Origin of the sequence: Castellaniella hirudinis, assembly GCF_042651965.1 — a bacterium.
GTDB lineage: Bacteria > Pseudomonadota > Gammaproteobacteria > Burkholderiales > Burkholderiaceae_B > Castellaniella > Castellaniella hirudinis.
The window spans coordinates 226,423-283,080 of record NZ_JBHSDY010000007.1; the positions used below are offsets into that span (position 1 = coordinate 226,423).

Consider the following 56,658-nt stretch of genomic DNA (forward strand, 5'->3'; position numbering starts at 1 on the left):
GGGGCGGCCATCGCCACCAACAAGGTCGGAGGCGTCGCGGCAGCGACCGCCGCCACACTGCACTTCCTGCGCATGCGCCAGATCGACCTGAAGCGCAGCCGCTGGATGATGCTGGGCGCTTTCCTGGGATCGCTGGCGGGCGGCATCGCCCTGACACGCATCGACAGCGGCGTGCTGCGCCAGGTGATCCCCTTCCTGCTGATCGGCTTCGCTCTGTACTTCCTGCTGTCGCCGCGCGTGGGTTCCGAAGACCGTGCCCAGCGCATCGCCCCCGCCCTGTACGCCGCCGCCGTGGCGCCGCTGATCGGCTTCTACGACGGCTTCTTCGGCCCGGGCACGGGCACCTTCCTGGCCATCTCCTGCGTCACGCTGCTGGGCTTCAACCTGGTCAAGGCCACGGCGCACGCCAAACTGCTGAACCTGTGCAGCAACAGCGCCGCCCTGGTCTTCTTCGCCCTGCACGGCAACATCGCCTGGGCCTTCGGCCTGCCGATCCTGGCGGGCCAGTGGATCGGCGGCACCATCGGCGCACGCCTGGCCGTCACGCGCGGCCACAAGCTGATCCGCGTCCTGATGGTGCTCATGGCGCTGATCGTCTCGGTGAAGATGCTGCTGGAGTGAATCCGCGTGACGGGCCGTCCCGCCGGACCGTGCTCCATCGTGTGCGTAGCAGGACGCAGGCGGTCAAACGGCCTCGCGCAGGCAGCGCACTTCCAGGCTGACGTCCCCGCGTTCGCACGACACCCAGGCCGTGCGGTCCGTGATGTTCACGCTCAGGCTCATGTTGCGTTCGGCCAGCGCCGCCAGCGCGCGCGAGGCCTCGGTCTCCAGGACCCAGACCTGCAGATTGGCGGCCCGGCCCAGCTTGTCGCGCACTCCGGCCCACCAGACGTCCGCGCCCCGGCCATAGGCCAGCACGATGACCTGATCGGCCCGGCCGCAGGCTTTCAGCAGGCGGCGCTCGTCGGGCAGGCCGATCTCGACCCACTGCACGATCGCGCCGGTCAGATCCAGGTTCCAGAGGTCCGGCTCGTCCGTGTCGCTCAGGCCTTTGGTGAAGACCAGCCGTTCGTCGGCCTCGACCCACAGGGCATAGGCCAGCAGCCGCACCATCAGGCGCTCGTCGGTCTCGGACGGATGCCGGGCGACGGTGACGGCATGGGTGCCATAATAGGCGCGGTCATTGTCCGCGACATGCAATTCGGCTTTGTAAATGGTGGCGCGCAGAGCCATGGATGATCCGGCGGGAGGGTGAGCAAGGGCAAGAGACGTTCCCTTGAGGCACCCGGATGATAATCCATCCCCCCACCGGGGGCCAATGCGCGGCATGACCGTCCGGGCCCGCCTGACGGTCGCATCGCGTCCCATCCGCCCCCCCTTTTCGGAGTCTCCCATGCCCTGTTATTCGTTCGAAGGCCTGACACCGGTCGTCCACCCCAGTGCTTACGTCCACCCCACCGCTGTCCTGATCGGCGACGTGATCATCGGCCCCGGCGTCTATGTCGCCCCACTGGCCAGCCTGCGCGGCGACTTCGGGCGCCTGATCCTGGAGGAAGGCTCGAATCTGCAGGATCACTGCATGATGCACGGCTATAGCGACGCTGAAACCATCGTCAGGCGCAACGGTCACATCGGCCATGGCGCCATCATCCACGGCTGCGAGATCGGAGAAAACACCCTGGTCGGCATGAACGCGGTCGTCATGGACGGCGCCGTGATCGGGCCCGACAGCATTGTGGCGGCCATGAGTTTCGTCAAGATCGGCTTCCAGAGCCAGCCCCGTCAGTTGCTGGCAGGCTCGCCTGCACGCGTCGTCCGCGCCATCACCGACGAGGATCTGCGCTGGAAAGGCCTGGCCACCCAGGAATATCAGGCCTTGGTCGGACGCAGCGCCGGCAGCATGATCGAGACACCGCCGCTGCGCGAGATCGAACCCGACCGGCCGCGTCTGAGCGGAGTGACGGATCTGGGCGCCGTCCGCCGGGCACAGACGCCCTCGTCTACTTGAACGCAGTCTCGATGAAGCTGCGCAGTTTACGCGAGTGCAGGCGTTCGCCGGGCATCTCGCGCAGCAGTTCCAGCGCCCGGATGCCGATGTGCAGGTGCTGGTTGACCTGGGTGCGGTAGAACGCGGTGGCCATGCCCGGCAGCTTCAGTTCGCCGTGCAGCGGCTTGTCCGACACGCACAGCAGCGTGCCGTAGGGCACGCGGAAGCGGAAGCCATTGGCGGCGATGGTGGCCGATTCCATGTCCAGGGCGATGGCGCGCGACTGCGACAGGCGCTGCACCGGTTCCTGCTGGTCGCGCAGTTCCCAGTTGCGGTTGTCGATGGTGGCGACCGTGCCGGTGCGCATGATCTTTTTCAGTTCCCAGCCCGACAGGCCGGACACGTCAGCCACGGCCTGCTCCAGGGCGACCTGGACCTCGGCCAACGGCGGCACCGGCACCCACAAGGGCAGGTCGTCGTCCAGCACATGGTCCTGGCGCACATAGCCGTGGGCCAGCGCGTAGTCCCCCAGCCGCTGGGTGGTGCGCAGCCCGGCGCAATGGCCCAGCATCAGCCAGGCCGACGGTCGCAGCACGGCGACGTGATCGGTGATGGTCTTGGCGTTGGACGGCCCGACGCCGATGTTGATCAGTGTGATGCCGGTATGCCCCGGCCGTTTCAGGTGGTAGGACGGCATCTGCGGCAACGGCGCCGGCCCTTCGCGGACCTCGCCCAGCGTGTCCCGCGTGACGATGCGGTTGCCGGGTTCGACCAGTTCCGTGTAGCCCCCCGCGCCCGAGGCCAGCGTCTCGCGCGCCCACCGGACGAAGCCGTCCACGTAGAACTGATAGTTGGTGAACAGCACGAAGTCCTGGAAATGCCCCGGCGACGTGGCCGTGTAGTGCTGCAGCCGGTGCAGGGAATAGTCGATGCGCGGCGCGGTGAAGGGCGCCAGGGGCCGGGGCTGATTGGCGCGGCCGCGCCAGGTGCCGTTGACGATGGCGTCATCGGTCACCGCCAGATCGGGTACGTCGAAATGGTCGCGCAGGGTATGGCCGGGGATCTCGGAATATTCGCCCTCGACGTACTCGCCCTCTGGAAAGGCGAAGTGCAAGGGGATGGGCAGATCGGACTCGCCGATCTCCACCGGCACGCCGTGGTTGCGCAGCAGCAGGCGCACCTGTTCGCGCAGATAGTCGTGGAACAGGGCGGGCTGCGTGACCGTGGTCATGTAGATGCCCGGCTCGACCAGGTGCCCGTAGGACAGGCGGCTGTCGACTTCCTGGTAGGAATTCACCCGGATGCGGATCGCCGGATAGCAGGCGCGCACCCGCTGGCCGGTTTCCAGCCCGTTCACGCAGTATTCGCGGAAGGCGTCGCGGATGAACGCCGTGTTGCGCCGGTAGATTTCCAGCAGCCGGTCCACCGCCGCGTCGGCGTCCTCGTAGCTGGAGAACGGGATCAACGGCGGCAACCGGGTCGGACGCGCGGAATCGATGAATTTTTCCATGCGCCCGATTATGGCAGGTCTTTATGACACCCGCCGATGCACTTCCCGCCCCGCCGCGTAAGTCGCGGCAATAGTGCGATCGTCACCCAGCATCGCCAGGGCGAACAGCAGTTCTTCCAGCGAGTCGGCCAGGGCGCTGCGGCGCTCCAGCAACGGCGTGGCCTTGGGGTCCAGGACGATGAAGTCGGCCTCGGCGCCCGGTTCCAGCGTGCCGATCTGGCCGGTCAGGCCCAGGTGCTTGGCGGCGCCCTGGGTGGCCTGCCAGAACATGCGGCGCGCCGTCAGGTAGTGACCGGACAAACGCGCAACCTTGTGCGCTTCGTTCATGGTCAGCAGCATGGAAAAGGACGAGCCGCCGCCCACGTCGGTGGCCAGGGCCACCGGCATGCCGAAGGTCTTGGCCGCCGTGAAGTCGAACAGGCCGCTGCCCAGGAACTGGTTGGACGTGGGGCAGTGGGCCGCGACGGCGCCCGCGTCGCGCATGCGGCGGCGGTCGTCATCATCCAGCCAGACGCAGTGCCCGTAGACCGAGCGGGGCCGCAGCAGGCCGTACTGGTCGTAGATGTCCAGATAGCTTCGATAGCCGGGGAACAGGTCCATGACCCATTTCACCTCGTCGCGGTTCTCGGACACGTGCGACTGGATGAACACGTCCGGATAGCGCTCGGCCAGCTCGCCGCACAGGCCGAGCTGTTCGGGCGTGGAGGTCGGTGCGAAGCGCGGCGTCAGGGCGTACAACTGGCGCCCCGTGCCGTGCCAGCGGCGCAGCAGGTCCTCGCTGTCGCGCGCGCCGGATTCGGCCGTGTCGCGCAGGTATTCGGGGCAATTGCGGTCCATCATGACCTTGCCGGCCACCATGCGCAGATTGCGCGTGTGGCTTTCCTCGAAGAAGGCCTGGGCCGACCCCGGGTGCACGGTGCAGTACACCAGCGCGGTGGTGGTGCCGCAGCGCAGCAGCTCGTCCAGGAAGAAGCGCGCCACGTCCTGGGCGTATTCCGGGTTCTCGAAACGCCGCTCGGTCGGAAAGGTATAGGTTTCCAGCCACGGCAGCAGGCCCGGCGCCGGCGAGGCGATCATGTCCGTCTGCGGATAGTGGATATGGGTGTCGATGAAGCCCGGGGTGATCAGGCGGCCGCGCCAGTCATGCACCGGCGTGCCGGGGGGCAGGCCGCCGATCAGCTGGTCGTAGTCGCCGCACTGCTCGATGCGGCCGTCGCGCACGACCAGCAGGCCGTCGTGGATCCATTCACAGGCCTCGTCCTCGGCCTTGGGGGTATCGCGGAAATACAGCAGTTGGGCGCGGTAGGCCTGCGCACCTGCGGCGTTCGGGGCAGCGGACGGGGGCGTAGCGGTCATAGGGTCTCCTCGGTCGTTGTGCGCGGGCCGCAGTCCGCCTGCACGGCGGGGCCGGCGGCCCGGCGCTTTTCATCATGGGGTCAAACGGACGGCTTGCAATTCAATGGGCGTGGGCTTCGGCGCGCACGGGTGCGGCGGACTGCCGCTCCCGTTCGGATCGCAAGCGCAGCAATTGCGCGGCCACCGCGACGGCGATCACGGCGGGCTGCTTGCCTTCGATGCCGGGCTCGCCGATGGGACAGACGATGCGCGCGACCCGTTCAGGCGCGATGCCGCGCGCGCGGAACCGGTGCTCGAACTTGCGCCGCTTGGTCTGCGAACCGATCAGGCCGAAATAGGCCACGTCGTCGCGCCGCAGCAATTGCTCGCACAGGCGCTGGTCGAGCGCATGGTCATGGGTCATGATCAGGAAACAGCTCTCGGGCGGGGCCTCGTCGATCACGGCTTCGGGCGTGTCGGTCGCCTCGATCGACACATTGGCGGGCACCACGTCCGGGAACAGGTCATCGCGCGCATCCACCCAGGTCACCTGGCAAGGCAGGGTGCCCAGGATGTGCACCAAGGCCTGGCCGACGTGGCCCGCACCGAAGATCACCACGTGCAGCGGATCGGGCCGCACGGCCTCGCGCAGCGTCAGGCAGCCCAGGACGGGATCGGGACGCAGCAGCCGGTCGGCGTCCGGGCCGGTCGCGGAGAAGTCTTCGGCCGCCGCATCCAGCGCGGACACGCGCACCCAGGGCGCCACGCCCTGGCCGCCCAGGCCGACTTCGCGCATGCAGCCGGCCGGCGACTGCAGGCCGGCGCGCAGTGCATCCAGCCAGGTCCGGTCGGATTCCTGCAGGCGCTCGAACAACAGATGCACCATGCCGCCGCAGCACTGGCCCAGCGCCGGCCCCAGAGGCAGCGCCTCGATCCAGCGGTCGGAGCCGTCGTCGGCGCGCAGACGCGCCCGGGCGAACTCGGCGGCCTTCCATTCCAGGTGCCCGCCGCCAATGGTGAGCCACTGGTGCCCGGCGGACACGAGCAGTTTCGCCCCGGCCTCGCGCGGGGCCGATCCCTGGACCCAGGCGACCGTGACCAGCACCGCCGCCTGTTGCCGATCCAGGCACCACAGGGCCTGATCGATCCATGCGTGCATCGCTGCCTCCTTTGGCACAGGCGCGGCTAGGCCGCGCTGCGCTTGCGCAGGTTCTCGGCCGACTTCAGGATGGCCTCCGGCGTGGCCGGCGCCCGCAGATCGGGCGAAGTCCGTCCATCGCCCACCGCCGCCACCGCATCGCACAGCGCGTTGAAGGTGCTGATGCCGTGCAGCAGCGGGGGCTCGCCCACTGCCTTGGAACGGTGCACGGTGTCCTTCTGGTTCTGGGTCCGGAACAGGCGCACACGGAAATCGCGCGGGCAATCGCTGATGGCCGGGATCTTGTAGGTGGACGGCGCATGCGTCATCAGGCGGCCGTCATCGCGCCACCAGAGTTCCTCGGTCGTCAGCCAGCCCGTGCCCTGGATGTAGCCGCCCTCGACCTGACCCAGGTCGATCGCCGGATTGATGGACGCCCCGACGTCGTGCAGGATGTCGGCGCGCAGCAGTTTCCATTCGCCGGTCAGCGTGTCCACCACCACTTCCGACACCGCCGCCCCGAAGGCGAAGTAGAAGAACGGCCGGCCGTGCATGGTGGCCTTGTCCCAGACGATGCCCGGGGTGGCGTAAAAGCCGTCGGACCACAGTTGCACGCGATCCCAGTAGGCTTCGTCGGCCAGTTGGCCGAACGGAATGTTCCGGCCGTTGACGTTGACCTGGCGCCAGGCAAAGACCACGTCCTCGGCCTTGCCGCCGTATTTGCGGGCGGCGAAATCAGCCAGGCGCGTGCGCAGTTGCAGCGCCGCGTCCTCGGCCGCCTTGCCGTTCAGGTCGGTGCCCGTCGAGGCCGCCGTGGCGGACGTATTGGCCACCTTGAACGTATCGGTGGCCGTGACGCGCACGCAATCCAGGTCCAGGCCCAGGGTGTTGGCCACGATCTGGGCGACCTTGGTGTTCAGGCCCTGGCCCATTTCCGTGCCGCCGTGGTTCACCAGCACCGAGCCGTCGCGATAGATGTGCACCAATGCGCCCGCCTGATTGAAGGCCGGCACGTTGAAGGAAATGCCGAACTTCACCGGCGTCAGCGCCAGGCCCTTTTTCAGGATGGGGCTGGACGCGTTGAACGCGTTCACCGCCTGGCGGCGCGCCCGGTAGTCGGAACTGGCGACCAGTTCGGCCACCAGCGGTTCGATCAGATTGCCCTCGACCACCTGGCCGTAAGGCGTGACGTTGCGATCCTCGATGCCGTAGAAATTCGTCTGGCGCACGTCCAGCGGATCGCGGCCCAGTTCGCGGGCGATGCGGTCGATCACGACCTCGGTCAGCAACGCGCCCTGCGGGCCGCCGAAGCCGCGGAAAGCCGTGTTCGACTGCGTGTTCGTCTTGCCGCACATGGCGCGCACGTCGGCCGCCGGGATGTAGTAGGCGTTGTCGAAGTGGCACACGGCGCGACTGGCGACGGCCTCGGACAGATCGGCGGAAAAGCCGGAATGCAGCGTCATGTCCAGGCGCATGCCCAGGATCCGGCCCTCGTCGTCATAGCCGACTTCGTAGTCGTAATGAAAACCGTGGCGCTTGCCGGTGATCATCATGTCGTCGTCGCGATCCGCCCGCAGCTTCACCGGGCGTTGCAGCCGATGCGCGGCGACCGAGGCCAGGCAGGCGAAGACCGCCGACTGGGATTCCTTGCCGCCGAAACCGCCGCCCATGCGCCGGCACTCGACCTGAACCTGGTGGGCGTGCCAGCCCAGCGTATGGCCGACCACGGCCTGCATTTCCGTCGGGTGCTGGGTCGAGCACCAGACCAGCATGCCGTCTTTTTCACGCGGGACCGCGTAGGCGATCTGGCCTTCCAGGTAGAACTGTTCCTGGTCGCCGCAGTCGAACGTGCCCGCCAGCCGGCGCGGCGCAGCGGCCAGCGCCGCCTGAACGTCGCCCTGGACCAGGCGCATGTCGGGCAGCGTGCGGGAATCAGCGCCCTTGGCCTGCAACGGCGTCAGCAGATGGGGCAGTTCCTCGTAGTCGATCCGGCCCAGGCGCGCGGCGCGGCGCGCGGCGTCTACCGAGCGCGCCACCACCAGGAACACGGGCTGGCCCACATACTGGACCAGACCGTCGGCCAGCAGGGGATCGTCGTGCACCACCGGGCCGCAGTTGTTCTCGCCGGGGATGTCGCGGGCCGTGAACACGGCGACGACGCCCGGCGCGCGGCGCACCGCGTCCAGGTCCATGCCGCGCACGCGGGCGTGCGCCTTGGCCGACAGGCCCAGCGCGCCGTAGACCGTGCCGCGCAATTCGGGGATGTCGTCGGTGTAGACGGCCTCGCCGGTGACGTGCAGCACGGCGGATTCGTGCGGGCTGGAAGCGCCCGCGGCCAGTTCGCCCGCAACGGGTCGGGGGATGCCGTCGTTGGCGACGGCCAGCCGGTCCAGTGCGTCCGGCAAATGAATGCGCATGTTCATGACGGCTCCCTCAAGCGATGTCGGCCAACGCGGCCGTACTGACCTGATGCGTCGCCAGCGGCGCCCCAGGGGCGGTTTCCAGATAAAAGCGGTACAGCAGATTGCGCGAGGCCAGCAGGCGGTATTCGCTGCTGGCGCGCATGTCGGTCAGCGGCTTGAAATCCTGCCCCACGGCGTCCATCGCGGCGTGGACATGGGCCTCGTCCCAGGGCTTGCCCTGCAGCGCGGCTTCCACGGCGCGCGCCCGGCTGGGCGTGGCGGCGACGCCGCCGAAACCGGTGCGCACGGACTGCACCACGCCGGACGCGTCCAGAATCACGGCAAAGGCCGCACACACCGCCGAGATGTCCTGATCGAAACGCTTGGTCAGCTTGTAGTGGCGGAACTGGCGGCCGGCCACGCGCACGGGCACGCGCAGGCCCTGCACGAACTCGCCGGGCTCGGACGCGTTCTTCTGGTAGCCCAGGTAGTAGTCCTCGAGCGGCATTTCGCGCACCCGCCCGCCCTGGCGCAGGATGATGGAGGCGCCCAGGGCGATCAGGCCCGGCATGGAATCGCCGATCGGCGAGCCATTGGCCACATTGCCGCCCAGCGTGCCCGCGTTGCGGATCGGGAAGGACGCGAAGCGCTGACGCATTTCGGCCAGTTCCGGCAGGTGCTCGACCAGCGCGTCAAAGGCATCGTTCAACAGCGCGCCCGCGCCGATCAGCAGATCGTCGCCTTCCAGATGGATGTCGCGCAGTTCGGCCACCTGGCCGATGTAGATCAGGTGCGGCAGGTCGCGGAATTGCTTGGTCACCCACAGGCCGACGTCGGTGCTGCCGGCCAGGATGCGGGCGTCTGGATACTCGACGCGCAACTGCGCCAGTTGCGCCAGGGTGCGCGGCGCGTGGAAGGTGTGGCCGTCATGCGTGTAGGTAAAGACCTCGTCGCGTTGCAGCGCGGCCAGGATGCCGGCCAGCGCGGCGCGATCGAAGTTCACGGCCGGGTAGTCGAACATCTCGCCGGCGGCGCGCACGATCGGCTGGTAGCCGGTGCAGCGGCACAGATTGCCCGACAGCGCATCGTCGATTTCGGTGCGCGTGGGCGCGGGGTCCTGCGGGCCGTGCGCCAGGTACATGCCCCACAGGGACATGACGAAGCCCGGGGTGCAGAAGCCGCACTGGGAGCCGTGGCAATCGACCATGGCCTGCTGCACCGGATGCAGCGCGCCGTCTTCGCCGCGCAGGTCCTCGACCGTGTACAGCGCCTTGCCGTCGAGCGTGGGCAGAAACTGGATGCAAGCGTTCACCGCCCGCATGGTCACGCCTCCCCGGCCGTCGGGCTCGGCCACCATGACGGTACAGGCGCCGCAGTCGCCTTCGGCGCAGCCTTCTTTGGTGCCCATGCAGCCCAGATCTTCGCGCAGGTACTGCAGCACCGTGCGGGTCGTGGGTTGGTCGGAAACTTCGTGGGTCTGGCCACGATAGTGAAAGCGAATGACCTCGGTCTCCATCGCATCCCTCTTTTCATTGAACAGGTGTTGCATCCACAATATCACCGCGCGACCACCCCGGCCATTCACGGGCAATGATGGGGAACATCATGCCGGGATTCGGTGGACGGGCGGGGCATGCCCGTGAATAATAGGCCGATGCAACGAACCCGCGAACCCATGGACACCCATCTGCTGCGCATCCTGCAGATCCTGTTGACCGAACAAAGCGTCTCGCGCGCCGCCATCAAACTGGGGCTGTCGCAGCCGGCCCTGAGCAATTCGCTGCGCCGCCTGCGCGACATCACCGGCGACCCGATTCTGGTGCGCGGCAAGACCGGCATGGTGCCGACCGCCCGCGGGCTGGAACTGCTGGCGCACGCCAACGAGGCGCTGAGCGCGATCGAACGCATCACCCAGCCGCCGGGGGCGTTCGACCCGGCCCGGACCACGCGCGAATTTCACCTGGGCGCGCCGGATTATCTGGATGCGATGTTTCTGCCGAACATCGCCGAGATCCTGCGCCGGGAGGCGCCGCACGCCAAATTCATCGTACACCCGATCAACGCCGAGTACGACTACGCCGGCGGCCTGGAAGACGGCGGCCTGGACGTGGTCATCGGCAACTGGCTCGAGCCGCCGCCGCAGATGCACATGGCGCGGCTGTTCGACGACGAAGTCGTCTGTATGATCGGCAGCCAGAACCCGGCCGCCCACCGCGAACTCACCCTGAAACACTACCTGGACCTGCCGCATCTGGCGCCCTTTCCCCACGTGACCGCCCGCCAGAGCTTCATCGACGGCCATCTGGCCTCCCAAGGCCTGAAACGCAACATCCAGATGACCATCCCCTATTTCGGCCAGGTGGCCGGCATGCTGCTGCGCACCGACCTGATCTTCACCACCGGCCGGCAATTCGCCCAGCATTACGCGCGCTATCTGCCCATCACCATCCTGCCCGCGCCGCTGCCGTTTCCGCCCATGCGCTTCTACCTGCTGTGGCACCGCCGCTGTCACGGCGCCCCGGAAGTCGTCTGGCTGCGCCAGTGCATCGCCAAGGTCGCCGCCATGCTGCAAGCCAGCCTGGACAGCGACCGCCAAAACCCGCTCACACCACATCAGGACAAACCCTAGGCGCCCCCAGAAAACATCATCCGGGCTTGATAGTCGTCATCAGGACGGCGCTCACAAATCCGAAAAACCCGTCCCTAGAATGGTCCAACTCAACAAGCGCCCGCACCCATCAGAAGGCGCCCACCATTCAGGAGACACCGCTCATGAGCGAACAGGAACACGCCTTGCCGTCGGGGCTGGGCAGCCCCGCGACCCCCGCTTCTTCCACCCCCTGGCTGGAGCGACGCTTCCAGCTTTCCGCCCGCGGCACCAATGTGCGCCAGGAAACCCTGGCCGGGCTGACGACCTTCCTGGCGATGGTCTACTCCGTGTTCGTCGTCCCCGCGATGCTGGGCAAGGCGGGCTTCGACACCTCCTCGGTCTTCATCGCGGTCTGTCTCACCAGCGCCTTCGGTTCGCTGCTGATGGGCCTGTGGGCCAATCTGCCGATCGCCGTGGGCTGCGCGATCTCGCTGACAGCCTTCACGGCCTTCGACCTGGTCCTGGGCCAGGGCCTGTCGCCCGCCGTCGCGCTGGGCGCCATCTTCCTGATGGGCGTGATCTTCACGGCCATTTCCGCCACCGGCGTCCGTAGCTGGATCCTGCGCAACCTGCCGGCCGGCATCGCGCACGGCACCGGCATCGGCATCGGGCTGTTCCTGCTGCTGATCGCCGCCAATGAAGTCGGCCTGGTGGTGAAGAACCCCGGCCCCGGCCTGCCGGTGTCTCTGGGCGCCATCAACGCCATGCCGGCCCTGCTGTCGGTCGTGGGCCTGGCGGCGATCTTCGGCCTGGAGCGTCGGCGCGTGCCCGGCGGCATCCTGCTGGTCATCCTGGCGCTGTCGGCCGTCGGCCTGATCTGGGATCCGGCCGTGACCTTCAACGGTCTGTTCGCCCTGCCGTCCTTCGGCGGCGAGCACTCGCTGATCGGCGCCATGGACGTCGGCGGCGCGCTCAACGCGCTGGTCATCCCCAGCGTGCTGGCCCTGGTCATGACCGCCGTGTTCGACGCCACCGGCACCATCCGCGCCGTGGCCGGCCAGGCCGGCCAACTGGACGAGAACGGCCAGATCATCAACGGCGGCCGCGCCCTGACGGCGGACTCGGTGAGCTCCATCGTGTCGGCCGGCCTGGGCGGCGCCCCGGCGGCGGCCTACATCGAATCGGCGGCCGGCACGGCGGCCGGCGGCAAGACCGGCCTGACCGCCACCATCGTCGGCCTGGGTTTCCTGGCGCTGATCTTCCTGTCGCCGCTGGCGGGCCTGGTGCCGTCCTACGCCACCGCTCCGGCCCTGATGTACGTGGGTCTGCTGATGCTGGGCGGCGTGCGCAAGCTGCACCTGGACGACACCGTGGACACCATGGCCGGCATGGTCTGCGCCGTGTTCATCGTGCTGACCTGCAACATCGTCACCGGCATCATGCTGGGCTTCTGCACCCTGGTGATCGGCCGCCTGTTCGCCGGCGAATGGCGCAAGCTGAACATCGGCACGCTGGCGATTGCGATTGCGCTGGCGGTGTTCTATCTGGGTGGGTGGGCGATTTAAGAAACCGCTCCGATCAGGCAGGACATGGGGCCATCTTCAAGCCGTGGCAGCTCTCCACGTCGCGGCTTGCAGGCCGATCCGACCCGGCGAGCGGATGACAGTCCGTAGTGGACTGTCATCAAGTCATGGCTCGTCCACAGTCTCCCAGCAGGTGACGCAGCCACTGGTGCGAGGGCGCATGATGATTGCGTGCATGCCACAACTGATAAAACCGCATCGGCGGGAATTCGACCGGCGATTCCAGGATCGCCAGCGGCAGCAGTTCCGTGTAGTAGCGGGCGAAATGCCGCGTGGTCGTGAACACCAGGTCCGTGCCCGGCAGCAGATAGGGCGCCAGCATGAAGGACTGCGCCTCGACGCATTCCTCGCGCTGGATGCGCAGGGACGTCAGCACCGTGTCGATCATGCCGCGCTGGGTGATGGAATACGGTGTCGGCACCACGTGCGGCACGCGCCGGTAATCGTCCAGCGTCATGCCGCGCCGCACCAGCGGATGGTCGGCCGCCACCATGCAGACGATCTCGTCTTCCAGCAGCACCGACAGGTGCATGCGGTCGGGCGGCTCGGGCCAGTTGCCGATCACCACGTCCATATCGCCTTCGGCCAGGGAATGCTCGAAATCGAAATCCGGTCCCAGGGAATGCAGCACCAGCCGCGCGTGCGGCGCCTCGCGGCGAAAGCGCGCCGCCACCGATGCGGCGAAGGCCGGCGCCAGGTAATCCGGCGAGCCGATGCGAAAGACCTGGCGGCTGCTGTCGGGCTCGAAGGCCTCGCCGGCCTCCAGCATGGAATCGATCGAGCTCAGCGCCGTGCGGGCGTGTTCCAGAATGGCCAGCGCCCGATCGGTCGGCACCATGCCGCCTTTTTCACGCACCAGCAACGGGTCCTGCAGGATCTGGCGCAGGTTCTTCAGCGCCACACTGATGGCGGGCTGGGACTGGTTGAGTTTCAGCGCCGTGCGCGACACGCTGCGCTCGGCCATCAGAATGCTGAACACCTTCAGCAGGTACGTATCCAGCGTTTCACTACCGCGTCGTGTCGACATCGTGAGGTTCTCCTTTCGGGCCGGGATTCGCCGACCTGCGGGCGCCCCCGGGAATGCGGCACAGCATATACCACTTATACCGCGTCGCGCCCTTCATTTGGCGCACGATACACCGTAGACTTCCCCATATGATGCACTCACCCCTTGCTGCCATGACTTTGCACGAACTGTCCTCTCTGTCCCAGGCCGAATTTTCCCGGGAACTCGGGTCGATCTTCGAACACTCCCCCTGGATCCCGGAACGCGCCTGGGCGGCCCGGCCCTTCGCCGACGTCGACGCCCTGCATCAGGCCATGATGCGCGTGGTGCTCGAAGCCGATCCGGCCGAACAGCTCGCCCTGATCACCGCCCACCCGGAACTCGCCGGCAAAGAAGCCGCCGCCGGCACCCTGACCAGCGATTCCACCAGCGAACAGCGCGGCGCCGGCCTGGATCAGTGCAGCCCCGAAGAACTGCAGCGTCTGCGCGGCCTGAACGCCACTTACCGCGAACAGTTCGGCTTTCCCTTCGTGATCGCCGTCAAGGGTCGCAGCCGCTACCAGATCATGGACGCCGTCGAACAACGGCTGCACAATGAACGCACCACCGAGTTCGCCGCCTGCCTGGATCAGATCGGGCAGATCGCGCGCTTCCGCCTCGACGCCCGCTTCGCCGCCTGATCCGCAGCCCATCGACCGATATCGCCCGATCCCGGCGCCGCGCCGGGATTTTCACGGAGCCCCCAATGACCGCCACGCTGACGACCCTGACCATTGAACCCCTGACGCGGGAAGCCTTCGCACCCTTTGGCGACGTGATCCAGGCCGATGACACGGTCAAGCATTTCACCATCAACGAAGGCAATACCGAGCGCTATCACGACCTGGCCCATATCGATCCGGGCGAGGACGGCCGCGCCATCGTCTCGATCTTCCGCGGCCTGCCGCGCACGCTGCCGTTCACCGTCACCATGATGGAACGCCACCCGAAGGCCAGCCAGGCCTTCATCCCGCTGAGCGGCCGCCCCTATCTGGTCGTGGTCGCAGAACCGGCCTCCACGCCCGCGGTCGCCGACCTGCGCGTGTTCCTGTGCCAGGGCGACCAGGGCGTGAACTACGCGCGCGGCGTCTGGCACCACCCGCTGCTGGGCCTGGAGGCCGTGTCGGACTTCCTGATCGTGGATCGCGCCGGCCCGGGCGACAACTGCGACATCGTCCAACTGGAAGCGCCCGGCGTGATCCCCGAACTGGGCTGATCACGCCCCCAGATACTTCTGCCGGGCGTCCGGGTCGGCGCTCAGCGCGTCCGAGTCGCCCTCCCAGACGATCTGGCCCTTTTCCACGATGAAATGGCGGTCCGCCAGGCGCAGCAGCGGCGCCAGGTTCTTGTCGATCACCAGGATCGCCATGCCCTCGTGGCGCAGCAGCGCCAGCGCCGTCCAGATTTCCTGGCGGACCAGCGGCGACAGGCCTTCGGTGGCTTCGTCCAGAATCAGCAGTTCGGGGTTGGTCATCAAGGCCCGGCTGATGGCCAGCATCTGCTGTTCCCCGCCCGACAATTGATTGCCGAAATTGCCGGCGCGTTCCTGCAGGCGCGGGAACAATTGGTAAACGCGCGACAGCGTCCAGGGATTGGATTTCTTGCGGCGGTCCGCCGCCGTGGCGATCAGGTTTTCCTCGACCGACAGGTTGGGGAATATCTGGCGGCCTTCCGGCACCAGGCCGACGCCGCGCTGCGCCACCCGGTGGCTGGGCAGGTTCCGGATATTCGCACCGTTGAACTGCACCTGGCCTTTCCAGGCCAGGTGCATGCCCATGATGCTCTTGATGGTCGTGGTCTTGCCCATGCCGTTGCGGCCCAGCAGCGTCACGCACTGCCCGGCGTCGATCTGCAGGCGCATCCCGTACAGCACCTGGCTCTGCCCGTAGCCGGATTCCAGGTCCTCGACCTTCAGCAGGATTGAATCCGTGCTCATGCCGGCACCTCCTCGTCGCCCAGATAGGCCTCACGGACTTCCGGGCTGCGGCGGATGGTCTCCACGTCGCCGCAGCAGATGACCTTGCCGTAGAACAGCACGCTGATGCGGTCCGCCAGGGAAAACACCGCGTCCATATCGTGTTCGATCAACAGGATGCCGTAGCGGCTTTTCAGGCGCCGCAGCAGGTCCACCATCATGTCCGAGCCGGTATCGCCATGCCCCATGCCGGCCATGGGCTCGTCCAGCAGCAGCACCTTGGGTTCCGCCGCCAGCGCCATGGCGATCTCCAGTTGGCGCTGCTGCCCGTAGGACAGCGACATGGCCGGCGTATCCCGCCAGGCCGTCAGCCCCATCAACCCGATCAGTTCGTCCGACCGTTCCACCAGCGCCGGGGTTTCCACCGCCGGCGTCCAGAAATGAAAGCCATGGCCCTGGCAGCCCTGGACCGCCAGCACCACGTTTTCCAGCACGGTGAAGCGCTGGATCACCGAAGTGATCTGATAGGACCGCCCGATCCCGGCGCGGACCCGCTGCGCCATGTCGAACGCATCGATGGATTGGCCGTCCAGGCGGATGGTCCCCGCGTCGCAGGGGACCTCGCCCATGATCTGGCTGATCAGCGTGGTCTTGCCGGCGCCGTTGGGGCCGATGATGGCGTGGATCTCGCCGGGCAGGATGTCCAGGTCCACGTGGTCCGTGACCAGCAGGCCGCCGTAGCGTTTGACCAGGCCGCGTATCGAAAGCAAGGGCTGCATGTCAGTGCTCCTTGGGAGAAACGATCATGCCCCAGATCCCATTGCGCAGGAACAGCACGATGAGCACGATGATCGGCCCCATGATGATCATCCAGTGGTCGGTGAGGCCTTTCAGGACCTCTTCGAGCAGCAGGAAGCCGGCGGCGCCCACCAGCGGCCCGATCAGCGTACCGGCGCCGCCCAGCAGCACCATGATGATCAGCTCGCCGGACGAGGTCCACGCCATGTAGGCGGGCGAGGCAAAGGCGGTCAGGTTCGCCAGGAAGAATCCGGCCAGCGCGCACAGTTCGGCCGACAGCACGTAGGCCAGCAGGCGGTAGGCCAGCGGCGAAGTGCCCACGGCCCGCACACGCCGGGCATCCATGCTGGAGGCCCGCAGAATCAGGCCGAAGCGCGACCGGATCACCCGGCGCAGCAGCAACAGGCTGGCGCCCAGGCACGCCAGCAGGGCCAGGTACAGGCCGACGTGGCTGCCGGTCAGTTCGCCGAAACGGCTGAGCTGGCGGATCGGCAGGCCTTCATCGCCGCCGTATTGCTTCAGCCCGACCGCCAGAAAATAGAACATCTGCGCCAGGGCCAGCGTGATCATGATGAAGGCGATCCCATGCGTGCGCAGGGCGATCAGGCCGACGGGCGCCGCAATCAGGGCGGTGACCACGACCACCAGCAGCAGGTGCAGAAGGCCGCTGTCGGCGCCGTAATGGGACGCGATGGCGACGCAGTAGGCGCCGATGCCGATGTACATGGCATGGCCGAAGCTGACCAGGCCGCCGTAGCCCAGCGCCAGGTTCAGCCCCACGGCCGCCAGGGCGAACACCAGGATGCGGCTGAACTGCAGCAGGACGTATGCGCTGTCCGTGACGGCGGCGTACACCGGCACCAGCAGCAACAGCACGAAGATCAGGGCGGTCAGCACAGTCGGCCAGGACATGCCGGCGGCGCGCGGCGCGCGCGTATTCAGGGTCGGGGATTCCATTTTCATCCGGGACTCAACGTTTCTTCACGGGGAACAGGCCTTCGGGTTTGACGGCCAGCACGATCACCATCAGCACGTAGACCGCCAGCGACGACACCGCCGCCCCCAGGGTGCTGGCCAGTTCCTGTTCCAGCACCCGGCCAAGCAGCGCCGGCGCGACCGTCCGGCCCAGCGTATCGACCAGACCGACCACCAGGGCGCCCAGGAAGGCGCCGCGGATCGACCCGATCCCGCCGATCACGATGACCACCAGCGTCATGATCAGGATGGAATCGCCCATGCCCGGCTGCACCGACAGGATCGGCCCCACCATGGCGCCGCCCAGGCCCGCCAGGCCGGCGCCCAGGGCGAAGATGAAGGTGTTGAGCCAGCCGATGTTCACGCCCAGCGCCGCGACCATGGTGCGATTGCTTGCGCCGGCGCGGATCAGCATGCCGACGCGGGTGCGCTCGATCAGCAGGTACAGGCCCAGGGCCACCAGCAGGCCCACCAGAATGATCAGCAGGCGGTACAGGGGATAAGGCGTGCCGAACACCACGACGGTTTCGCTCAGCGCGTCGGGCAGGCTCATGAAGATCGGCGCCGAGCCCCAGATCATGCGCACGGCCTCGTTGCAGAACAGCATCAGCCCGAAGGTCGCCAGCACCTGGTCCAGGTGCTCTCTGGGATACAGGCGCGAGAAGCCGCAGCGATCCAGCGCCACGCCCAGCAGCATGGCGCCTCCCAGGCCCGCCGCGATGGCCAGCGTGAAGGAATCCGTATGGCTGAAGGTGGCGGCCGCGAAATAGGCCCCCATCATGTAGAGCGCGCCATGAGCCAGGTTGATGAAGCTCATGATGCCGAAGACCAGGGTCAGGCCGGCGGCCAGCAGGAACAGCAGGATCCCGTATTGCAGACCGTTCAGCGCCTGCATGAACAACAACTGCGGACTCATGTCCGTCCTCCGTGACGGGCGCGGGCGGCATATGCCGCCCGCCGTTCAAGGCTCGCTGGACGAACCAATCAGTACTTGCAGTTCCCGACGTAAGCGTCGGCGTGGTTCGTCAGGGGCTTGCCGATGGTCTTCAGAGACACACGGCCCTGATCGTCCTTGGCCACCTGGAAGGCGTAGAAGTCTTCGATGGGGAAGCCGTTGACGTTGAACTTGAAAGGCCCGCGCAGGGACGCATAATCCGCGGCGCGCAGGGCATCCCGGAAGGCCTTCTTGTCGGCGACACTGCCGCCGGTCTTCTTCAGGGCGCTGTCGATCAGCAGCGCCGAGTCATAGGACTGGGCGGCGTACTGCGAGGGAATGCGCTTGTACTTCTTTTCGAAGGCGGCGACGAAGGCCTCGCTGGTGGGGTTCTTGAAGTCCGGACCCCAGAACGTCCCGGCGTAGGCGCCCAGCGCTGCATCGCCCAGGGCCGGCAAGGTGCTGCCGTCCACGGTGGACACCGTCAGCAGCGGAATCTTGCCCATCAGGCCGAACTGCTTGTATTGCTTGACGAAGTTCACGCCCATGCCGCCGGGCAGGAAGACCCAGACAGCGGAAGGATTGGCGGCCTGCAGCGCCAGCAGCTCAGCCGAATAATCCTGCTGGCCCAGCTGGGTGTAGATCTCGCCCGACACGCGGCCCTTGTAGAAGCGCGTGAACCCCTTGACCTGGTCACGGCCCGACTGATAGTTGGGCGTGATCATGTAGACGTCCTTGTACTTCTGGTCGGTGGCGTACTGGCCCATGACTTCGGCCTGTCCGTCGTTCTGCCAGGACGCGAAGAAGAAGCCCGCGTTGCACTGGTTGCCGGCCAGAGGCGCCGGACCCGCGTTGGAACCGACGAAGGTCATGTTGGCGTCGGCCATGGGCTTGGCGATCGCCATCATGACGTTGGAGAACGTCACCCCGGCGACGATGTCGACCTTGTCCTTCTCGATGAATTTCTGGATGGCCTGAACGCCCACGTCGGGCTTGAGCTGGTCGTCTTCCTTCAGGAACACGATGTCCTGACCGCCCAGCTTGCCGCCGTTCTGTTCCAGCGCCAGGTTGAAGCCGTCGACCATATCCTGGCCCAGCGCCGCGCCGGAGCCGGACAGCGTGGCCAGGAAGCCGATCTTCACCTCGGCCTGCGCCGATCCGGCGGCCAGGCCCAGCGACAGGGCCAAAGCGGTTGTCAGCATGGTTGTGCGAAATGCCATGTTTGTCTCCTGAAGAATTTATAGTTTAGTTGTAAAGTTTTACTGATATTACACGAAAGTCAGCGATGTGCAACCCATGCCCTGCATATGCAGCATGACATGATCACCGGCCGCCACCGAAACCGCCTCGGTGATGCCGCCGGAGAGGACCAGCGTGCCGGCCGGGATCGAAGCCCCGCGTGCGCCCAGGTGATTGGCGAGCATGGCCACCGCGTTGGCCGGATGGCCCAGCACCGCGGCCCCCGCGCCCAGCGCGACGACCTGGCCGTTCTTTTCCATCACCACCCCCGTGGCGCGCAGGTCCAGATCGCGCGGATCACGCGGAATGCCGCCGACCACGAAGCGCGACGACGAGCAATTATCGGCCACCACGCTCTTGAGGTCGAACTTGAAATCGCGGTAACGGCTGTCGATGACCTCGATGCCGGGCAGGACGAAGTCCGTCGCCGCCAGCACGTCGGCGATCGTGCAGCCCGGCCCGGCCAGCGGCGCCTTGGTCACGAAGACGATCTCCGGCTCGACCTTGGGGTGGATCAGTTCGGCATGACGGCACTTGCCGCCGTCGGGCACCACGAAGGTATCGGTCAGAAAGCCGAAGATCGGGGTCTCGATGCCCATCTGGCGCATCTTCGCGAACGAGGTCAGGCCGGCCTTCAGGCCGACGATCCGCGCCCCCCGGGACTGCTTGCGCCGCAGGATGGCGTCCTGCACGGCGTAGGCATCGTCCCAGTCCATGTCGGGATGGTCCAGGGTCACCTTGAGGGTGTCGCGCGCCTGCAGCTCGCAGTCTTCCAGGCGCTCGGCCAGCGCCTGGATGGTCGCCGTGTCTAAACTCATGCTGCGCTCCGTTTGCGCGCCAGATTCAGCGCCGTGTCCTCGATCATGTCCTCCTGGCCGCCGACCATGCCGCGACGGCCCATCTCCACCAGGATTTCCCGCGCCGGCACGCCGTAGCGTTTCTCCGCGCGGCGGGCGAACAGCAGGAAGGAGCCGTACACGCCCGCATAGCCCAGCGTCAGCGAATCCCGGCTCAGGCGCACCGGTTCCTGCATCATCGGGTACACGATGTCCTCGGCCACGTCCTGCACCTTGAACAGGTCCGCGCCGGTCTCGATGCCCATCAGATTGCAGACGGCCACCAGCGCCTCCATCGGCGTGTTGCCCGATCCGGCGCCCATGCCCGAGCAGGCGGCATCGATGCGATCGGCGCCCGCGTCGATGGCCGCCATGCTGTTGGCCACGCCCATGGCCAGATTGTGGTGGCCGTGGAAGCCGATCTCGGTCTCCGGCTTCAGCGCCTGGCGCAGCGCACCGATCTTTTCAGTCACCTGATGCGGCAGCATGTGGCCGGCCGAGTCGGTCATGTAAATACAGTTGGCGCCGTAGCCCTCCATCAGCCTGGCCTGCGAGACCAGGCCGGCGGCCGTGTTCATGTGGCTCATCATCAGAAAGCCCACGGTGTCCATGTCCAGCTTGCGGCCCGCCTCGATGTGCTGCTGCGAGACATCGGCCTCGGTGCAGTGGGTGGCGACCCGGATGGTGTGCACGCCCAGGTCGTGGGCCATGCGCAGGTGCTCGACCGTGCCGATGCCCGGCAGCAGCAGCGCCGACACCTTGGCGCGCTTGAGCAGCGGAATCACGGTGCTCAGGTATTCCTCGTCGCTGTGCATCGAGAAACCGTAGTTGACCGACGCGCCGCCCAGGCCGTCGCCGTGGGTGACTTCGATCAGCGGCACGCCGGCCTCGTCCAGCCCTTGCGCCACGTCCTTCATCTGCTGCAGCGTGATCTGGTGGCGCATGGCGTGCATGCCGTCGCGCAGCGTCATGTCGTGCAGGGTGATGGTTTTCTTGTCTGTGCTCATGATGATTCCTTTACGCGGCGGACAGGGTCCATTCGCCCTTCTGGATGCGCTCGGCGAACATTTCAGCGGTCCGCGTCGCCGACGCGGTCATGATGTCCAGGTTGCCGGAATACTTGGGCAGGTAATCGCCCAGGCCCTCGACCTCCAGGTAGATCGACACCCGGCGGCCGTCGAAGACCGGCCCGTTGACCAGGCGATAGCCCGGCACGTAGCGCTGGACCTCGGCCACCATCTGCTGCACGGATTGCGTGATGGCCGCCTCGTCCGGGTCCGTCTCGGTCAGGCAGTGCACGGTGTCGCGCATGATCAGCGGCGGCTCGGCCGGGTTCAGGATGATGATGGCCTTGCCTTTCCTGGCGCCGCCCACCCGCTCGACCGCGCCCGCCGTCGTGACGGTGAACTCGTCGATGTTGCGGCGCGTGCCCGGCCCGGCCGACTTGGACGACACGGTCGCCACGATCTCGGCGTAGTCCACCGGCTGCACCCGCGACACCGCCGCCACCATCGGGATGGTGGCCTGGCCGCCGCAGGTGACCATGTTGACGTTGGTCTCGCGCTGTTCCAGGTGCGCCTGCAGATTGACCGGCGGCACGCAGTACGGACCGATGGCCGCCGGCGTCAGGTCGATCATCAGCGCGCCGCGCGCCGTCACCTTGTCGCTGTTTTCCTTGTGCACGTAGGCCGAGGTCGCATCAAAGACGATCTGGATGCGGTCCTCCGCCATGTGCGGCAGCAGGCCGTCCACGCCCTCGGCCGTGGTCTTCAGGCCCAGGTCGCGGGCGCGCGCCAGGCCCTCGGATTCGGGGTCGATGCCCACCATCCAGACCGGCTCCAGCACCGGGCTGCGTTGCAGCTTGTACAGCAGATCGGTGCCGATATTGCCCGACCCGATCAAAGCACACCTGATCTTTTCCATGGTGATTTCCTTTTATGCGATGAAGCGCACGCCGCAGGCGCCGATGCCGCCGATCGACACCTGCAGGCTGTCGCCGGCCACGACCGGCGTCATGGCCGCCAGCGCTCCGGACAGAATGATTTCGCCGGCATTCAGGCCGACCCCCAGCGCTCCCAGCGCATTGGCCAGCCAGGCCACGGCATTGGCGGGATGGCCCAGCGCGGCGGCGCCCGCCCCCGTGCCCAGCAGTTCGCCGTTCTTCTCGAACACCATGCCGCAGGTGCGCAGGTCCAGCCCGCGCGGACTGACCAGCCGGTCGCCCAGCACGAACACCCCGCAGGAGGCGTTGTCGGCCACGGTGTCCTGGATCTTGATCTTCCAGTCGCGGATGCGGGAATCGACGATCTCGAAGCAGACGGTCACGGCCTCGGTCGCGGCCAGCACGTCACTGACCGTCACCCCCGGCCCGCGCAGGTCTTTCTTCAGGATGAAGGCGATCTCGCCCTCGGCCTTGGGCTGGATCAGGCCGGACATGGAGACGGCCTCGCCCGGGGCGACCACCATGTCGCTGAGCAGATAGCCGAAGTCCGGCTGATAGACGCCCAGCATGTCCATCACGGCCTGGCTGGTGACGCCGATCTTCTTGCCCACCACGCGGGCGCCCGCGTCCAGGCGGCGGCCCACCATGCGCTGCTGCACGTGATAGGCGTCCTCGATGCTGATGTCCGGGTGGCGGCTCGTCAGAGGGTCGATGGCTTGGCGGTCGGTCCAGGCGGCGTGCAGTTCGTCGCCCAACCGTTCGATCAGCGCGGGTTCCATAGGAGATAGGCTCCGTTCAGGCAAGGTTGAAGAAGGTCCGGGCGTTGCCGGCCAGGATGCGGTGTTTTTCGGCGTCGTCCAGCAGGGCGGTCTCGCCCACCAGTGCGCCGATGCGCTGCTCGCCCAGCGGATAGGGATAGTCGGACCCGAGCATCACGCGCTCGCTGCCCATCACGTCCACCAGCAGGCGCAGGGCGGCGGGATCGAAGACGGCGGAATCCACCGAGAACCGGTCGCAGTAGGAGGACGGCGGATTCGGGCAGTCCTGGCGCACGATGTCGCGGTATTTCCAGGCATTGTCGACCCGGCCCAGGGTGTAGGCGAACGAGCCGCCGCCGTGCGCGAAGCACAGCTTCAGGCTGCGCGGCAGCCGCTCGAAGGCGCCCGACAGGATCAGCGACAGAATCCCCAGCGAGGTTTCCGCCGGCATGGCCACCAGCCAGGGCAGCATCCACTGGCGCATGCGCCCGCTGCCGCCCATCATGTCCCAGGGGTGGACCAGCACCGGGATGTCGTTCACGGCGCAGTGGTGCAGGAATTCCACCAATTGCGCGTCGTCCAGGTCGCGGTCGCCGACGTGGTTGCCGATCTGTACGCCCACGTGGCCCGCCGCCTTGGCGCGCAACGCTTCGCGGCACGCCAGCTCGGTGTCCTGCAGCGGCACCTGGGCCAGGGCCTTCAGGCGGTCCGGGTGGCCGGCGCAATACCCCAGCGTCAGGTCGTTCATGCGGGCGGCCCAGTCGGCGACCTTGGGGGCGTCCAGTTCATAGCCGAACATGATCGGCGTGGCGCTGACGATCTGCACGGCCAGGCCCAGGCGGTCCATATCGGCCACGCGCAGATCCGCGTCCCACAGCACGGGTTCGACCGGGCGGAATTCACTGTCGCCCTTCATGATCATGCCCGTGTCCGGGCCGGTGACCTTCAGCCAGGGCGCCTGCGCCGGGTCCAGCGCGTGGGCCTGCTCGCGGGTAATCTCCGGGAAGATGTGCGCGTGGATATCTATCATGTCGATGGCCTTTCAGGTGTCTCGTTCCACGCTCAGAAGTCCCGGACGCTGGAACGGCTCAGTTGTTCATGCCAGATGCGGTAGTCCTTGCCCGGGTGCTGGGTGCCGCAGTCCGGACAGACGCGTTCCTCGTCCTTCAGGGCGTAGAACCGGTCATAGACCTTGGGCAGGTCGTCCACCAGGCTTTCGAGTTGCTGCGTGGCTTTCCAGACTTCGGCGCCGCAATGGGCGCAATGCCATTGCAGGCTGTCCTGCTTGCCCTGGGGGCGGGGCAGCTCGATCAACAGGCACAGGCCATTGGGGTCAGGGCGCTGCGGCGAATGGATCAGGTGCGGCGGCTGCAGGAAGATGTCGCCTTCCTTCAGGTCGATGCGCTCGAAGCGCCCGCGGTCCCAGACGACCAGAAAGGCCTCGCCGCGCAACTGGTAGAAGATCTCTTCGGTCGGGTTGTCGTGGAAGTCGGTGCGCTGGTTGCCGCCGCCCACCATATTGATGATGTAGTTGCCGTCGGGAAAGATCGCCGCGTTGCACACCGGCGGCTTCAGCCGGTCGCGATGATTGTCCACCCACTGCATCAGATTCTTGGGCAAACCGTACTTGGCATCCATGTCTGTCTCCTTGTCGCGCGCGGGTCGCGCGCTGGTGGTGTGCCGGCGCCGTCCCAGGCGCCGGTCATCGTATCCGGCCCGGTGATCAGGCGACCGGCGGCCTGTAGGCGATGGCCTTGATCTCGATCCGCAGGTGCGGGTGCGGCAACTGATGGACGGCGACCGTGGTGCGCGCCGGCCCTTCGAAGCCGAAGTACTCGCCATAGACTTCGTTGTAACCGGCGAAATCCCCCATATCGACCAGGTAGGCGCTGATCTCGACCACGTCTTCCAGGCCGGCGCCGGCGCTGGCCAGGATGTCGCGGATGTTCTCGATCACGGCGCGGGTCTGTTCACGGATGTCCATGTGCACCGCACCCATGGCGTCCACCGTCTCCACGCCGGCCAGGGTGTTGTCGGCGCGGCGCGAACTGGTGCCCGAGACGAACAGAAAGTCGCCCGCGCGCTTGACGTGGGGGAACTTCCCGCGCGGCGTGGCTTTGCCGGGAACGACCTGGGCGGATGCGGTGCTCATGGGATGCGGTCTCCTGTGTGTCCGGACGCCGAAGCACCTCAGACCTTGATGCAGATGTTGGTGATTTCGGAATAGAAATCCAGGGAATGGCGTCCGCCCTCGCGGCCGATGCCGGACTGGCGCACGCCGCCGAAGGGGGTGCGCAGGTCGCGCAGATACCAGGTATTGACCCAGACCAGGCCGCTGCGCATGCGCGGCGACACCCGGTGGGCGCGCGACAGGTTTTGCGTCCAGATCGCGGTGGCCAGACCGTAGTCGGAATCATTGGCGCGGGCCACGGCCTCGTCCTCGGTGTCGAACGGCGCCACGTGGCAGACCGGCCCGAAGATTTCCTCGCGCAGGCAGCGTGCATCGTCCGGCAGGCCCGTCCAGATGGTCGGCCGCACCCAGAACCCCTCATCGCGCGCATCGCCGAACACGGGGGCCTCGCCGCCGGTGACGACGGTGGCGCCTTCCCGGCGGGCGAGTTCAAAATAGGACAGCACCTTGGCCTGATGCGTCCTAGATACCATCGGCCCGATGTCGGCCGCCGGATCGTCCGGGCGGCCCAGCACCAGGGCTTCGGTGCGCGCCTTCAGCGCGGCGACGAAGCGGTCGTAGATCGATCGCTGCACCAGCACCCGTTCGCTGCACAGGCAAACCTGCCCCGAGTTGGTGAAAGAGGACTTCACGACCCCGTCCACGGCAGCGTCAAAGTCCGCATCCTCGAACACGATGGCGGCGTTCTTGCCGCCCAGCTCGAAGGACACGTCCTTGACCCCGTCGGCCACGGTCTTCATGATGTGCGCCCCGGTGGCCGAGGCCCCCGTAAAGGTCACGGCGTCGATGTCCGGGTGGCTGATCATGGCCTGGCCGGCGGACTGGCCGCCAAAGCCCTGCAACACGTTGAAAGCGCCCGCCGGAAAGCCGATGTCGTGCGCCACCTGCGCCAGCAGGAACGCGGACGAAGGGGTCTCCTCGGACGGCTTGGCCACCACCGCATTGCCCAGCGCCATGGCTGGCGCGACTTTCCAGCTGAACAGCAGGACCGGCAGGTTCCAGGGGGAAATCGCCACGACCACGCCCAGCGGCTTGCGCACGGTGTAGTTCAACGCCCGCCCACCATCGGCCGTCACGGTCTCGAAGCATTCCGTGTGGGCCTGGCGGACCAGGTCGGCGAAGAAACGGAAATTGGCAATCGCGCGCGGCACGTCCAGCGTGCGCGCCTGGCGCACGGTGCGGCCGGTGTCCCGGACCTCGGCCTCGACGAATTCATCGAAGCGCCGCTCGATGCCGTCGGCCAGCTTGCGCAGCCAGTCGGACCGCTCGACCGGGCTGCAACGTCCCCAGTCGCCCGCCAAGGCATCCCGGGCGGCCTGGACGGCCAGGTCAACCTCTGCGGACGAGGCCTCGCAGACCTCGCCCACGACGGTGCCGTCCACCGGATTGACGTTGGGGAACCGCCGGACGCTTTCGATGAAGCGACCGCCGATGTAGTGGGTGATGAGTTCGGCCACGATGCTGGTCTCTCGCGCTGTGTGAATGTGCGTATGGGGACACTGTAGGGGGTGTCGAGATTATTTTCTAATCAATAAAAACGATGTTGCGATTCCATTATGGAATCGCAACATCCGGATGCCGCCCGAGGGCAGGCATCCGTCCGGTTTCCCGCGTCAGCGCGCGGGCCAGGGCTTGGCGGGCATGCCCATCACCGGCTTGCCCAGCAGAGGCGAGGACAAGGCGTAGGCGCCGTTATCCGTGAACGCCCACATGATGTTGCGGTCGTATTCCGTGTACATGGCGAACACGCCCTGGCTGCCGCCCAGATACGCCGGCAGCTCGGTCTCATCCGCCATCGGCGGCACGAAGTATCCGGCGATCCTGGGGTTGGCCGGGTCGGTCACGTCAAACAGCTGCACCCCTGCGTTGTAGAAGGAGTAGGGCACGAGATTCTGACGCCAGCCCCCCGGCTGCCCGATGGAGTTGGAACGCTTGGGGCCGAAGGACCCTCCGCGTTGGCAGAAGCTGGTATACGGGGCGCCTTCGGGCGGCACCGGCCGGGGCAGCCTGGTCTCGACCTTCATGTTCGCGGGGTCCTTGGCGTTCACGACCCAGATGTCCTTGTAGGGCTCGTTGCAATCCGTGTTCAGGGGATAGCCGCTCGTCAGGACATAGCCCGTGCGTTCGTACTGGCTGACATCCGCGTTGTCGAATTCGGTGCCCGAAAAGGAGGGCGGCGTATTCAGGTTGTCGAGAATCTTCGGCTGCGCGGGATCGCTCAGGTCGAACGACCACAGTCCCAGCCCCCCCATGGCGCCGAAACCGATCTTTCCGCCCTGCTCCAGCGGCTCGGGCAGGAACAGCGGCATGCGCGCGCCCATCCATGAGGTCCGGTTGCCCGCGCGCGGATTCTTCAGGTATTCGAACACGCTGGCCGGGTCGTCCGCCTTCTGGCCAGGCACCGTGATCTGCTGCACGAACACCGGGTCGGCCGGGTCGGACATGTCCCAGACCTGGTAACCGGGGGAATAGAGATAGTTCGAATACTCCGTCAGCGCGTAGCTGTCGTCCGGCGCGGAGGCCAGAATCATGTACTTGCCGCCGAAGTACTCGGGGGAATCCAGCGAGCCGGAGCCCTGTTGCCGCCCGAGGGGCGCATCGGGGTGCGTGACATCCGTCGTGCGCGTCGCCAGCAGCTCCCAGTCCTGGGGCAGGGGGCCGTTCATGGCATAGACCTTGAAGCCCTTGAGCGAGTTGTAGTTGCGCTGGTCCGCGACATGCTGCGGTTCCTTCAGCTTGTCCTCCATCAGGCCGTAGCGCCCGATCTCGTACGAAGCGACCAGCACGGGCTTGTTCAGCTTCTTGTTCCAGGCAATGGTCATCCCGCCCCAGTATTCCTTGACGGTGCGCGGATCGTAGTCTTCGCTGGGGCCTTTCTCGCTCCAGACGGCGCCTTTGGAGTAGACGACCTTGGCGTGCGCCGGATCCGTCACGTCCATGATGCGCAGGTAGTCGCGGTCATGGATGTACAGGTAGCGCTTGCCTTCATGATCCAGCACATTGTTCCAGGCATGGAACGGCGAGCCGACGCCTTCGTAGAAGGCGATGACCTCGACGTTCTTGGCCAGCATCGTGCGGTCCCAGTGATCCAGTTGGCCTGGGAACTTCTGGCCGTCATGGGATTCGGGCGTCGCCTTCGGGAAGATGAACTCGCCGGTGTTCGGGTCCAGTCCGTAATCCACCCCTGCCTTGACGGCCATGGGCGTACGATCCGCCGTCACAGACAGCCACTTGGCGATCCAGGGGTCCTTGACGCCCGGCGTGCCGGGTACCGCCTGGCTGCCGGCGGGCGCCGCGCCCTGAGCCGAGCCAAAGGCCGCGAAAAGCATCAGGGCCAGCGCGGATTTCCGCAATCCGGCACGTCGGTTCGAGATGAGGTGCATGTGTGTCTCCCTTCTGAAAATGAGTCGATGGGTTTGAGCGGCTTGTTCAGAACCTGTGGCGCATGCCGACCGCCACCGCCGACGGGCTTTGTCCCTGCAGGGGCGTCGTGCTCCAGGTCACGGGATAAGGCACGCTGACGCTCTTGCTGTTGCGCACGTAGGAATAATTCACGTACAGATCCGTCCGCTTGGACAGGCCATACAGATAGCCCAGGGTCACGCCATCGGCGGTGCCCACATCGGTGTTGTTGTCGTCGTGGCGATGCACATAGCTGGCATGCACGCGATTGCGGCCGTCGATGTCCCAACGCACCCCGAACTGCACGTCCCAGCCGCTGGTGTCGAACCCGACATAGGGGGCATAGGTGTAGTAGCCGTCGTAGGTGTGGAACATGAAGGTCGGCTCCACCCCGTTGTCGAAGCTGTAGACCACCGACAGGTAGTTGTCCTGCGAGCTGCGCAGATCGTCCAGATGGTCGATGTCCCGGTTATACGAGTGCTCGCTGGCGAACCCGATGTACAGGGGATGGCTGTAGTACTCCAGGGCCGCGCTCATGAAATGCCCGGCCTTGGTGTTGCCCTGCTCGCCAAAGGCATACATCAGGCGCCCGGAGAACCCGGCAAAATCAGGCGAGTGGTACTGAATCGCATTGTTTACACGATAGGGCGCGTAGAAAAACTGCATGTTGTTCATCACGCTGTATTCCGAGCCGTAGCTGGGGTCGGCATAGCCCGTGACGAATGACGAGGGCGTGTCCTGGCGGCCCAGGGTCAGGTCGCCCCAACCGCCCTTGAGCCCCAGGTACGAATGCCGGAAGGTTTCCTTGCCTTCTCCGGTGCTGGCGTCGAACTGCGGCTGGAACGTGAAGTAGGCCCGGTTGCCGCCACCCAGATCTTCACTGCCGCTGAATTCGAGGCGCGAAGCACTCATCACGCCGCTGGCCAGGTCCGTATTCGAAACGTCCTCACCCGAATTCGCCAGGTACTGCAGGCTCAAGTCGATGGTGCCGGACAGCGTCAGGCTGGATCCCGCCGGTTCCTCGCCCCACGCCCCCGCATGGGCGCCTCCCGCCATCAGCAGCAAGGCCGCCACCACCCCCATTTTCTTCATACTCACGGATTGTCTCCTTTGGTTTGACCGCTTTTGTTGTGTGTCTATGGATCGCACGGACACAGCCTCCCCCGGCCGCCTTCGGCGGCTTGATTTTCCGGAGATGAGGCGGGGTCCGTGGCAACCCCGATGAATGGGGGCCGACGCCCCCCTGTAGCCAGGGCCTGTTCGCCCTAAGAATCAGCCTGCGCGGTTTGCCTGGGTTCCGGCATCGCCGGCATCCCCCCGGCGCAGTTGCCGCACCCCGTACACCGCCAGCAGCATCAGCAGGAAGGGCACGCCGAACACCAGCGTGGCGTGGAAGATGTCGATGAACCAGGTGGTCAGCAGGATGGCCACGATACCGGTCAGCCCCAGCAGCGTGCCGACCGGGAAGCCGGGCATCCGGAAACGCAGGGGCGTCCCCTGGCCGGCCATGCGGCGGCGGAAGAACAGGTGCGTGAAGAAGATCATGCCCCAGGTGAACAGCACGCCGAACATGGACAGCGCGATCATGATCGGAAAGGCCGTGCCCGGATCGGACACGTACACGCAGGCCGCCACGGCGATCCCGCTGGCCGACACCGCCAGCGCATTGAGCGGCACGCCGTTGCGGCGGATGCGGCCCAGCCCGGCCGGGGCGTCACCGGCCCGCGACAGGCTGAACAGCATCCGGGTCGAGATGTACAGCATGCTGTTCATGGCCGACAGGGCGGCGATGATCACGATGAAGTTCAGGATGCTGTCGGCATAGGGGATGCCCACGGCCTGCATCACCGTGACGAAGGGGCTGGTCGTGCCGTCGGCCACCAGCGTCTTCCAGGGCACCAGCATCACGATCAGGGACAGCGACAGCAGGTAGAAGATCACCAGCCGCGCCACGGTCGCCTTGAAAGCCTGGCGCACGGCCTGCTCGGGATGCTCGGCCTCGCCCGCCGCCACGGCGATCATCTCGATGCTGAAATAGCTGAAGATCGAAATGATCACGCCGGTCCAGACCCCGCCCCAGCCATTGGGCATGAAGCCGCCCTGCCCCGTCAGGTTCTCCGCCACCGACACGGTCTCCCGCCCGCCGACGAGCACCCCGGCAGCCAGGATGATGAAGGCCACGATGGCGAAGACCTTGGTCGCCGAGAACCAGTATTCCACCGAACCGAAGGCCTTGACGCTGTAGGCGTTGACGCCGATCAGCACGGCCGAGAAGCCGACGATCCAGATCCAGGCGGCGACGTCCGGGAACCAGAATTTCATATATTCGGCCACTGCGGTGACTTCCGTGCCGACGGCCAGCACGATGCTGGACCAGTAGCAATAGCGCACCAGAAAGCCCGCCATGGGGCTGACGTAATGCTCGGCATAGGCGCCGAACGAGCCGGACGTGGAGTGCGCCACCGTCATTTCGGCCAGGCAGCCCATCAGCAGCAAGGCGATGAGGCCGCCGATGACGTAGCTCACGACCACGCCCGGACCGGCGAAGCCGATGGCGAACTTGCTGCCCAGGAACAGGCCCGTGCCGATTGCGCCGCCGATGGCGATCATGCTCATCTGCCGCGCGGTCAATTTTTTGTGCAGCCCCGCCTCGCGGGACTGGATCTTGTCGAATCCGTCCATGAATGTCTCCTGATTTCTGTCTTTTTCTATCTTTCTTTTTGGCCGCCGGGCCGCCCCAAGGCCAGAAGCGCCCCCCTGGGGAGGGCAGCAAGCGGCCGGAGGCTGCGCGGCGTGGGGACGCTTTCCGGCTACCGGCCCGGTTGACGGGCCGGTAGCCGCGCCGTCAGGTCACCAGTCCGCGCTCGCGGTACTCGGCCCGGTCCCACTCGCGGCCTTCCAGCACGGCCTTCAGGTGCTGGACGGCGTCCCAGATGTCCGCGAAGCGCAGGTACAGCGGGGTGATCCCGAAGCGCATGATCTCGGGTTCGCGGTAATCGCCGATCACGCCGCGGGCGATCAGCGCCTGCACGGCGGCATAGCCCTGGGGATGGCGGAAACTGACGTGGCTGCCCCGGTACTTGTGATCCAGCGGCGTCACCAGCGTCAGGTCCTGGCCGGCGCATTCCTGTGCCACGAGCTGGATGAACAGATCGGTCAGGGCCAGGGACTTGCGGCGGACTTTTTCCATGTCGGTCTGCAGGAAGATCCCCACCCCGCAGGCGACCAGGCTCATGGACACGATGGGCTGCGTGCCGCACAGAAAACTGCGGATGCCCGGATCGGGAACGTAATCGGTGGCCATGTCGAAGGGCCGCGCATGCCCCCACCAGCCCGACAGGGGCTGCCGGAAATCGGCCCGGTGCCGGGGATGCGCCCACAGCATGGCCGGCGCGCCGGGGCCGCCGTTCAGATATTTGTAGGTGCAGCCGACGGCGAAGTCCGCATCCGCGTCCTTCAGGTCGATGGGCACGGCGCCGATCGAGTGACACAGGTCCCAGACCGCCAGGGCGCCCTGCGCATGCACCAGCGCATCGACCGTCTTCATGTCGTACAGATAGCCGGTCCGGTAGTTGACGTGCGACAGCACCACCACGGCGGTCCGCTCCGTCACGGCCGCGCCCAGGTCGTCGGGCCCGTCGACCAGTTGCAGGGTGTAGCCCTGGTCCAGGATGCCGGCCAGGCCCTGGAGCATGTACAAATCCGTGGGGAACGCGTCGCGCTCGGCCAGGATGATCTTGCGTTCCGGATGCCCGCGCCGCTGGATGTCCACGGCATTGGCCACGACCTTGAACAGGTTCAGCGAAGTCGTGTCGGTGACGATGGCTTCGCCGGCATCGGCGCCGACCAGCGGCGCCAGCAGGTCGCCCAGGCGGGTGGGCAGCACCCACCAGTTGTTCTTGTTCCAGCTATTGATGAGATCGACGCCCCATTCCCGGCGGATGACGTCCTGGGCGCGCGCCAGCGCGTCCTTGGGCATGGCGCCCAGCGAATTGCCGTCCAGATAAAGAGTGCCCTCGGGTAAATCGAACTGCTGCCTGAGACTGGCCAGCTCATCGGCCTGGTCGCGGGCCCGGCACTGTTCCAGTGTGATCATGATGCCTCCTGTATTGCATTTTTTGCTGAAAATAGTCTATCAAAGGGGCATCTGGAAATTATTCGAATATTCGAATCTCAAGTGTAAATATCGGAATATAATTCGACTATTAGAACCATCATTCGAATAATATTCCGATCATGAGAATGGATCCTGTAGACGTCAAGATTCTGGGCCTGCTGCAGAAGAACGGTCGCCTCAGCAATCTCGAACTGGCCGACATGGTCGCCCTGTCGCCGTCCGCCTGCCACCGGCGCGTCAAGCTGCTGGAAGAAAACGGCTACATCGACGGCTACCACGCCGCCTTGAACGCCAAGAAGCTGGGCTTCGACATCCAGGCCCTGGTCAACCTGAACATCGGCCAGATCAGCGAGGCCGAACACAACTATTTCACGCGCGAGATCGGCCTGATGCCCGAGGTCGTCAGCGCCTACATCGTGACCGGCGAAACCAACTACGTGCTGCACGTGCGCACCCGGGATTTCGAGGCGTTCTCCCAGTTCATCGTCAACCGGTTGAACAAGCTCAAGGGCGTCACCAAGATCTATTCGCAGATCGTGCTCAGCGAACTGAAGTCGCTGAACATGCGGGTGCCGCTCTGACGCCCGCGCAGGCGTTCAGTCCGCCGTGCCGCGCGGGACGCCGGCGCCGCGCGCCCGCGCCCCGACTTCCTTGAGAATGCCGATGAGCGTGGCCGCCGCCGGCACCGGTTCGCGGTCTGCCCGCAGGCTGTAGCCGATCGTGCCGAACGGCACGCGCACGTGGATGGGGACCTCGAACAGCACCCCTGCGTGGATCAGCGGCCGGGCCGCCACGCTGGGCAGCATCGCCAGCGTATCGGAGCGCGCCAGAATGCCCAGATTGGTCAGCATCGACAGCGACACGATCTGGTTGGGGGGGATCGGCAGATCGCGGCCGCGAAAAAAACGATCCACCTGCTTGCGCACGGGCGAGGCATTGGACGGCACGATCCAGGGATAGGCCAGCAGATCCTCGGGCGCGCAATCCGACTGCCGGGACAGGGGATGGCCGGCGCGCGCCACGATCATCAGTTCGTCGTCGTAGATCGCGTGCACCTCCACCCCCTCGCCCGGGTTTTCGGGCAGGCGGCCGACGATCACGTCCAGCTCGCCGACCTGCAGCATGGGGTACAGAATGTCGTTGGTGGCCTCCTGGATCATCAGGCCCACCTTGGGGTGGCGGCGCTTCATCAGGGCCACGCTTTCGGGCAGCAGCCAGGCCGACGCGGAAATCAGCGTGCCGACCGCCACCTGGCCGCCCTCGCCGCTGCGCAGCGCCTCCAGTTCCTCGCTCAGGGCGCGCGCATCGCCCAGCATGGGGCGGATGCGTTCCAGCAGATGCTCGGCAAACACGGTCAGCCGCACGCCCTTGCTGTGGCGCTCGAACAGCGTGACCGCCAGCAGGTCTTCCAGTTGGCGGACGACCTTGACGACGTTGGGCTGGGTCATGTGCACGGCCTCGGCCGCCTTGTGCATGGACCCCAGGGTGGCCACCCGCTCGAACACCAGCAACTGCTTGAACTTCAGGTCGCGCACCCGCGCCAGGCTCTGGTCCGACAGCATCGCCCTACTTCCGTCCGCCGACCGACCCCAGGCTGATCACCGCCAGCGCCACCCCGATCAGGATCATGCCCGCCAATTCCAGCCCGCCCGGGGTCTCGCCCAGTTCCAGCCAGCCGGACAGCACCCCGACCACCGGCACGCCCAGCGACGACAGCCCCGCCATCCCGGCGGACAGGTGCTGCAGCGCGAACAGCCACAGGAACCAGGCCAGGGCCGTCGCCAGGATCGCGTTGTAGGCCAGCGCCACGTAGAAATAGGGCACGAACTCGATCGGCCGTTCCGGCACCACCCAGGCGGCGATGCACAGCGCCAGGGCGCCGAACAGCATCTGCCAGGCCGTCAGCGGCAGCGCGTCCATCGGATAGTCGCGCTTGATCCATTTTGCGACCAGCGTCGCCAGCGCCCAGCACAGGCCCGAGGCGACGGCCAGCACTTCGCTGACGATGCCGGCATGATCGTTCCAGGGCTCCAGGATCAGCAGCAGGCCCGCCGCCGCCAGCGCCAGGGCCAGCCACTGCGCGCCCCGGATCCGCTCGCCGAACACCGCCCAGGCCAGCGGGATGACCCAGAACGGCATGGTGTACACCAGGATCGAGGTCTTGCCCGCGCCGCCCTGCAGCAGCGCAAGCTGGATCAGGGCGGAAAACGCCCCGGTCTGCAGCACGCCCAGCAGCGCCACGCGGGACCAGGCCCGGATGCGCATGGGACGCCGCAGGACCTTCAGCACCAGCATCAGCGCCAGGGCGCCGAACAGAGTGCGCAGCGCGGAAAAATCAAAGGGGTCGACATACGCCAGCACCTTCTTCATGACGACCCAGTTGTAGCCCCAGACCAGGGCCATGCCGGCCAGCGCCATCAGCGCGAGCCGTTCATTGCGGCGGGCCTTGGGGTCCCGCGCCGACGCGTGTTCAGCGTTCTCAGTCAAGATGCTCTCTGTCCTTCCCAGTAACCGGGTTCATGATAATGGTTTCTCAGGTCGTCGATGAAATAGCGCACCTTGGCCGGCAGGTAGCGCTGCTGCGGGTAGACGGCCTGGATGTCGTAGGCGGGCAGGGCGAATTCATCCAGCACCGTCACCAGTTCGCCGCGCTTGAGCTCGCGCTGAATCTCCCAGGTGGACCGCCAGCCGATGCCCCGCCCCTGGCACACCCAGCGGTACAGCAGTTCGCCGTCGTTGCAGGCCAGATCGCCGCGCACCCGCACCGCAAACGGCTTGCCGTCGCGCACGAAGGTCCAGCCGCGATGCTGCCCGCCCTGCAGATTGAAAGCCAGGCAGTTGTGCCGCGCCAGGTCCTCCGGCACGCGCGGCACGCCGTGCGACTCAAAATAGGCGGGCGTGCCGCACACCACGCGGCGGTTGGGGAACAGGCGCACCGCCACGTAGTTCGGATCGGTGACCTCGCCGATGCGGATCGCCATGTCATAGCCCTCGCGCACCAGGTCCACCACGCTGTCGGTGAAATTGAAGGACAGCGCCAGATCCGGGTAGCGTTCGCTGAACGCCAGCGCGTGCGGGGCCACGTGCAGGCGCCCGAACGAGGCCGGTGCCGACACCACCAGGTGGCCGGCCAGGGAGCGGCGCCTGGACATGATGCTGGCGTCGGCGGCGTCGAAATCATGCAGCAGTTGCTGGCAGTGCTCCAGATAGCGTTCCCCCAGGTCCGTCAGCACCAGGCCGCGCGTGGACCGGTGCACCAGTTGCACCCCCAGGCGCTTTTCCAGCGCCGTCAGACGCCGCCCCATGATGACCGGCGTCACGCCCTCGACCAACGCAGCGGCGGCAAAACTGCCCTGCTCGGCAATCAATACAAAACTGCGTAGCTCGGTATAGCGGCTCAAGAGGGTCTCCCGCAGGTTGAAATCACGCTCAAGACACGGTCAGCAAAGCAGAATCCAGACAAAACCCATGTGTCCCGAATCGAGGAAATTCTACCCCAGGCCGCGACCACTACATACAAATAGTATCGACAGAACAGAGGGCGGATGGGATTCCTGCCATCGGATGATTTCTTTATTCTGGTCCCGTCAACGAATACTTCACCCCATACCCATCTGATCGACCCAGGAGAAATCATGGCCAGAATGAGAGCAGTCGACGCCGCCGCCGCGGTCCTGCAAAAAGAAGGCATCACCACCCTGTTCGGCGTGCCCGGCGCCGCCATCAACCCGCTGTATTCCGCCCTGCGCAAGAACGGCGGCTTCAAGCACGTGCTGGCCCGCCACGTGGAAGGCGCCTCGCACATGGCCGAAGGCTACACCCGCGCCAACCCCGGCAACATCGGCGTCTGCCTGGGCACCTCCGGTCCCGCCGGCACCGACATGATCACCGGCCTGTACTCGGCGTCCGGCGACTCCATCCCCATTCTGTGCATCACCGGCCAGGCGCCGCGCTCGCAACTGCACAAGGAAAGCTTCCAGGCCGTGGACATCGAGACCATCGCCAAGCCGGTCACCAAGTGGGCCGTGATGGCGCGTGAACCCGAACTGGTGCCGCGCATCCTGCAACAGGCTTTCCACATCATGCGCTCCGGCCGTCCCGGCCCGGTGCTGGTGGACCTGCCCTTTGACGTGCAGATGGCCGAGATCGAATTCGACATCGACACCTACGAACCGCTGGACGTGTACAAGCCCACGGCCACCCCGGCCCAGGCCGCCAAGGCCGTCGCCATGCTGAACGCCTCCGAGCGCCCCGTGCTGGTCGCGGGCGGCGGGATCTTCAGCGCCGACGCATCGGACCTGTTGCAGAAATTCGCCGAACTGACCGGCGTGCCGGTCATCCCGACCCTGATGGGCTGGGGCGTGATCCCCGACGACCACCCCCTGATGGCGGGCATGGTCGGTCTGCAGACCTCGCACCGCTACGGCAACGCCACGCTGCTGGCCTCGGACTTCGTCATGGGCATCGGCAACCGCTGGGCCAACCGCCACACGGGTTCGACCCCGGTCTACACCAAGGGCCGCACCTTCGTGCACATCGACGTCGACCCCACCCAGATCGGCAAGGTCTTCGGCCCCGACTACGGCATCGCCTCGGACGCCGGCGCGGCGCTGCGCCTGATGATCGAAGAGGCCAAGCGCCTGAAGGCCGCCGGCAAGCTGCGCGACCGCAGCGCCTGGGCCGGCGAGTGCCGTGCGCGCAAGGGCGAAAAATCCATGCAGCGCAAGACCCACTTCGACCAGTCGCCGCTCAAGCCGCAGCGCGTGTACGAAGAAATGAACAAGGCCTTCGGCAAGAACACGCGCTACGTCACCACCATCGGCCTGTCGCAGATCGCCGCCGCGCAAATGCTGCACGTCTACGGCCCGCGCCACTGGATCAACGCCGGCCAGGCGGGTCCCCTGGGCTGGACCGTGCCCGCCACGCTGGGCGTGGTGGCCGCGGACACCGGCGACGAAATCGTGGCCCTGTCCGGCGACTACGACTTCCAGTTCATGATCGAAGAACTGGCCGTGGGCGCGCAGTTCAACCTGCCCTACATCCACGTTGTGGTCAATAATGCGTACCTGGGGCTGATCCGCCAGTCGCAGCGCGGCTTCGACATGGACTACTGCGTGCAACTGGCCTTCGACAACATCAACGCGCCGGAAACCGACGGCTACGGCGTGGATCACGTCAAGGTCGCCGAGGGTCTGGGCTGCAAGGCCATCCGCGTGAAGAAGGTCGAGGACATCCAGCCCGCGATCGCCCAGGCCCGTGCCTGGATCAAGGAATTCCGCGTGCCCGTCGTGGTCGAATTCATCCTGGAGCGCATCACCAACATCTCCATGGGTAACGACATCGACGCGGTCAACGAGTTCGAAGAACTGGCCGAGCGCGGCGAAGACGCCCCGACCGCCATCACCCTGCTGGACTGAGCAGGACCCCGGCCGCCGCGCCACCGCGCGGCGGCCCGCAGAATCAACCGGAGTACACGATATGCCTAAATTCGCCGCCAACCTGTCGATGCTGTTCACCGAGATCGACTTCCTGGACCGCTTCCAGGCCGCCGCGAAAGCCGGTTTCCAAGGCGTGGAATACCTGTTCCCCTACGCCTACGACAAGCAGGAACTGGCCAAGCGCCTGAAGGACAACGGCCTGGTCCAGGTGCTGCACAATCTGCCGGCCGGCGACTGGGACGCCGGCGAGCGCGGCATCGCCTGCCACCCCGACCGCGTCGAGGAATTCAAGCAGGGCGTCGCCCGCGCCATCGAATACGCCCAGGCCCTGAACTGCCCGCAGGTCAACTGCCTGGCCGGCAAGGTTCCGGCGGGCGTGGACGCCGCCACGGCGCACAAGACCTTTGTCGAGAACCTGCGCTACGCCGCCGCCGAACTGAAAAAGGCCGGCATCCGTCTGGTGATCGAGCCCATCAACACCTTCGACATCCCGGGCTTCTTCCTGACGCGCACCGACCAGGCGCTGGCCATCATCGCCGAAGTCGGTTCCGACAATCTGCGCGTGCAGTACGACATCTACCACGCGCAGCGCATGGAAGGCGAACTGGGCAACACGATCAGCAAGCAGCTCGGTTCCATCGGCCACATCCAGCTCGCCGACAATCCCGGCCGCAATGAACCGGGCACCGGCGAAATCAACTACCACTGGCTGTTCCGCCACATCGACGCCACCGGCTACGACGGCTGGATCGGCTGCGAATACAAGCCGGCCGCCCGCACCGAGGACGGCCTGGGCTGGATCAAGGCGCTGGCCTGATCCCTCATTCCGGCACTCAACCCGAATCCACAAGGAGAACTCACATGGCCAATATCGGTTTCATCGGTCTGGGCATCATGGGCACCCCCATGGCCGCCAACCTCATCCAGGGCGGCCACACCCTGGCCACCTTCACCCACGGCAAGACGGCGCAAAGCCTGCTGGACGCCGGCGCCAAGTCCCTGGCCAGCGCCACCGAAGTCGCCCAGGCTTCCGACATCATCATCGTCATGGTGCCCGACACCCCTGACGTCGAAGCCGTGCTGTTCGGCGAAAACGGCGTGGCCGCCGGCCTGTCCAAGGGCAAGATCGTCATCGACATGAGCTCGATCTCGCCCGTGGCGACGAAGGAATTCGCCAAGAAGATCAACGCGCTGGGCTGCGAATACCTGGACGCCCCGGTGTCCGGCGGCGAAGTCGGCGCCAAGGCCGCCAGCCTGACCATCATGATCGGCGGCAGCCAGGCGGCCTTCGACCAGTGCAAGCCGATCTTCGAACTGATGGGCAAGAACATCACCCTGGTCGGCGGCAACGGCGACGGCCAGACCACCAAGGTCGCCAACCAAATCATCGTCGCCCTGACCATCGAAGCCGTGGGCGAAGCCCTGGTGCTGGCCTCCAAGGCCGGCGCCGATCCGGCCAAGGTCCGCCAGGCGCTGATGGGCGGCTTCGCCAGCTCGCGCATCCTGGAAGTGCACGGCGAGCGCATGGTCAAGCGCACCTTCGACCCGGGCTTCCGCATCAACCTGCACCAGAAGGACCTGAACCTGGCCCTGTCCACCGCCCGCCAACTGGGGCTGTCCCTGCCCAGCACGGCCGTGGCCCAGGAACTGTTCAACGCCTGCGTGGCCCACGGCGGCGCCGGCTGGGATCACTCCGGCATGGTGCGCGCGCTGGAAATCATGGCGAACCACGAAATCGGCCAGTGATGTAGTCTTGCTTCCTGTCCGGCGGCGCTGCCGACCGGACAGGGCGCAAACCACGGCGGCCGCCCGGCCGTCGCGGTTTGCGATTCGTTAATTCGTTAACCACCTCGCCGCTTGCAAGCGGCTCGGATAGACGCACCATGAACCTTTCGCCCCGCGAACTCCTCACCCGCATGTTCCAGGCGGCCGTGCGCGCTGCGCAGCCCGAGCATTGCATCCCCGCCTTCCTGCCGCAACGCCCCAAGGGCCGCACCATCGTCATCGGCGCCGGCAAGGCCTCGGCCGCCATGGCGCAGGCTTTCGAACGCCACTGGGCCGGCCCCATCGAAGGGCTGGTGGTCACCCGCTACGGCTATGCCGTGCCGTGCGAGCGCATCGAAATCGTCGAGGCCGCCCACCCGGTGCCCGACGAGGCCGGTGAAACCGCCGCCCGCCGGCTGTTCGAACAGGTGGCCGGCCTGACGGCCGACGACCTGGTGATCTGCCTGATCTCGGGCGGCGGCTCGTCGCTGCTGCCGGTGCCCGGCGCCGGAGTGACGCTGGCCGACAAGCAGGCCATCAACCGCGCCCTGCTGAAGTCCGGCGCGACGATTTCCGAAATGAACTGCGTGCGCCGCCACCTGTCGGGCATCAAGGGCGGCCGGCTCGCGGCGGCCTGCGCCCCCGCCCGCGTGGTCAATCTGCTGATCTCCGACGTGCCGGGCGACCAGCCCTGCGACATCGCCTCCGGCCCCACCGTGGCCGACCCCAGCACCTGCGCCGACGCGCTGGACATCGTGCGCCGCTACGGCATCGAGCTGCCGGCGGGCGCCCGCGCGCTGCTGGAATCCGGCGAGGGCGAAACCCTCAAGCCCGGCGACGAACGCCTGGCCCGCGTCGAAACCCACCTGATCGCCACGCCGCAGATGGCCCTGGAAGCCGCCGCCACGGTCGCCCGCGAAGCCGGCGTCGCGCCGCTGCTGCTGGGCGACCGCATCGAAGGCGAAGCGCGCGACGTCGGCAAGGTCCTGGGCGGCATCGCCCTGCAGGTCCGCGCCCACAACCAGCCCGTCCCCGCGCCCTGCGTGCTGCTGTCCGGCGGCGAGACCACCGTCACCGTACGCGGCCAGGGCCGCGGCGGTCGCAACGTCGAATGCCTGCTGTCCCTGGCCATCACCCTGGACGGCGCCGAAGGCGTGCACGCCCTGGCCGGCGACACCGACGGCGTGGACGGCCAGGAAGAAATCGCCGGCGCCCTGATCGGCCCGGACACCCTGGCGCGCGCCTGGGCCGCCGGCATGCCGCCGCGCGCGCATCTGGACGACAACGACGGCCACGGCTTTTTCGAGCGCCTGGGCGATTCCCTGGTCACCGGCCCCACGCTCACCAACGTCAACGATTTTCGCGCCATCCTGGTTCTCTGAACCCGGCGGCGCACCCCAGGAGACACATCATCATGAAGACCATCCGAGTCCTGACCCAGGAGGACGCGCGCCGCATGGCGTCCGCCGCCGAGGCCGAAGCCCGCGGCAGCGGCTGGAACGTCAGCATCGCCATCTGCGACGTCGGCGGCCACGCCCTGTGGCTGCAGCGCATGGACGGCGCTCCCCTCATGAGCGCCCAGGTCGCCCCCGAAAAGGCCCGCGCCTGCGTCCTCAGCGGCAAACCCAGCAAAGTCTACGAAGACATGGTCAACCAGGGCCGCGTCGCCGCCCTGTCCATGCCGGTCGTGCCGCTCGAAGGCGGCGAACCCATCTATTTCGACGGCAACGTCATCGGAGCGGTCGGCGTGTCCGGCGTGCAGGCCGGGCAGGACGCCCAGGTGGCCCGCGCCGGCGTCGCCGCGCTGGACGGCGCCGATCATCTCTACACCGGAGCCCAAGCATGAAAGCCGATCGTCGCGCCCGCATCCTGGCCACGCTGGGGCCGGCCAGCTCCACCTTTGAGCAGATCCGCGCCCTGGCCCAGGCCGGCGCCAATGTGTTCCGCCTGAACTTCAGCCACGGTTCGCACGAGGACCACGCCGAGCGCTACCGCATCATCCGCCAGGTCGAGCAGGAACTGGGCCGCCCCATCGGCATCCTGATGGACCTGCAGGGACCGAAGCTGCGCGTGGGCAAGATCGCCGGCGGCAAGACCGTGCTGACGACGGGCCAGGCCTTCCGCCTGGACCTGGACCCCGCCGAAGGCGGCGCCGAGCGCGCCAACCTGCCGCACCCGGAGATCTTCGCCGCCCTGGAAGACGGCACCGATCTGCTGCTCGATGACGGCAAGCTGCGCCTGCGCGTGGACCGCCACGGCCCGGACTTCGCCGAAACCACCGTGATGGTGGGCGGCCCGCTGTCTGACCGCAAGGGCGTGAACGTGCCCGGCGTCATCCTGCCGATCTCGCCCTTGACGACCAAGGACCGCGCCGACCTGGAATTCGGCCTGTCGCTGGGCGTGGACTGGGTCGCCCTGTCCTTCGTGCAGCGCCCCGAGGACATCGTCGAGGCGCGCGGCCTGATCGGCAGCCGCGCCTGGATCATGGCCAAACTCGAAAAGCCCGCCGCCATCGAGCACCTGGACGCCATCGTCGCGCAGGCCGACGGCATCATGGTGGCGCGCGGCGACCTGGGCGTGGAACTGCCCCCGCAGCGCGTGCCGGTGCTGCAACAGCGCATCGTGCGCCGCGCGCGGGCCGCCGGCAAGCCGGTGGTCGTCGCCACGCAGATGCTGGAATCCATGATCACCTCGCCCGTGCCCACCCGCGCCGAGGCCTCCGACGTGGCCACCGCCGTCTACAGCGGCGCCGACGCCGTCATGCTGTCGGCCGAATCGGCGTCCGGCCAGTTCCCGGTCGAAGCGGTCACCATCATGGAGCACATCATCCGCGAGGTCGAGTCCGACCCGTCCTGGCGCGCCAACCTGGAAGCCACCCACAGCCCGGCCGAGGCCAACATCCCCGACGCCATCTGCTGCGCCCTGCGCCGCGTCGCCGGCCTGCTGGAACCGGCTGCGACCGTGGCCTACACGGCCTCGGGCTTCAGCGCCCTGCGCGCCAGCCGCGAACGCCCCTCCACGCCGATCCTGGCCCTGACGTCGCAGCCGGAAACGGCCCGCCGCCTGGCCCTGGCCTGGGGCGTGCGCCCGGTCCACTTCCCGGAACAATTGCACGAGTCCAGCGAAATGATCGACCGCGCAACGGCCGCCGCCCGCCAGGCCGGCCTGGCCGAACCGGGCGACATGCTGATCGTGATCGCCGGCTTGCCGTTCGGGCGCAGCGGCAGCACCAACCTGCTGCACATCGCACAAGTCCCCTGACGGATGCAAAGCGCGGATACAGAGACGCCCCTCGCAAGGGGCGTCTCTTCGTATGGGCCGATGAAGCGGCCTCGTATCCGTGCGGTCACTGCCCGAAGAGCGCCTCGAAATCCGGCTCCAGCACCTGCCCGCCGCTCAGATTCAGGGAGCCCTCGATATGCAGCAGGTGCTCCCGCATCAGGCGCTGAGCCCCCTCGGCGTCGCGCGCCTCGATGCAATCGACCAGATCGGCATGTTCTTTCTGCGGGCAGGCCGACGCGGCCGGGCTGTCGTACAGGGTGATGATCAGACAGGTCAGCGCCGTCAGCTCGCGGATGGCCCGGGCCAGAAAGCCGCCCGCCACCATATCGACCAAGTGAATGTGGAACACACCGGACAGCCGGATGACCGCACGCATGTCTTCCTGCTCGCGCGCCTTGCATTCTTCGTCCAGATGAGCGCGCAAGACCGCCAGGTTCTGGGCGGTCACCTGGCGGCATAGCTTGGCCACCAGGGGCGGCTCGAGCAAGCGCCGCGCCTCGAACATTTCACGCGCCTCTTCGACCGTGGGTTGCGCGACATAGGCGCCCCGGTTCGGAATCAGGGTCACGACCTGCTCATGCGCCAGGCGCGCCAGCACCTCGCGGATCTTGGTCCGGCTCACGCCCGTGACTTCGGCCAGCCGTTCCTCGGCCAGCTTGGCCCCGGGCAACAAGCGCCGTTCGAGTATCCCCAGTTGTATCCGTTGATAGATGCCCTCGGCATCCATGGCGGCCTGCTTGCGGCGGCCCGCATTTTTCTTGATCTGAGTCGGCATGATGTCGGAACTTAGCACATCTTGAGCAAAATGCGCTCAGGCCACCTCGCGAAACAAACGGCCCCAGTCCTGTATGCCTGCAGGATCGACGCCGGCTATTTTCAGCGCCTTCCAGACCACCGTCGAAACCGAGTCGTACAAAGGAATGCCCAACTCGCTTTCGATGCGCTCGGCCAACTGGGCCGCCTTGACGTTGGTGCACATCACGGTCAAGGCATCCGGGCCGTATCCGGCGACCTCGCGGGCCATGCGCAGCACCTCGGACTCGGACACCTCGGAAAAGGCGAAATTGACCTGCAGGCCGGCATGCCGCTCTCCAGGCACCTGGATGCCGGCCGCCTCGTAATTGGCCATGATCTGCCGCTGCACCGATTCGATGTACGGCGACACCAGACCCAGCTTCCTGACGCCTGTCTTTTCCAGGATCTCGTTGAGCGCCAGCACAGAGGTCGTGGCCGGAATCCCGGTCGCCGCCGTGATCTCGCGGCACAAGGCTTCGTCGGTCTCGAACCCCAGCCAGCTCGCCGCCGTCCCGCTCCAGCCGATCACGTCGACACGCGCGTCCGCCAATTGCCGTGCCGCGTCCAGGATCTTGCCGATGTCGAACTGCCCCAGGGACTGCCGATCCAGCGAAATCTGCGTCACGGTAAAGCGGGCGAAATGCGCAGACACCCCGGGGATTCCGCTGACCATCGCGCTGGTCAGCGGCTCCAGCGCGGTATTGGACGACGGTGTCAGCATGCCCAGCAGAACTCGTTTTGTCATATCCATGATCTCCACAGCTTGGATGTCGGGGCGTGATCGGCCCGGCTCATATTTTCGACGGCAGCCACAACGCAATCCCGGGGAAATAGATCACCAGCGTCACCAGCAGCAGCATCGCCAGCACGAAGGGCAGCGCCCCCCGGATGACGTCGATGATCGACCCCTTGCCGCGGATCCCCTGAACGACGTAGAGGTTCATACCGACCGGCGGCGTGATGAGGGAAAGTTCCATCATGATCACCAGGAAGATACCGAACCAGACGGGGTCATAGCCCAGCGATACGACCAGCGGCACGATCACCGGAACCGTCGCGATCATCATGGACAGCGTTTCCAGAAAGCAGCCCAGCACGAGATAGAGCAGCACCAGGATCCAGATCGTCTCCAGCGGCGTGGTGCCCAATTCGGCCACATAGTTGGACACGGCCTGGGGAACCCCCAGCATGCCGACCACGTAGTTCAGGAAAAAAGCGCCCAGGATGATCAGCAGCACCATGGCCGTCGTGCGGGTCGCGGCCAGGAAGGCATCGTGCAGCATGGCGAAACTGAGCTTGCGGTACCAGGCGGCCACCAGCAGGGACATCACGACGCCGATCGCCGCCGCCTCGGTGGGCGTCGCCCAGCCCATGTAGATCCCGCCCATGACGACGAAGAAGACCAGGGCCGGCGGAATCAGGTCGCCCAGCGCACGCAGGCGCTGGGACAGAGGTTGCGGCTTTTCGGCCTCTCCCGCCAGGGAAGGCTTGATCATGCAGTACACGGCGATGAAAAGCATGAACATGCCGGCCAGCAAAATGCCGGGGACAATCCCCGCAATGAAAAGCTTGCCGATCGAGGTATTGGTAATCGCCCCATAGACGACCATATTGATGCTGGGCGGAATCAGAATGCCCAGGGTGCCGCCGGCGGCAACGGATCCCAGCACCATTTTTTCTTCGTAACCTCGGGCCTTCATGGCCGGCATGGCCACGGTCCCGATCGTGGCGGCCGTCGCCACCGAAGACCCCGAGATCGCCGCGAAGATGCCGCACGACACGATGTTGGTGTGCAGCAGGCCCCCCGGCAGGCGCGAGAACCACCCGGACAGCGAGCGGTACATCCGGTCGGTCACGCCCGCGCGCACCAGGATTTCCCCCAGCAGGATGAACAAGGGAATACAAGTCAGGATGAAGTCATTCAAGGCCCCCCACATCGTATTGCCGAAGGACAGGAGGGTGGGCAGGCCCAGGTAGGCCAGCGCCCCGATGGCAGCCGTCAGGAAAAGCGATGCGGCGATGCTGATGCCCACCAGCATGAACGTCAGCATGAGGAGAAAGCCGATGAACGCGGTGCCGAAATCAATCATGGCGAGCTCCTGGGGCCTGCACGGATGAGGGCGGCTGGTCAAAGTCCTCGATGTCGAGACGCTCTTCCTCGATTTCCTCGTCGAGCGTCTTCGGCCCATAAAACTGCAGCGCCTGCGATGCATTGCCACGCACCATCAGCCAGACTGCATGGATCAGGAGGGCGACCGACACGATCGCGAACAGGAGCAGCCCCAACAGCCAGACGGATTGCGGAATCCACTGCGGCGTATGCAACGACGTATTCGACGTGCTTTTGTATTCAATACTTTCCGCCAATGTGGCCCAGGCCCGCCAGGCCAGGAAGCAGGCATACGATGCCATGGCCACCATGGCCAGCAGGTTTGCCAGCAGGCGCAAGCGCTTCGGCAGCCACTGGTAGAAGATATCGATCCGCGTATGCGCATGCTGCAACAGCGCATACGTGAAGCCGAAGGCCGCCATGATCGCCACGATATAACCGCCTATTTCGTCCGTCCCGATGGACGAGGCATCGAACAGCTTGCGGACGATGACGTCATAGGTGATCAATACCGATAAGACGACCAAGGCATATCCGGCGATGCATGCCGCCACGCGCGCCGCCGGCAGGCAGGCATTCACGATCACATTCGATCTGGCCATGGGGAGCTCCTCTGGAAGTCAGGCTATTTGGCCGCAGCGATACGTCCGTAGCCCATGGCCTTGCCGACAGTCGCAACCCAGCGGTCCGCACAATCCGGCACGACCGCATTGCAGCCCTTGGCCCATTCCGGCAGCACCTGGCGGGTCACGATGCCCTTGAGCTGCGCCAGTTCCTCCGGGGTGACCGGATTGAGCGTCATGTCGTACTTTGTGTGTTCCTTGCAGTCCGCCTGGCCGGTGTTGCAACGGACGGCATCCTGATCGACTCCAGTGGCCAGATTCCACATGTCGTCTTCCATTTTCTTGAAGGCCTGGGTCAAGGCCTGCTGCTTCTCCGGAGAGAACTGATTCCAGACATCCAGATTGACGAAGTGCCCCTGCATGGAGCTGGAGACGGCCAGGGGAACCTGATATTTAGTGACTTCAGGCCATTTGCCGCTATTGCCCGCGGACGCGGCCGTCACGCCGCAATCCGCCACACCGCGCTGCAGGGCCAGGTAGGCCTCGGAAAACTGCAATGTCACAGGCGATCCGCCCAGGCCCTGAATCAGGGTGGCCATGGACGCGGTGAAGGTACGGATCTTCTTGCCTTTGAAGTCAGCCGCCTTTTCGATCGGGTCCTTGCAGAACAGGACCTGGGGGCCAAAGGGCCACAGCGCCAGGGTCTTTACGTTGAAACGGCTCTGCACCTCTTTGTCGAACTCATCGCGAATGGCATCAGTCACCTTGCGTTGATCCACGACATTGGTCGCCACGCCCGCCAGATCGATGCCTTCGAGGAACGGATCGTCGCGCGCGGCCATGCCGATCTGCACCGATGCGATATCGAACGCGCCGGCCTTCAGGAGACGCATGGCATCGGCTGCCTTGACGTTCACCAGATCCATGGGACTGTAGGCGACCTGGGATGAAATCCCGGTCTCCTTGGCAAGCTGCGTGAAGAACGGCCGCTCGACCAGATCGACCTGCTTTTTGTTCCCCGTGAAGTTGCCCAACACTTTGAGCGTTTCCGGATCAGCCCAGGCGGCAGTCGACGCGACGCAGGTGAACGCCATCGCCGTCGCCATCAAAAGGCGTTTTGCTTGAAATCCCATGATTGTCTCCTCGCCGGATGTAGGTATAAGCCGTGGCGCCCCATGCCGGGGCGCTGCGTTTCAGGCCGTGGACAGCCTGGTGACCAGAGCATAAACAGCGTGTGTACAATCTGTCAAAACAATCCTGTCAACACGTGCTTTGAAACGGATTACTCCGGCAATCCAAAGCATGGGGAAGCAATTTTATTTCAGCGAAATAAATTTCATATCATATTGATTTAAATGAATAAATAAAAAATATGCCCTCTTTTGAAAGAGTACATATTTTGTCTGATAGGTGTAAACACTAATGTCGACAATACGTTCGCCACATTAGCCTTTCACACCACATGTTTTGGCAATGAAACGCCGGACAAGACCGGCGGAACAGCACCCCAAGGGCAACGATGGCACAAGAACTGGACCTCCTCATCACCGGCGCAGAGATCATCACGGCAGCGGACCGTTTCAGCGCAGACATCGGCATCCGAAACGGCGTCATCGCCGCGCTGGGAACAGATCTCGGGCCCGCGCGGGAAACCATAGACGCCGGCGGCCTGCTGGCCCTGCCGGGGGGCGTCGACGCGCACTGCCACCTGGATCAGCCCCAAGGCTTCGGCCTGCGCATGGCCGATGATTTCGCCAGCGGCTCACGCTCGGCGGCCTGCGGCGGCACCACCACCATCATCCCGTTCGCCGCGCAGATCAAGGGCCAATCCCTGCGCGCGGCCGTGGACGACTACCACCAGCGCGCCAACGGCAAATCCTGCATCGACTATGCCTTCCACATGATCGTCTCGGATCCGGCGCCCGCGATCCTGGAACAAGAGCTCCCCGCGCTGATCGACGAGGGCTATACCTCGTTCAAGATCTACATGACCTACGACGACCTGAAGCTCAACGACCGCCAGATCCTGGACGTGCTGGACGTCGCCCGCCAAGGGGGCGCGCTGGTCATGGTGCACGCGGAAAACTCCGATTGCATCAGTTGGCTGACGGACCGCCTGGCCGCTGCAGGAAAAACCACGCCGCAATACCACGCGACCTCCCGCCCCCAGGCCGTAGAGCGCGAAGCCACCCACCGGGCCATCACATTCTCTGAACTGGTCGACGTGCCGATCCTGATCGTCCACGTCTCGGGCAGCGAAGCCATCGAACAAATCCGCTGGGCGCACCAGCGGGGCCAACGGATCTTCGCCGAAACCTGCCCTCAATACCTCTATCTCACCGCAGAGGATCTGGGCCACGGACACTACGAGGGCGCCAAATGCATCTGCAGCCCGCCGCCGCGCGACAGCGCCAACCAGGACGCCGTCTGGCAGGGCCTGGCGCAAGGCACCTTTTCCGTTTTTTCCTCGGACCACGCCCCGTTCAACTACGACGATCCTCAGGGCAAGAAACTCAAGGGCCGCGAACAGAAATTCCAATACATTCCCAACGGCATCCCCGGGCTGGAGACACGCCTGCCCCTGCTGTTTTCAGGCGGCGTCAACGGCGGACGCATCAGCCTCCACCAATTCGTTGCGCTCACGTCCACCCAGCCGGCGAAGCTCTACGGGCTTTATCCCCGCAAAGGCTCGCTCATGGTGGGCTCCGATGCAGACATCGCCCTCTGGGACCCCAAGCGCCAGGTCACCATCCGCAACAGCATGCTGCACCATGACGTCGACTACACCCCCTACGAGGGGCGCACGGTCACAGGCTGGCCCGTCATGACCCTTGCCCGCGGCAAACTCGTCAGCAAGGACTTCGAGTTCGTCGGCACACCCGGCGCGGGCGCATTCATGCGTTGTGACAAACCGATGCTCTAAGGCGCCTCCGAATACGCACGAAATACGCAGTATCCATACTGGCATATAGCGCGTCCGCCGCTTACGAGGCGTGCTTTTTTGTTTCGTATCAATGGCTTGAAAACAAGGCAAAGGACAGGCAGCAGCACGCCTGCCCCTTTAACTCTTATAGAAGACTGCCTATAATTCAGGATTGATATATTTCATTCAAGATCATCCAAGGACCATCATGACCGATCGCATCTCCAGCCATGGACTCCAGATCGCCGCTTCTCTGCATCAGTTTCTCGAGCAAGAAGCCCTGCCGGGTACGGACGTACAGCCGGCCGCTTTCTGGGAAGGCCTCTCCGCAATCATTCATGACCTGGCCCCCAGGAACCGCGCCCTGCTGGCCGAACGCGACCGCCTCCAGGCCGCGCTGGACGGCTGGTACACCCAGCATCCCGGCCCCATCGCCGATCCGGCCGCCTACCGCGCCTTTCTGAAGAACATCGGCTACCTGAAGGACGCGCCCGAACAGGTCGCCGTCACCACCGCCGACGTCGACACGGAAATCACCGCCCAGGCCGGCCCGCAACTGGTCGTGCCGGTGATGAACGCCCGCTACGCCCTGAACGCCGCCAACGCCCGCTGGGGCAGTCTGTACGACGCCCTGTACGGCACCGATGCGATCTCCGAATCCGACGGCGCCACCCGCGCCGGCGGCTACAACCCGGTGCGCGGCGCGCGCGTCATCGCCTACGCCCGCCAGTTCCTGGACGGCAGCTTCCCCCTGGCCCACGGTTCGCACAGCGACGCCGCCGGCTATGCCGTCGTGGACGGCGACCTGCGCGTCACGCTGCGCGGCGGCGCCGTCACCGGCCTGGCCGACGCCGGCGCCTTCCAGGGCCACCGCGGCGACGCCGCCGCCCCGCAGGCCCTGGTCCTGCTGCACAACGGCCTGCACATCGAAATCCAGTTCGATGCCAGCCACCCCATCGGCAAGACCGACTCCGCCCACATCAAGGACGTGGTCGTCGAGTCGGCCCTGACCACCATCATGGACTGCGAGGACTCCGTCGCCGCCGTGGACGCGGACGACAAGGTCCTCGCCTACCGCAACTGGCTGGGCCTGATGAAGGGCGACCTGACCGAGGACCTGGTCAAGGGCGGCAAGACCATCACCCGCCGCCTGAACCCGGACCGCGAGTACACCGCGCGCGACGGCAGCGCCGCCACGCTGCACGGCCGTTCGCTGATGTTCGTGCGCAACGTCGGCCACCTGATGACCAACCCGGCCATCCTGGACCGCGACGGCAACGAAGTGCCCGAGGGCATCCTGGATGCTGTCTGCACCTCGCTGATCGCCATCCACGACCTGAAGGCCCGCAAGAACTCCCGCACCGGCTCAATCTACATCGTCAAACCCAAGATGCACGGCCCCGACGAAGTCGCCTTCGCCGACGAAATCTTCGGCCGCACCGAACAACTGCTGGGTCTGGCGCCCAACACGATCAAGATGGGCATCATGGACGAGGAACGCCGCACCAGCGTCAACCTCAAGGCCTGCATCGCCGCCGCCACCGAACGCGTGGCCTTCATCAACACCGGCTTCCTGGACCGCACCGGCGACGAACTGCACACCTCCATGCGCGCCGGCGTCATGGTGCGCAAGCACGACATGAAGGCCCAGACCTGGATCCAGGCCTACGAGCCCAACAACGTGCAAAGCGGCCTGGAATGCGGCCTGCGCGGCCACGCCCAGATCGGCAAGGGCATGTGGGCCATGCCCGACCTGATGGCTGCGATGCTGGAACAGAAGGTCGGCCAGCTCAAGGTCGGCGCCAACACCGCCTGGGTGCCCTCGCCCACCGCCGCCACCCTGCACGCCCTGCACTACCACCAGGTCGACGTGGTCGCCGTGCAAAAGTCCCTGGAAAACCATCACGAGGACTACACCGACCGCATCCTGACCGTGCCGGTCACCGCCGCGCCCACCTGGACGCCCAAGCAGATCCAGCAAGAGCTGGACAACAACTGCCAGGGCATTCTGGGCTACGTGGTGCGCTGGATCGACCAGGGCGTGGGCTGCTCCAAGGTCCCCGACATCCATGACGTGGGCCTGATGGAAGACCGCGCCACGCTGCGGATCTCCAGCCAGCACATCGCCAACTGGCTGCTGCACGGCGTCGCCACCCGCGCGCAGGTCGAAGAAACCCTGCGCCGCATGGCCGCCGTGGTGGACAAGCAGAACGCTGGCGATGCCGCCTACGAGCCGATGGACGGCCACTTCGACACGTCCTGCGCCTTCAAGGCCGCCAGCGACCTGATCTTCAAGGGCCTGGAACAGCCCAACGGCTACACCGAGCCGCTGCTGCACCACTGGCGCCAGGTGAAAAAGGCGGAACTGGCCGCCAAGGCCTGACCGCTGCCGCGCAGCCGCCCCGCTACAGAAAAAACCGCCGGACCAGCCATGGTCGCGGCGGTTTTTTCATTTCAATTTTTTCATTTCAATACGGCGTCAATGGAATAAACCACCCGCCTGGACTGTTTACCGCAGGTCACCCCCACACAAGGAGAACTGCCATGATTCGTCCCGCTTCCCTCTGGATTCTCGGTCCGGTGCTGCTGGCCGCCAGCGCCACGGCGCAGGCGCAGGCCCCGGCCACCGCCATGAACGGCATGCTGGTCGGCCCCAACCAGATGACGCTCTATGTCTTCGACAAGGACACCGCAGGCTCCGGCAAGAGCGTGTGCAACGGCGGCTGCGCCGCCAACTGGCCGCCCCTGATGACGGCTGCGGGGGCCTCCGCCACCGGCGACTGGAGCGTGGTCGTCCGTGACGACGGCAGCAAGCAATGGGCCTACAAGGGCCGGCCGCTCTACTACTGGAGCAAGGATGCCAAGCCCGGCGACAAAACGGGGGACGGCCTCCTCGACAATGCCTGGCACACCGCCAGGCCCTGAACACCGTCCCGCGTGGACATCGACGCCGCCATCGCCCACATCCCGCGCCTGCGCCGCTATGCGCGGGCGCTGATGGGCGACGCCGCCCGCGCGGACGACCTGGTGCAGGATACGCTGGAACGCGCCTGCCAGAAATGGGCGCAATGGCGCCCCCCCGACGCAGCATCGGCGGACCAGGTCCAGGCGGCGCTGCGCGGCTGGCTGCTCACCCTGATGCACAACCTGTTTGCCAACCAGTGGCGGCAGGCGGCGCATCAACGCACGGTCGGCTGGGACGAAACCCTGGCATCCGGGCATGATCCCACCCCGGACATGGGGCTGCGGCTCGACCTGGAGCGCGCGCTGACACTGCTGGCCCCGCAAGCGCGCGAGGTGCTGCTGCTGGTGGGAATGGAACAATACAGCTACGCCGAAACGGCGCGGATGCTCGACATCCCCATCGGCACAGTGATGTCCCGCCTGGCGCGGGCGCGCGAACAGTTGCGGCGCCTGATGGAAGGAGAAACGCCCCCCCGGGCCTCATTGAAGGCCGTGAAATGAAGGAACGCGATCAATGTCCATGAACCGCCCCGACGAGACCGCACTCCATGCCTGGGTGGACGGAGAACTCGAGCCCAAACGCGCTGCGGAGGTGGCGCAATGGCTGTCGGAACACCCCGACGAGGCGGCCCGCGTGGCCGCCCTGCAGGCGCAATGCGCCGGCTTGCGGGCCTTGCGGGCCGAGATGCTGGACGAGCCGGTGCCGCCCCGGCTGCGCTACGCACTGCGCCGGCCGCCGCTGCAATGGCGCTGGCCGCACGCACTGGCGGCCGGGGTGATGCTCAGCCTGGGGCTGGGTTTGGGCTACGGCCTGGGCGGCCGGGAACCGGGCGCCTCACCGCCACAGGCGAGCGTCCTGGCGCAGTTGCCGGTCTTCGTGCGAGAGGCCGCCGCAGCCCATGCGGTCTTCGTGCCGGAACAGCGCCACCCCGTGGAAGTCGCGGCGCAGCAGCAGGCACACCTGGTGCAATGGCTGTCCAAGCGGCTGGGGGTGCGGCTCAAGGTGCCGGTACTCGATGCCCAGGGCTTCCACCTGATCGGTGGCCGCCTGCTGCCAGGCGAGGCCGGTCAGGCGCGTGCGCAGTTCATGTACCAGGATTCAGCCGGCACGCGCGTGACGCTGTACGTCTCGGTGCTGTCGCGAGAAGACGCGGACGCTGCGGCGCCCGTGGCCTTCCAGTGGGCCGGCGATGCGTCGGCCCAAGGTTTCTACTGGATCGACGGGCACCAAGGCTACGCGGTCAGCGCCGCCTTGCCGCGCGAACGGCTGCACGTGCTGGCCGAGTCCATCTACCATCAGATGGACTGAACACAGCGGCAGGCCCTCGCAGCGCCTCAGGCGTCGCCCCAGACCTCGCGGGCGGTTTCGACCACCAGCCGCAGCTTGGCGCGCTGATCCTCGACCGCCACGTTATTGCCATGCACCGTGCTCGAAAAGCCGCATTGCGGCGACAGGGCAAGCTGTTCCAGGGGCGCGTGCCTGGCCGCCTCGTCGATGCGGCGCTTCAGATCGTCCTTGGATTCCAGGGCGCCGAACTTGGTCGTGACCAGACCCAGCACCACGATCTTGCCGGCCGGCAGGAAACGCAGCGGACGGAAATCGCCGCTGCGGTCGTCATCGTATTCCATGAAATACGCGTCCAGGTTCATTTCCGACAACAGCGCCTCGGCCACGGGCTCGTAGTTGCCCTCGGCGGCATAGGTGCTCTTGAAATTGCCCCGGCACAGATGCATGGCCAGCACCATGCCCTCGGGCTTGCGCGCCACCACCCGGTTGATGAAACCGGCGTAGCGGTGCGGCAGTTCGTTGGGGTCGTCGCCACGCGCCTTGGCGGCCTCGCGCATGCGGCCGTCGCACAGATAGGCCAGGTTGGTGTCGTCCATCTGGACGTAGCGGCAGCCGGCGTCGTACAGGCTGCGCAATTCCTGGCCGTAGGCCTCGGCCACGTCCTCGTAGAAATCGGGATCCAGTTCCGGATAGGCCACGGCGTCGATGCCGGCGCGTCCGCCCCGGAAATGCAGCATGGTGGGCGAAGGGATCGTGACCTTGGGCGTGTGGCCTGCCGAGACCTGACTCGCCAGATATTCGAAATCAGCACGCTGGATGTCGCGCGCATGGCGCACCTTGCCGGTCACCAGAATCGACGGCGGCGCCAGATGCTCCTTGCCGTCCGCCCCCGTCACCACCTTGGGATCGTCGGTGGTCACGCCATCGAGCCGCCGCAGGAAATCCAGGTGGAAATACGTGCGGCGGAATTCGCCGTCCGTCACCGATTTCAGGCCGATGTCCTCCTGGAAGCGCACGACCTCGGCAATCGCGCGGTCCTCGACGGCGCGCAGGGCGGCGGCATCGATTTCGCCCCGGGCATGGCGATCACGTGCCTCGAGCAGATAGACGGGCCGCAGGAAGCTGCCGACGTGGTCGGCGCGAAACGGCGGAACAGAACGTGCAGTCATCATGATCTCCTGGATGGACAAGAGTTCAGTGTACTGAATATGTACTGAAAATCCAGCCGGCAGGCCGGGCAGAGGAGGCCGGGGCGCGGAGGAACCTGATATGCTGCTTGCCTGAACCCGCCAGGTCTTCCCTTCCCCTGTACAACATGCGTCTCTCCAGCCTCGTTCGCCGCGCGTCGAGCACGTCGCCCCTCGCCGGCATCGCCCTGGTGATTCTGGCCTCCTGGTCGCTTTCCACGCTGGACACCAGCGGCAAATGGATCATGGCGGCCGGCCTGCCCCTGGCCTTTGTCTGCTGGGTGCGGTTCACCGTCCACCTGGCCCTGGTCGCCGCCCTGATCCCGGCTTCGGAACTGCGGGCGGCGCTGCGCCCCAAACGCCCCTACGCTCAGCTCCTGCGCGGCACGGTGATGGTCACCGCAACCTTCACGTTCTTCACCGCCCTGCAGCACATGCCGCAGGCCGAGGCGACCTCCATCAACTTCCTGGCCCCCCTGATCATGCTGGCCTGCGCGCCGTGGATCCTGCGCGAACCCCCCCGGCTGTCGCGCTGGGTCGCCGCCCTGGCCGGCTTCGCCGGCATCCTGATCATCATCCGCCCGGGCAGCGGCCTGGACCCGGTCGGGGTGTCTTTCGGCCTGATGACCGCCTTGCTGTTCTCGGTCCAATACGTGTGCACCCGCCTGGTCGCCGTCGACAGCCCCATGACCACCCTGGTCTGGAGCGGCGGCGTCGGCACGATCGCCCTGACCCTCGCGCTGCCCTTCATCGTGCCGGCGGCCTGGCCCATCCTCAGCACCTTCGGCCCCCTGGAATGGCTGGTGATGATCAGCACCGGCTTTTGGGGCTCTCTGGGCCACATCCTGCAGATCCAGGCCTACCGCCTGACGCCCGCCTCCCTGCTCGCCCCCTTTCTCTATCTGCAGATCGTCGCGGCCTCGATCCTGGGCTGGCTGGTCTGGGGCGATTTTCCCGACGCCCTCACCTGGCTGGGCATCGCGGTGGTCTGCGGCAGCGGCATCGTGATCGGCATCATCGAATGGCGGCGCGCGCCGGCGGCGGATGGCGCCGCCGCATCTCCTACAATCCCGTCCACCCCCCGCTGACATCCGGGACGCGGGTTTTCAAGGACGACTCTTTTGCCATCCCATTCGATTGCCGTGATCGGCGGCGGCCCGGCCGGGCTGATGGCGGCTGAAACCCTGGCGGCGGCGGGCGCCTGTGTCGATCTCTACGACGCCATGCCCTCGGTGGGCCGCAAATTCCTGCTGGCCGGACGCGGCGGGCTCAACCTGACCCACGGCGAACCCCTGCCCGCCTTCCTGTCGCGCTACCGTGAACAGGCGCCCTGGGTGGGGTCCTGGCTGGCCGACTTCGGTCCGCAAGCCCTGCGCGACTGGGCGCACGGCCTGGGGGTGGACACCTTCGTCGGCACCTCGGGGCGGGTCTTTCCCGCCGGGATGAAAGCCGCGCCGCTGCTGCGCGCCTGGCTGCAGCGTCTGCGCGCGCAAGGCGTGCGCGTCCACGCCCGCCATCGCTGGACGGGGTGGGATGAATCCGGCCAATTGCGCTTCTCCACGCCTGCGGGCGAAACACATGTCCAGGCCGATGCCGTCATCCTGGCCTTGGGCGGCGGCAGTTGGTCCCGCCTGGGATCGGACGGCG

Annotated in this window: 53 protein-coding genes (2 of these 53 cut by a window edge); 20 read left to right on the forward strand and 33 right to left on the reverse strand. The window is 66.2% G+C overall.

The window, feature by feature from the left end; translation table 11 throughout:
- Positions 1–621, forward strand: the 3' portion of a protein-coding gene (locus ACFO0J_RS12615; protein WP_376813438.1) for a TSUP family transporter. It extends 129 nt beyond the left edge of the window; 621 of the gene's 750 nt are visible here — the last part of the coding sequence; the start codon falls outside the window, past its left edge; its stop codon occupies positions 619–621.
- A gap of 63 nt (positions 622–684) precedes the next feature.
- Here the strand turns inward: ACFO0J_RS12615 and ACFO0J_RS12620 are convergent, their stop codons facing one another.
- Complete coding sequence (locus ACFO0J_RS12620) at positions 685–1,233, reverse strand: YaeQ family protein (RefSeq protein ID WP_376813439.1); 549 nt, start codon at positions 1,231–1,233, stop codon at positions 685–687.
- 160 nt (positions 1,234–1,393) lie between these two features.
- Between ACFO0J_RS12620 and caiE the strand changes: the two genes are divergently transcribed.
- Entirely contained in the window at positions 1,394–2,008 is a 615-nt protein-coding gene (gene caiE / locus ACFO0J_RS12625) for a carnitine operon protein CaiE (protein ID WP_376813440.1), read from the forward strand.
- On the opposite strand, the gene ACFO0J_RS12630 is transcribed toward caiE, so the two are convergent.
- The 5 genes from ACFO0J_RS12630 to xdhA all read right to left on the reverse strand — a co-directional run bounded on the left by ACFO0J_RS12630 (position 2,001) and on the right by xdhA (position 9,888).
- Positions 2,001–3,497, reverse strand: coding sequence for an AMP nucleosidase (locus ACFO0J_RS12630; RefSeq protein WP_376813441.1), 1,497 nt, complete (start codon positions 3,495–3,497; stop codon positions 2,001–2,003). The two genes, caiE and ACFO0J_RS12630, sit on opposite strands and share 8 nt — an antisense overlap.
- Before the next feature lie 21 nt (positions 3,498–3,518).
- Positions 3,519–4,853, reverse strand: coding sequence for a guanine deaminase (gene guaD, locus ACFO0J_RS12635; protein ID WP_376813442.1), 1,335 nt, complete (start codon positions 4,851–4,853; stop codon positions 3,519–3,521).
- Between the two features lie 100 nt (positions 4,854–4,953).
- Positions 4,954–5,991 carry a xanthine dehydrogenase accessory protein XdhC gene (gene xdhC, locus ACFO0J_RS12640; RefSeq protein WP_376813443.1) on the reverse strand — a complete coding sequence of 346 codons (1,038 nt, stop codon included), beginning with the start codon at positions 5,989–5,991 and terminating at the stop codon, positions 4,954–4,956.
- A gap of 26 nt (positions 5,992–6,017) precedes the next feature.
- Entirely contained in the window at positions 6,018–8,393 is a 2,376-nt protein-coding gene (xdhB, locus tag ACFO0J_RS12645; RefSeq protein WP_376813444.1) for a xanthine dehydrogenase molybdopterin binding subunit, read from the reverse strand.
- A 10-nt stretch (positions 8,394–8,403) separates the two neighbouring features.
- Positions 8,404–9,888 (reverse strand): xanthine dehydrogenase small subunit, encoded by a 1,485-nt coding sequence (gene xdhA, locus ACFO0J_RS12650; RefSeq protein ID WP_376813545.1) that lies wholly within the window; start codon positions 9,886–9,888, stop codon positions 8,404–8,406.
- Positions 9,889–10,026: 138 nt separating this feature from the next.
- On the opposite strand from xdhA, the gene ACFO0J_RS12655 reads away from it, so the two are divergent.
- Complete coding sequence (locus tag ACFO0J_RS12655; protein WP_376813445.1) at positions 10,027–11,001, forward strand: LysR family transcriptional regulator; 975 nt, start codon at positions 10,027–10,029, stop codon at positions 10,999–11,001.
- 143 nt (positions 11,002–11,144) lie between these two features.
- A complete protein-coding gene (locus ACFO0J_RS12660) occupies positions 11,145–12,527 on the forward strand; it encodes an NCS2 family permease (RefSeq protein ID WP_376813446.1) in 1,383 nt (460 codons plus the stop codon).
- 118 nt (positions 12,528–12,645) lie between these two features.
- On the opposite strand, the gene ACFO0J_RS12665 is transcribed toward ACFO0J_RS12660, so the two are convergent.
- The gene (locus ACFO0J_RS12665) at positions 12,646–13,572 is read right to left on the reverse strand and encodes a LysR family transcriptional regulator (RefSeq protein ID WP_376813447.1); all 927 of its coding nucleotides are present in this window, start codon (positions 13,570–13,572) and stop codon (positions 12,646–12,648) included.
- Between the two features lie 152 nt (positions 13,573–13,724).
- On the opposite strand from ACFO0J_RS12665, the gene uraD reads away from it, so the two are divergent.
- Both uraD and ACFO0J_RS12675 read left to right on the forward strand, forming a co-directional pair.
- Entirely contained in the window at positions 13,725–14,231 is a 507-nt protein-coding gene (gene uraD, locus ACFO0J_RS12670) for a 2-oxo-4-hydroxy-4-carboxy-5-ureidoimidazoline decarboxylase (protein ID WP_376813448.1), read from the forward strand.
- A gap of 65 nt (positions 14,232–14,296) precedes the next feature.
- Positions 14,297–14,806, forward strand: a complete 510-nt coding sequence (locus ACFO0J_RS12675) for an ureidoglycolate lyase (protein ID WP_376813449.1) — start codon at positions 14,297–14,299, stop codon at positions 14,804–14,806.
- On the opposite strand, the gene ACFO0J_RS12680 is transcribed toward ACFO0J_RS12675, so the two are convergent.
- From ACFO0J_RS12680 to kynU, 17 genes are all read right to left on the reverse strand, one after another.
- On the reverse strand, positions 14,807–15,526 hold the full coding sequence (locus ACFO0J_RS12680) for an ABC transporter ATP-binding protein (protein ID WP_376813450.1): 720 nt from the start codon (positions 15,524–15,526) through the stop codon (positions 14,807–14,809).
- Positions 15,523–16,284: an ABC transporter ATP-binding protein gene (locus ACFO0J_RS12685; protein ID WP_376813451.1), complete on the reverse strand. Its 762-nt coding sequence runs from the start codon at positions 16,282–16,284 to the stop codon at positions 15,523–15,525. The genes ACFO0J_RS12680 and ACFO0J_RS12685 overlap by 4 nt, the downstream gene beginning before the upstream one ends.
- 1 nt (position 16,285) lies before the next feature.
- Entirely contained in the window at positions 16,286–17,266 is a 981-nt protein-coding gene (locus ACFO0J_RS12690; protein ID WP_376813452.1) for a branched-chain amino acid ABC transporter permease, read from the reverse strand.
- 7 nt (positions 17,267–17,273) lie between these two features.
- Entirely contained in the window at positions 17,274–18,194 is a 921-nt protein-coding gene (locus tag ACFO0J_RS12695; RefSeq protein WP_376813453.1) for a branched-chain amino acid ABC transporter permease, read from the reverse strand.
- Between the two features lie 68 nt (positions 18,195–18,262).
- Positions 18,263–19,432 carry an ABC transporter substrate-binding protein gene (locus ACFO0J_RS12700; RefSeq protein ID WP_376813454.1) on the reverse strand — a complete coding sequence of 390 codons (1,170 nt, stop codon included), beginning with the start codon at positions 19,430–19,432 and terminating at the stop codon, positions 18,263–18,265.
- Positions 19,433–19,480: 48 nt separating this feature from the next.
- A complete protein-coding gene (gene dmpH / locus ACFO0J_RS12705) occupies positions 19,481–20,269 on the reverse strand; it encodes a 2-oxo-3-hexenedioate decarboxylase (protein ID WP_376813455.1) in 789 nt (262 codons plus the stop codon).
- Positions 20,266–21,294 (reverse strand): 4-hydroxy-2-oxovalerate aldolase, encoded by a 1,029-nt coding sequence (dmpG, locus tag ACFO0J_RS12710; RefSeq protein WP_376813456.1) that lies wholly within the window; start codon positions 21,292–21,294, stop codon positions 20,266–20,268. Before dmpG ends, dmpH begins: the two co-directional genes overlap by 4 nt.
- Before the next feature lie 10 nt (positions 21,295–21,304).
- A complete protein-coding gene (locus tag ACFO0J_RS12715; RefSeq protein WP_376813457.1) occupies positions 21,305–22,210 on the reverse strand; it encodes an acetaldehyde dehydrogenase (acetylating) in 906 nt (301 codons plus the stop codon).
- A 12-nt stretch (positions 22,211–22,222) separates the two neighbouring features.
- On the reverse strand, positions 22,223–23,008 hold the full coding sequence (gene dmpE, locus ACFO0J_RS12720; RefSeq protein WP_376813458.1) for a 2-oxopent-4-enoate hydratase: 786 nt from the start codon (positions 23,006–23,008) through the stop codon (positions 22,223–22,225).
- 16 nt (positions 23,009–23,024) lie between these two features.
- The gene (locus tag ACFO0J_RS12725; RefSeq protein ID WP_376813459.1) at positions 23,025–24,017 is read right to left on the reverse strand and encodes an amidohydrolase family protein; all 993 of its coding nucleotides are present in this window, start codon (positions 24,015–24,017) and stop codon (positions 23,025–23,027) included.
- 32 nt (positions 24,018–24,049) lie between these two features.
- Positions 24,050–24,625 (reverse strand): 3-hydroxyanthranilate 3,4-dioxygenase, encoded by a 576-nt coding sequence (gene nbaC, locus ACFO0J_RS12730; protein WP_376813460.1) that lies wholly within the window; start codon positions 24,623–24,625, stop codon positions 24,050–24,052.
- A gap of 85 nt (positions 24,626–24,710) precedes the next feature.
- Positions 24,711–25,139: a RidA family protein gene (locus ACFO0J_RS12735; protein ID WP_376813461.1), complete on the reverse strand. Its 429-nt coding sequence runs from the start codon at positions 25,137–25,139 to the stop codon at positions 24,711–24,713.
- Between the two features lie 38 nt (positions 25,140–25,177).
- A complete protein-coding gene (locus ACFO0J_RS12740) occupies positions 25,178–26,635 on the reverse strand; it encodes a 2-hydroxymuconic semialdehyde dehydrogenase (protein ID WP_376813462.1) in 1,458 nt (485 codons plus the stop codon).
- 156 nt (positions 26,636–26,791) lie between these two features.
- Complete coding sequence (locus ACFO0J_RS12745) at positions 26,792–28,561, reverse strand: LVIVD repeat-containing protein (RefSeq protein WP_376813463.1); 1,770 nt, start codon at positions 28,559–28,561, stop codon at positions 26,792–26,794.
- Positions 28,562–28,607: 46 nt separating this feature from the next.
- On the reverse strand, positions 28,608–29,672 hold the full coding sequence (locus ACFO0J_RS12750) for a porin (protein ID WP_376813546.1): 1,065 nt from the start codon (positions 29,670–29,672) through the stop codon (positions 28,608–28,610).
- Between the two features lie 180 nt (positions 29,673–29,852).
- Complete coding sequence (locus ACFO0J_RS12755) at positions 29,853–31,262, reverse strand: amino acid permease (RefSeq protein ID WP_376813464.1); 1,410 nt, start codon at positions 31,260–31,262, stop codon at positions 29,853–29,855.
- 163 nt (positions 31,263–31,425) lie between these two features.
- A complete protein-coding gene (gene kynU / locus ACFO0J_RS12760) occupies positions 31,426–32,676 on the reverse strand; it encodes a kynureninase (RefSeq protein WP_376813465.1) in 1,251 nt (416 codons plus the stop codon).
- 146 nt (positions 32,677–32,822) lie between these two features.
- Between kynU and ACFO0J_RS12765 the strand changes: the two genes are divergently transcribed.
- Entirely contained in the window at positions 32,823–33,278 is a 456-nt protein-coding gene (locus ACFO0J_RS12765) for an Lrp/AsnC family transcriptional regulator (RefSeq protein ID WP_376813466.1), read from the forward strand.
- Positions 33,279–33,293: 15 nt separating this feature from the next.
- Here the strand turns inward: ACFO0J_RS12765 and ACFO0J_RS12770 are convergent, their stop codons facing one another.
- Genes ACFO0J_RS12770 through ACFO0J_RS12780 form a run of 3 tightly spaced genes read right to left on the reverse strand, consistent with a single transcriptional unit; the run spans position 33,294 to position 36,098 of the window.
- Positions 33,294–34,259 carry a LysR family transcriptional regulator gene (locus ACFO0J_RS12770; RefSeq protein ID WP_376813467.1) on the reverse strand — a complete coding sequence of 322 codons (966 nt, stop codon included), beginning with the start codon at positions 34,257–34,259 and terminating at the stop codon, positions 33,294–33,296.
- Between the two features lie 4 nt (positions 34,260–34,263).
- A complete protein-coding gene (locus tag ACFO0J_RS12775) occupies positions 34,264–35,184 on the reverse strand; it encodes a DMT family transporter (protein WP_376813468.1) in 921 nt (306 codons plus the stop codon).
- Positions 35,181–36,098, reverse strand: coding sequence for a LysR family transcriptional regulator (locus ACFO0J_RS12780; protein ID WP_376813469.1), 918 nt, complete (start codon positions 36,096–36,098; stop codon positions 35,181–35,183). The genes ACFO0J_RS12775 and ACFO0J_RS12780 overlap by 4 nt, the downstream gene beginning before the upstream one ends.
- Positions 36,099–36,332: 234 nt before the next feature.
- Here ACFO0J_RS12780 and gcl point away from each other — a divergent pair, with 234 nt between their 5' ends.
- The 6 genes from gcl (at position 36,333) to pyk (ending at position 43,160) form a co-directional block, all read left to right on the forward strand.
- Positions 36,333–38,114 carry a glyoxylate carboligase gene (gcl, locus tag ACFO0J_RS12785; RefSeq protein WP_376813470.1) on the forward strand — a complete coding sequence of 594 codons (1,782 nt, stop codon included), beginning with the start codon at positions 36,333–36,335 and terminating at the stop codon, positions 38,112–38,114.
- A 61-nt stretch (positions 38,115–38,175) separates the two neighbouring features.
- Entirely contained in the window at positions 38,176–38,952 is a 777-nt protein-coding gene (gene hyi / locus ACFO0J_RS12790) for a hydroxypyruvate isomerase (RefSeq protein WP_376813471.1), read from the forward strand.
- Positions 38,953–38,996: 44 nt separating this feature from the next.
- Positions 38,997–39,881 carry a 2-hydroxy-3-oxopropionate reductase gene (gene glxR / locus ACFO0J_RS12795; protein WP_376813472.1) on the forward strand — a complete coding sequence of 295 codons (885 nt, stop codon included), beginning with the start codon at positions 38,997–38,999 and terminating at the stop codon, positions 39,879–39,881.
- Between the two features lie 137 nt (positions 39,882–40,018).
- Positions 40,019–41,281, forward strand: coding sequence for a glycerate kinase type-2 family protein (locus ACFO0J_RS12800; protein WP_376813473.1), 1,263 nt, complete (start codon positions 40,019–40,021; stop codon positions 41,279–41,281).
- A gap of 32 nt (positions 41,282–41,313) precedes the next feature.
- Positions 41,314–41,745: a GlcG/HbpS family heme-binding protein gene (locus tag ACFO0J_RS12805; RefSeq protein ID WP_376813474.1), complete on the forward strand. Its 432-nt coding sequence runs from the start codon at positions 41,314–41,316 to the stop codon at positions 41,743–41,745.
- Positions 41,742–43,160 (forward strand): pyruvate kinase, encoded by a 1,419-nt coding sequence (gene pyk, locus ACFO0J_RS12810; RefSeq protein WP_376813475.1) that lies wholly within the window; start codon positions 41,742–41,744, stop codon positions 43,158–43,160. Before ACFO0J_RS12805 ends, pyk begins: the two co-directional genes overlap by 4 nt.
- 85 nt (positions 43,161–43,245) lie before the next feature.
- On the opposite strand, the gene ACFO0J_RS12815 is transcribed toward pyk, so the two are convergent.
- From ACFO0J_RS12815 to ACFO0J_RS12835, 5 genes are read right to left on the reverse strand one after another with little or no spacing between them, the layout of a single operon-like run.
- A complete protein-coding gene (locus ACFO0J_RS12815) occupies positions 43,246–43,956 on the reverse strand; it encodes a GntR family transcriptional regulator (RefSeq protein WP_376813476.1) in 711 nt (236 codons plus the stop codon).
- A gap of 36 nt (positions 43,957–43,992) precedes the next feature.
- A complete protein-coding gene (locus tag ACFO0J_RS12820) occupies positions 43,993–44,721 on the reverse strand; it encodes a maleate cis-trans isomerase family protein (protein ID WP_376813477.1) in 729 nt (242 codons plus the stop codon).
- A gap of 46 nt (positions 44,722–44,767) precedes the next feature.
- The gene (locus tag ACFO0J_RS12825; RefSeq protein WP_376813478.1) at positions 44,768–46,066 is read right to left on the reverse strand and encodes a TRAP transporter large permease; all 1,299 of its coding nucleotides are present in this window, start codon (positions 46,064–46,066) and stop codon (positions 44,768–44,770) included.
- Positions 46,059–46,688: a TRAP transporter small permease subunit gene (locus ACFO0J_RS12830; protein WP_376813479.1), complete on the reverse strand. Its 630-nt coding sequence runs from the start codon at positions 46,686–46,688 to the stop codon at positions 46,059–46,061. The genes ACFO0J_RS12825 and ACFO0J_RS12830 overlap by 8 nt, the downstream gene beginning before the upstream one ends.
- A gap of 23 nt (positions 46,689–46,711) precedes the next feature.
- Positions 46,712–47,782, reverse strand: coding sequence for a TRAP transporter substrate-binding protein (locus ACFO0J_RS12835; protein WP_376813480.1), 1,071 nt, complete (start codon positions 47,780–47,782; stop codon positions 46,712–46,714).
- Positions 47,783–48,168: 386 nt separating this feature from the next.
- Between ACFO0J_RS12835 and hydA the strand changes: the two genes are divergently transcribed.
- From hydA to ACFO0J_RS12860, 5 genes are all read left to right on the forward strand, one after another.
- The gene (hydA, locus tag ACFO0J_RS12840) at positions 48,169–49,572 is read left to right on the forward strand and encodes a dihydropyrimidinase (RefSeq protein WP_376813481.1); all 1,404 of its coding nucleotides are present in this window, start codon (positions 48,169–48,171) and stop codon (positions 49,570–49,572) included.
- A 208-nt stretch (positions 49,573–49,780) separates the two neighbouring features.
- Positions 49,781–51,955, forward strand: a complete 2,175-nt coding sequence (locus ACFO0J_RS12845) for a malate synthase G (protein WP_376813482.1) — start codon at positions 49,781–49,783, stop codon at positions 51,953–51,955.
- Positions 51,956–52,116: 161 nt separating this feature from the next.
- Positions 52,117–52,497: a COG4315 family predicted lipoprotein gene (locus ACFO0J_RS12850; RefSeq protein ID WP_376813483.1), complete on the forward strand. Its 381-nt coding sequence runs from the start codon at positions 52,117–52,119 to the stop codon at positions 52,495–52,497.
- 12 nt (positions 52,498–52,509) lie between these two features.
- Entirely contained in the window at positions 52,510–53,037 is a 528-nt protein-coding gene (locus ACFO0J_RS12855) for an RNA polymerase sigma factor (protein WP_376813484.1), read from the forward strand.
- Positions 53,038–53,050: 13 nt separating this feature from the next.
- Positions 53,051–53,845 (forward strand): anti-sigma factor family protein, encoded by a 795-nt coding sequence (locus ACFO0J_RS12860; protein WP_376813485.1) that lies wholly within the window; start codon positions 53,051–53,053, stop codon positions 53,843–53,845.
- Between the two features lie 26 nt (positions 53,846–53,871).
- Here the strand turns inward: ACFO0J_RS12860 and ACFO0J_RS12865 are convergent, their stop codons facing one another.
- On the reverse strand, positions 53,872–54,993 hold the full coding sequence (locus ACFO0J_RS12865) for a 5-methyltetrahydropteroyltriglutamate--homocysteine S-methyltransferase (protein WP_376813547.1): 1,122 nt from the start codon (positions 54,991–54,993) through the stop codon (positions 53,872–53,874).
- A 146-nt stretch (positions 54,994–55,139) separates the two neighbouring features.
- On the opposite strand from ACFO0J_RS12865, the gene ACFO0J_RS12870 reads away from it, so the two are divergent.
- Complete coding sequence (locus ACFO0J_RS12870) at positions 55,140–56,099, forward strand: DMT family transporter (RefSeq protein ID WP_376813486.1); 960 nt, start codon at positions 55,140–55,142, stop codon at positions 56,097–56,099.
- Positions 56,100–56,132: 33 nt separating this feature from the next.
- On the forward strand, positions 56,133–56,658 hold the start of the coding sequence (locus tag ACFO0J_RS12875) for a TIGR03862 family flavoprotein (protein WP_376813487.1). It continues 722 nt past the right edge of the window; 526 of the gene's 1,248 nt are visible here — the first part of the coding sequence; it begins with the start codon at positions 56,133–56,135; the stop codon falls past the right edge of the window.

Excerpts from the sequence above, each read along its gene's own strand:
- ACFO0J_RS12620 (WP_376813439.1), bottom strand. The coding sequence starts at position 1,233 with ATGGCTCTGCGCGCCACCATTTACAAAGCCGAATTGCATGTCGCGGAC.
- caiE (WP_376813440.1), top strand. The coding sequence starts at position 1,394 with ATGCCCTGTTATTCGTTCGAAGGCCTGACACCGGTCGTCCACCCCAGT.
- ACFO0J_RS12630 (WP_376813441.1), bottom strand. The coding sequence starts at position 3,497 with ATGGAAAAATTCATCGATTCCGCGCGTCCGACCCGGTTGCCGCCGTTG.
- guaD (WP_376813442.1), bottom strand. The coding sequence starts at position 4,853 with ATGACCGCTACGCCCCCGTCCGCTGCCCCGAACGCCGCAGGTGCGCAG.
- xdhC (WP_376813443.1), bottom strand. The coding sequence starts at position 5,991 with ATGCACGCATGGATCGATCAGGCCCTGTGGTGCCTGGATCGGCAACAG.
- xdhB (WP_376813444.1), bottom strand. The coding sequence starts at position 8,393 with ATGAACATGCGCATTCATTTGCCGGACGCACTGGACCGGCTGGCCGTC.
- xdhA (WP_376813545.1), bottom strand. The coding sequence starts at position 9,888 with ATGGAGACCGAGGTCATTCGCTTTCACTATCGTGGCCAGACCCACGAA.
- ACFO0J_RS12655 (WP_376813445.1), top strand. The coding sequence starts at position 10,027 with ATGCAACGAACCCGCGAACCCATGGACACCCATCTGCTGCGCATCCTG.
- ACFO0J_RS12660 (WP_376813446.1), top strand. The coding sequence starts at position 11,145 with ATGAGCGAACAGGAACACGCCTTGCCGTCGGGGCTGGGCAGCCCCGCG.
- ACFO0J_RS12665 (WP_376813447.1), bottom strand. The coding sequence starts at position 13,572 with ATGTCGACACGACGCGGTAGTGAAACGCTGGATACGTACCTGCTGAAG.
- uraD (WP_376813448.1), top strand. The coding sequence starts at position 13,725 with ATGACTTTGCACGAACTGTCCTCTCTGTCCCAGGCCGAATTTTCCCGG.
- ACFO0J_RS12675 (WP_376813449.1), top strand. The coding sequence starts at position 14,297 with ATGACCGCCACGCTGACGACCCTGACCATTGAACCCCTGACGCGGGAA.
- ACFO0J_RS12680 (WP_376813450.1), bottom strand. The coding sequence starts at position 15,526 with ATGAGCACGGATTCAATCCTGCTGAAGGTCGAGGACCTGGAATCCGGC.
- ACFO0J_RS12685 (WP_376813451.1), bottom strand. The coding sequence starts at position 16,284 with ATGCAGCCCTTGCTTTCGATACGCGGCCTGGTCAAACGCTACGGCGGC.
- ACFO0J_RS12690 (WP_376813452.1), bottom strand. The coding sequence starts at position 17,266 with ATGAAAATGGAATCCCCGACCCTGAATACGCGCGCGCCGCGCGCCGCC.
- ACFO0J_RS12695 (WP_376813453.1), bottom strand. The coding sequence starts at position 18,194 with ATGAGTCCGCAGTTGTTGTTCATGCAGGCGCTGAACGGTCTGCAATAC.
- ACFO0J_RS12700 (WP_376813454.1), bottom strand. The coding sequence starts at position 19,432 with ATGGCATTTCGCACAACCATGCTGACAACCGCTTTGGCCCTGTCGCTG.
- dmpH (WP_376813455.1), bottom strand. The coding sequence starts at position 20,269 with ATGAGTTTAGACACGGCGACCATCCAGGCGCTGGCCGAGCGCCTGGAA.
- dmpG (WP_376813456.1), bottom strand. The coding sequence starts at position 21,294 with ATGAGCACAGACAAGAAAACCATCACCCTGCACGACATGACGCTGCGC.
- ACFO0J_RS12715 (WP_376813457.1), bottom strand. The coding sequence starts at position 22,210 with ATGGAAAAGATCAGGTGTGCTTTGATCGGGTCGGGCAATATCGGCACC.
- dmpE (WP_376813458.1), bottom strand. The coding sequence starts at position 23,008 with ATGGAACCCGCGCTGATCGAACGGTTGGGCGACGAACTGCACGCCGCC.
- ACFO0J_RS12725 (WP_376813459.1), bottom strand. The coding sequence starts at position 24,017 with ATGATAGATATCCACGCGCACATCTTCCCGGAGATTACCCGCGAGCAG.
- nbaC (WP_376813460.1), bottom strand. The coding sequence starts at position 24,625 with ATGGATGCCAAGTACGGTTTGCCCAAGAATCTGATGCAGTGGGTGGAC.
- ACFO0J_RS12735 (WP_376813461.1), bottom strand. The coding sequence starts at position 25,139 with ATGAGCACCGCATCCGCCCAGGTCGTTCCCGGCAAAGCCACGCCGCGC.
- ACFO0J_RS12745 (WP_376813463.1), bottom strand. The coding sequence starts at position 28,561 with ATGCACCTCATCTCGAACCGACGTGCCGGATTGCGGAAATCCGCGCTG.
- ACFO0J_RS12750 (WP_376813546.1), bottom strand. The coding sequence starts at position 29,672 with ATGAAGAAAATGGGGGTGGTGGCGGCCTTGCTGCTGATGGCGGGAGGC.
- ACFO0J_RS12755 (WP_376813464.1), bottom strand. The coding sequence starts at position 31,262 with ATGGACGGATTCGACAAGATCCAGTCCCGCGAGGCGGGGCTGCACAAA.
- kynU (WP_376813465.1), bottom strand. The coding sequence starts at position 32,676 with ATGATCACACTGGAACAGTGCCGGGCCCGCGACCAGGCCGATGAGCTG.
- ACFO0J_RS12765 (WP_376813466.1), top strand. The coding sequence starts at position 32,823 with ATGGATCCTGTAGACGTCAAGATTCTGGGCCTGCTGCAGAAGAACGGT.
- ACFO0J_RS12770 (WP_376813467.1), bottom strand. The coding sequence starts at position 34,259 with ATGCTGTCGGACCAGAGCCTGGCGCGGGTGCGCGACCTGAAGTTCAAG.
- gcl (WP_376813470.1), top strand. The coding sequence starts at position 36,333 with ATGGCCAGAATGAGAGCAGTCGACGCCGCCGCCGCGGTCCTGCAAAAA.
- hyi (WP_376813471.1), top strand. The coding sequence starts at position 38,176 with ATGCCTAAATTCGCCGCCAACCTGTCGATGCTGTTCACCGAGATCGAC.
- glxR (WP_376813472.1), top strand. The coding sequence starts at position 38,997 with ATGGCCAATATCGGTTTCATCGGTCTGGGCATCATGGGCACCCCCATG.
- ACFO0J_RS12800 (WP_376813473.1), top strand. The coding sequence starts at position 40,019 with ATGAACCTTTCGCCCCGCGAACTCCTCACCCGCATGTTCCAGGCGGCC.
- ACFO0J_RS12805 (WP_376813474.1), top strand. The coding sequence starts at position 41,314 with ATGAAGACCATCCGAGTCCTGACCCAGGAGGACGCGCGCCGCATGGCG.
- pyk (WP_376813475.1), top strand. The coding sequence starts at position 41,742 with ATGAAAGCCGATCGTCGCGCCCGCATCCTGGCCACGCTGGGGCCGGCC.
- ACFO0J_RS12815 (WP_376813476.1), bottom strand. The coding sequence starts at position 43,956 with ATGCCGACTCAGATCAAGAAAAATGCGGGCCGCCGCAAGCAGGCCGCC.
- ACFO0J_RS12820 (WP_376813477.1), bottom strand. The coding sequence starts at position 44,721 with ATGACAAAACGAGTTCTGCTGGGCATGCTGACACCGTCGTCCAATACC.
- ACFO0J_RS12825 (WP_376813478.1), bottom strand. The coding sequence starts at position 46,066 with ATGATTGATTTCGGCACCGCGTTCATCGGCTTTCTCCTCATGCTGACG.
- ACFO0J_RS12830 (WP_376813479.1), bottom strand. The coding sequence starts at position 46,688 with ATGGCCAGATCGAATGTGATCGTGAATGCCTGCCTGCCGGCGGCGCGC.
- ACFO0J_RS12835 (WP_376813480.1), bottom strand. The coding sequence starts at position 47,782 with ATGGGATTTCAAGCAAAACGCCTTTTGATGGCGACGGCGATGGCGTTC.
- hydA (WP_376813481.1), top strand. The coding sequence starts at position 48,169 with ATGGCACAAGAACTGGACCTCCTCATCACCGGCGCAGAGATCATCACG.
- ACFO0J_RS12845 (WP_376813482.1), top strand. The coding sequence starts at position 49,781 with ATGACCGATCGCATCTCCAGCCATGGACTCCAGATCGCCGCTTCTCTG.
- ACFO0J_RS12850 (WP_376813483.1), top strand. The coding sequence starts at position 52,117 with ATGATTCGTCCCGCTTCCCTCTGGATTCTCGGTCCGGTGCTGCTGGCC.
- ACFO0J_RS12860 (WP_376813485.1), top strand. The coding sequence starts at position 53,051 with ATGTCCATGAACCGCCCCGACGAGACCGCACTCCATGCCTGGGTGGAC.
- ACFO0J_RS12865 (WP_376813547.1), bottom strand. The coding sequence starts at position 54,993 with ATGACTGCACGTTCTGTTCCGCCGTTTCGCGCCGACCACGTCGGCAGC.
- ACFO0J_RS12870 (WP_376813486.1), top strand. The coding sequence starts at position 55,140 with ATGCGTCTCTCCAGCCTCGTTCGCCGCGCGTCGAGCACGTCGCCCCTC.